Annotated in this window: 66 protein-coding genes and 4 tRNA genes (1 of these 70 cut by a window edge); 19 read left to right on the top strand and 51 right to left on the bottom strand. The window is 55.4% G+C overall.

Annotation, left to right across the window (positions count from 1 at the left end; all coding sequences use genetic code 11):
- From mtrG to ABSB80_RS10230, 4 genes are all read left to right on the top strand, one after another.
- The coding region (mtrG, locus tag ABSB80_RS10215; protein WP_428370519.1) for a tetrahydromethanopterin S-methyltransferase subunit MtrG at nucleotides 1–342 on the top strand (342 nt) is incomplete at its 5' end.
- 17 nt (nucleotides 343–359) lie between these two features.
- On the top strand, nucleotides 360–1,397 hold the full coding sequence (gene mtrH, locus ABSB80_RS10220; protein ID WP_428370520.1) for a tetrahydromethanopterin S-methyltransferase subunit H: 1,038 nt from the start codon (nucleotides 360–362) through the stop codon (nucleotides 1,395–1,397).
- 373 nt (nucleotides 1,398–1,770) lie between these two features.
- On the top strand, nucleotides 1,771–2,589 hold the full coding sequence (locus tag ABSB80_RS10225) for a hypothetical protein (RefSeq protein WP_428370521.1): 819 nt from the start codon (nucleotides 1,771–1,773) through the stop codon (nucleotides 2,587–2,589).
- 137 nt (nucleotides 2,590–2,726) lie between these two features.
- The gene (locus ABSB80_RS10230) at nucleotides 2,727–2,870 is read left to right on the top strand and encodes a hypothetical protein (protein WP_428370522.1); all 144 of its coding nucleotides are present in this window, start codon (nucleotides 2,727–2,729) and stop codon (nucleotides 2,868–2,870) included.
- Nucleotides 2,871–3,015: 145 nt separating this feature from the next.
- Here the strand turns inward: ABSB80_RS10230 and ABSB80_RS10235 are convergent, their stop codons facing one another.
- From ABSB80_RS10235 to ABSB80_RS10245, 3 genes are all read right to left on the bottom strand, one after another.
- A complete protein-coding gene (locus ABSB80_RS10235; protein WP_428370523.1) occupies nucleotides 3,016–3,642 on the bottom strand; it encodes a tetratricopeptide repeat protein in 627 nt (208 codons plus the stop codon).
- A 129-nt stretch (nucleotides 3,643–3,771) separates the two neighbouring features.
- Nucleotides 3,772–4,113, bottom strand: a complete 342-nt coding sequence (locus tag ABSB80_RS10240) for an STAS domain-containing protein (RefSeq protein WP_428370524.1) — start codon at nucleotides 4,111–4,113, stop codon at nucleotides 3,772–3,774.
- A gap of 468 nt (nucleotides 4,114–4,581) precedes the next feature.
- A complete protein-coding gene (locus ABSB80_RS10245; protein WP_428370525.1) occupies nucleotides 4,582–5,157 on the bottom strand; it encodes a rubredoxin in 576 nt (191 codons plus the stop codon).
- A gap of 200 nt (nucleotides 5,158–5,357) precedes the next feature.
- On the opposite strand from ABSB80_RS10245, the gene ABSB80_RS10250 reads away from it, so the two are divergent.
- A complete protein-coding gene (locus tag ABSB80_RS10250) occupies nucleotides 5,358–5,951 on the top strand; it encodes a MarC family protein (RefSeq protein ID WP_428370526.1) in 594 nt (197 codons plus the stop codon).
- A gap of 29 nt (nucleotides 5,952–5,980) precedes the next feature.
- Here the strand turns inward: ABSB80_RS10250 and ABSB80_RS10255 are convergent, their stop codons facing one another.
- The 30 genes from ABSB80_RS10255 to ABSB80_RS10400 all read right to left on the bottom strand — a co-directional run bounded on the left by ABSB80_RS10255 (nucleotide 5,981) and on the right by ABSB80_RS10400 (nucleotide 23,147).
- A complete protein-coding gene (locus ABSB80_RS10255) occupies nucleotides 5,981–6,877 on the bottom strand; it encodes a DUF2156 domain-containing protein (RefSeq protein ID WP_428370527.1) in 897 nt (298 codons plus the stop codon).
- Nucleotides 6,874–7,335, bottom strand: a complete 462-nt coding sequence (locus tag ABSB80_RS10260) for a GNAT family N-acetyltransferase (protein ID WP_428370528.1) — start codon at nucleotides 7,333–7,335, stop codon at nucleotides 6,874–6,876. Before ABSB80_RS10260 ends, ABSB80_RS10255 begins: the two co-directional genes overlap by 4 nt.
- A gap of 77 nt (nucleotides 7,336–7,412) precedes the next feature.
- Nucleotides 7,413–7,955 (bottom strand): (d)CMP kinase, encoded by a 543-nt coding sequence (gene cmk, locus ABSB80_RS10265; protein WP_428370529.1) that lies wholly within the window; start codon nucleotides 7,953–7,955, stop codon nucleotides 7,413–7,415.
- Complete coding sequence (locus ABSB80_RS10270) at nucleotides 7,955–8,566, bottom strand: DUF106 domain-containing protein (protein WP_428370530.1); 612 nt, start codon at nucleotides 8,564–8,566, stop codon at nucleotides 7,955–7,957. Before ABSB80_RS10270 ends, cmk begins: the two co-directional genes overlap by 1 nt.
- A 4-nt stretch (nucleotides 8,567–8,570) precedes the next feature.
- A complete protein-coding gene (locus ABSB80_RS10275; RefSeq protein WP_428370531.1) occupies nucleotides 8,571–9,143 on the bottom strand; it encodes an adenylate kinase in 573 nt (190 codons plus the stop codon).
- Between the two features lie 16 nt (nucleotides 9,144–9,159).
- Nucleotides 9,160–10,593 (bottom strand): preprotein translocase subunit SecY, encoded by a 1,434-nt coding sequence (gene secY, locus ABSB80_RS10280; RefSeq protein WP_428370532.1) that lies wholly within the window; start codon nucleotides 10,591–10,593, stop codon nucleotides 9,160–9,162.
- A 30-nt stretch (nucleotides 10,594–10,623) separates the two neighbouring features.
- Nucleotides 10,624–11,052, bottom strand: coding sequence for an uL15 family ribosomal protein (locus ABSB80_RS10285; RefSeq protein ID WP_428370533.1), 429 nt, complete (start codon nucleotides 11,050–11,052; stop codon nucleotides 10,624–10,626).
- Between the two features lie 5 nt (nucleotides 11,053–11,057).
- Complete coding sequence (locus ABSB80_RS10290; protein ID WP_428370534.1) at nucleotides 11,058–11,519, bottom strand: 50S ribosomal protein L30; 462 nt, start codon at nucleotides 11,517–11,519, stop codon at nucleotides 11,058–11,060.
- Nucleotides 11,520–12,137, bottom strand: a complete 618-nt coding sequence (locus tag ABSB80_RS10295; protein WP_428370535.1) for a 30S ribosomal protein S5 — start codon at nucleotides 12,135–12,137, stop codon at nucleotides 11,520–11,522.
- Nucleotides 12,138–12,662, bottom strand: coding sequence for a 50S ribosomal protein L18 (locus tag ABSB80_RS10300; RefSeq protein ID WP_428370536.1), 525 nt, complete (start codon nucleotides 12,660–12,662; stop codon nucleotides 12,138–12,140). It lies immediately after the preceding gene.
- Nucleotides 12,663–13,115 carry a 50S ribosomal protein L19e gene (locus ABSB80_RS10305; protein ID WP_428370537.1) on the bottom strand — a complete coding sequence of 151 codons (453 nt, stop codon included), beginning with the start codon at nucleotides 13,113–13,115 and terminating at the stop codon, nucleotides 12,663–12,665.
- Nucleotides 13,108–13,860, bottom strand: a complete 753-nt coding sequence (locus ABSB80_RS10310) for a 50S ribosomal protein L32e (protein ID WP_428370538.1) — start codon at nucleotides 13,858–13,860, stop codon at nucleotides 13,108–13,110. Before ABSB80_RS10310 ends, ABSB80_RS10305 begins: the two co-directional genes overlap by 8 nt.
- A gap of 4 nt (nucleotides 13,861–13,864) precedes the next feature.
- On the bottom strand, nucleotides 13,865–14,389 hold the full coding sequence (locus tag ABSB80_RS10315; protein ID WP_428370539.1) for a 50S ribosomal protein L6: 525 nt from the start codon (nucleotides 14,387–14,389) through the stop codon (nucleotides 13,865–13,867).
- A gap of 11 nt (nucleotides 14,390–14,400) precedes the next feature.
- Nucleotides 14,401–14,793, bottom strand: a complete 393-nt coding sequence (locus ABSB80_RS10320; protein ID WP_428370540.1) for a 30S ribosomal protein S8 — start codon at nucleotides 14,791–14,793, stop codon at nucleotides 14,401–14,403.
- A gap of 13 nt (nucleotides 14,794–14,806) precedes the next feature.
- Nucleotides 14,807–14,962 (bottom strand): 30S ribosomal protein S14, encoded by a 156-nt coding sequence (locus tag ABSB80_RS10325; protein ID WP_292415985.1) that lies wholly within the window; start codon nucleotides 14,960–14,962, stop codon nucleotides 14,807–14,809.
- Complete coding sequence (locus ABSB80_RS10330; protein ID WP_428370541.1) at nucleotides 14,962–15,459, bottom strand: 50S ribosomal protein L5; 498 nt, start codon at nucleotides 15,457–15,459, stop codon at nucleotides 14,962–14,964. Before ABSB80_RS10330 ends, ABSB80_RS10325 begins: the two co-directional genes overlap by 1 nt.
- Before the next feature lie 5 nt (nucleotides 15,460–15,464).
- Nucleotides 15,465–16,190, bottom strand: a complete 726-nt coding sequence (locus ABSB80_RS10335; RefSeq protein WP_428370542.1) for a 30S ribosomal protein S4e — start codon at nucleotides 16,188–16,190, stop codon at nucleotides 15,465–15,467.
- The gene (rplX, locus tag ABSB80_RS10340) at nucleotides 16,190–16,555 is read right to left on the bottom strand and encodes a 50S ribosomal protein L24 (RefSeq protein ID WP_428370543.1); all 366 of its coding nucleotides are present in this window, start codon (nucleotides 16,553–16,555) and stop codon (nucleotides 16,190–16,192) included. Before rplX ends, ABSB80_RS10335 begins: the two co-directional genes overlap by 1 nt.
- A 10-nt stretch (nucleotides 16,556–16,565) precedes the next feature.
- Nucleotides 16,566–16,964: a 50S ribosomal protein L14 gene (locus ABSB80_RS10345; protein ID WP_424720338.1), complete on the bottom strand. Its 399-nt coding sequence runs from the start codon at nucleotides 16,962–16,964 to the stop codon at nucleotides 16,566–16,568.
- Nucleotides 16,961–17,287: a 30S ribosomal protein S17 gene (locus ABSB80_RS10350; RefSeq protein WP_428370544.1), complete on the bottom strand. Its 327-nt coding sequence runs from the start codon at nucleotides 17,285–17,287 to the stop codon at nucleotides 16,961–16,963. Before ABSB80_RS10350 ends, ABSB80_RS10345 begins: the two co-directional genes overlap by 4 nt.
- Nucleotides 17,287–17,571 (bottom strand): ribonuclease P protein component 1, encoded by a 285-nt coding sequence (locus tag ABSB80_RS10355; protein WP_428370545.1) that lies wholly within the window; start codon nucleotides 17,569–17,571, stop codon nucleotides 17,287–17,289. Before ABSB80_RS10355 ends, ABSB80_RS10350 begins: the two co-directional genes overlap by 1 nt.
- Nucleotides 17,568–17,771 (bottom strand): 50S ribosomal protein L29, encoded by a 204-nt coding sequence (rpmC, locus tag ABSB80_RS10360; RefSeq protein ID WP_428370546.1) that lies wholly within the window; start codon nucleotides 17,769–17,771, stop codon nucleotides 17,568–17,570. The genes ABSB80_RS10355 and rpmC overlap by 4 nt, the downstream gene beginning before the upstream one ends.
- Nucleotides 17,771–18,466 (bottom strand): 30S ribosomal protein S3, encoded by a 696-nt coding sequence (locus ABSB80_RS10365; protein ID WP_428370547.1) that lies wholly within the window; start codon nucleotides 18,464–18,466, stop codon nucleotides 17,771–17,773. The genes rpmC and ABSB80_RS10365 overlap by 1 nt, the downstream gene beginning before the upstream one ends.
- A complete protein-coding gene (locus ABSB80_RS10370; protein ID WP_428370548.1) occupies nucleotides 18,466–18,930 on the bottom strand; it encodes a 50S ribosomal protein L22 in 465 nt (154 codons plus the stop codon). Before ABSB80_RS10370 ends, ABSB80_RS10365 begins: the two co-directional genes overlap by 1 nt.
- Nucleotides 18,931–18,935: 5 nt before the next feature.
- A complete protein-coding gene (locus tag ABSB80_RS10375; protein WP_428370549.1) occupies nucleotides 18,936–19,355 on the bottom strand; it encodes a 30S ribosomal protein S19 in 420 nt (139 codons plus the stop codon).
- A 5-nt stretch (nucleotides 19,356–19,360) separates the two neighbouring features.
- Entirely contained in the window at nucleotides 19,361–20,077 is a 717-nt protein-coding gene (locus ABSB80_RS10380) for a 50S ribosomal protein L2 (RefSeq protein ID WP_428370550.1), read from the bottom strand.
- Between the two features lie 9 nt (nucleotides 20,078–20,086).
- The gene (locus ABSB80_RS10385) at nucleotides 20,087–20,335 is read right to left on the bottom strand and encodes a 50S ribosomal protein L23 (RefSeq protein WP_428370551.1); all 249 of its coding nucleotides are present in this window, start codon (nucleotides 20,333–20,335) and stop codon (nucleotides 20,087–20,089) included.
- Nucleotides 20,336–21,082 (bottom strand): 50S ribosomal protein L4, encoded by a 747-nt coding sequence (gene rpl4p / locus ABSB80_RS10390; RefSeq protein WP_428370552.1) that lies wholly within the window; start codon nucleotides 21,080–21,082, stop codon nucleotides 20,336–20,338.
- 6 nt (nucleotides 21,083–21,088) lie between these two features.
- A complete protein-coding gene (locus tag ABSB80_RS10395) occupies nucleotides 21,089–22,102 on the bottom strand; it encodes a 50S ribosomal protein L3 (protein ID WP_428370553.1) in 1,014 nt (337 codons plus the stop codon).
- A gap of 640 nt (nucleotides 22,103–22,742) precedes the next feature.
- Nucleotides 22,743–23,147: a Tfx family DNA-binding protein gene (locus tag ABSB80_RS10400; RefSeq protein WP_428370554.1), complete on the bottom strand. Its 405-nt coding sequence runs from the start codon at nucleotides 23,145–23,147 to the stop codon at nucleotides 22,743–22,745.
- A gap of 203 nt (nucleotides 23,148–23,350) precedes the next feature.
- On the opposite strand from ABSB80_RS10400, the gene ABSB80_RS10405 reads away from it, so the two are divergent.
- On the top strand, nucleotides 23,351–24,190 hold the full coding sequence (locus ABSB80_RS10405) for a F420-dependent methylenetetrahydromethanopterin dehydrogenase (protein WP_428370555.1): 840 nt from the start codon (nucleotides 23,351–23,353) through the stop codon (nucleotides 24,188–24,190).
- A gap of 6 nt (nucleotides 24,191–24,196) precedes the next feature.
- Here the strand turns inward: ABSB80_RS10405 and ABSB80_RS10410 are convergent, their stop codons facing one another.
- Entirely contained in the window at nucleotides 24,197–25,126 is a 930-nt protein-coding gene (locus tag ABSB80_RS10410; protein WP_428370556.1) for a galactose-1-phosphate uridylyltransferase, read from the bottom strand.
- A gap of 168 nt (nucleotides 25,127–25,294) precedes the next feature.
- Entirely contained in the window at nucleotides 25,295–26,284 is a 990-nt protein-coding gene (locus ABSB80_RS10415) for a 5,10-methylenetetrahydromethanopterin reductase (RefSeq protein ID WP_428370557.1), read from the bottom strand.
- A 353-nt stretch (nucleotides 26,285–26,637) separates the two neighbouring features.
- On the opposite strand from ABSB80_RS10415, the gene ABSB80_RS10420 reads away from it, so the two are divergent.
- A complete protein-coding gene (locus ABSB80_RS10420; RefSeq protein ID WP_428370558.1) occupies nucleotides 26,638–28,944 on the top strand; it encodes a tubulin/FtsZ family protein in 2,307 nt (768 codons plus the stop codon).
- 19 nt (nucleotides 28,945–28,963) lie between these two features.
- Here the strand turns inward: ABSB80_RS10420 and ABSB80_RS10425 are convergent, their stop codons facing one another.
- Together ABSB80_RS10425 and ABSB80_RS10430 are read right to left on the bottom strand one after the other, a co-directional pair.
- Nucleotides 28,964–29,914, bottom strand: coding sequence for a DUF128 domain-containing protein (locus ABSB80_RS10425; RefSeq protein ID WP_428370559.1), 951 nt, complete (start codon nucleotides 29,912–29,914; stop codon nucleotides 28,964–28,966).
- Nucleotide 29,915: 1 nt separating this feature from the next.
- Complete coding sequence (locus tag ABSB80_RS10430; protein WP_428370560.1) at nucleotides 29,916–30,353, bottom strand: dCTP deaminase; 438 nt, start codon at nucleotides 30,351–30,353, stop codon at nucleotides 29,916–29,918.
- Nucleotides 30,354–30,409: 56 nt separating this feature from the next.
- On the opposite strand from ABSB80_RS10430, the gene ABSB80_RS10435 reads away from it, so the two are divergent.
- Nucleotides 30,410–30,481: transfer RNA gene (locus tag ABSB80_RS10435), tRNA-Arg, on the top strand.
- A 652-nt stretch (nucleotides 30,482–31,133) separates the two neighbouring features.
- On the opposite strand, the gene ABSB80_RS10440 is transcribed toward ABSB80_RS10435, so the two are convergent.
- The 3 genes from ABSB80_RS10440 to ABSB80_RS10450 form a co-directional block, all read right to left on the bottom strand.
- Entirely contained in the window at nucleotides 31,134–32,492 is a 1,359-nt protein-coding gene (locus tag ABSB80_RS10440; RefSeq protein WP_428370561.1) for a carboxypeptidase regulatory-like domain-containing protein, read from the bottom strand.
- Between the two features lie 73 nt (nucleotides 32,493–32,565).
- Nucleotides 32,566–34,089 carry an AMP phosphorylase gene (locus ABSB80_RS10445; RefSeq protein WP_428370562.1) on the bottom strand — a complete coding sequence of 508 codons (1,524 nt, stop codon included), beginning with the start codon at nucleotides 34,087–34,089 and terminating at the stop codon, nucleotides 32,566–32,568.
- A 209-nt stretch (nucleotides 34,090–34,298) separates the two neighbouring features.
- Nucleotides 34,299–36,968 carry an MEMAR_RS02690 family S-layer glycoprotein gene (locus ABSB80_RS10450; RefSeq protein ID WP_428370563.1) on the bottom strand — a complete coding sequence of 890 codons (2,670 nt, stop codon included), beginning with the start codon at nucleotides 36,966–36,968 and terminating at the stop codon, nucleotides 34,299–34,301.
- A 529-nt stretch (nucleotides 36,969–37,497) separates the two neighbouring features.
- Between ABSB80_RS10450 and ABSB80_RS10455 the strand changes: the two genes are divergently transcribed.
- Both ABSB80_RS10455 and ABSB80_RS10460 read left to right on the top strand, forming a co-directional pair.
- Entirely contained in the window at nucleotides 37,498–38,223 is a 726-nt protein-coding gene (locus tag ABSB80_RS10455; protein ID WP_428370564.1) for a thymidylate synthase, read from the top strand.
- A gap of 56 nt (nucleotides 38,224–38,279) precedes the next feature.
- Nucleotides 38,280–38,352, top strand: a tRNA-Gln gene (locus tag ABSB80_RS10460).
- 62 nt (nucleotides 38,353–38,414) lie between these two features.
- Here ABSB80_RS10460 and ABSB80_RS10465 read toward each other — a convergent pair.
- From ABSB80_RS10465 to ABSB80_RS10480, 4 genes are all read right to left on the bottom strand, one after another.
- Entirely contained in the window at nucleotides 38,415–39,128 is a 714-nt protein-coding gene (locus ABSB80_RS10465) for a DUF1614 domain-containing protein (RefSeq protein WP_428370565.1), read from the bottom strand.
- Nucleotides 39,125–39,745, bottom strand: a complete 621-nt coding sequence (locus tag ABSB80_RS10470) for a fibrillarin-like rRNA/tRNA 2'-O-methyltransferase (protein WP_428370566.1) — start codon at nucleotides 39,743–39,745, stop codon at nucleotides 39,125–39,127. The genes ABSB80_RS10465 and ABSB80_RS10470 overlap by 4 nt, the downstream gene beginning before the upstream one ends.
- Nucleotides 39,742–40,629, bottom strand: a complete 888-nt coding sequence (locus tag ABSB80_RS10475) for an NOP5/NOP56 family protein (RefSeq protein WP_428370567.1) — start codon at nucleotides 40,627–40,629, stop codon at nucleotides 39,742–39,744. Before ABSB80_RS10475 ends, ABSB80_RS10470 begins: the two co-directional genes overlap by 4 nt.
- A gap of 67 nt (nucleotides 40,630–40,696) precedes the next feature.
- Nucleotides 40,697–41,911, bottom strand: coding sequence for a tripartite tricarboxylate transporter permease (locus tag ABSB80_RS10480; RefSeq protein ID WP_428370568.1), 1,215 nt, complete (start codon nucleotides 41,909–41,911; stop codon nucleotides 40,697–40,699).
- 78 nt (nucleotides 41,912–41,989) lie between these two features.
- Here ABSB80_RS10480 and ABSB80_RS10485 point away from each other — a divergent pair, with 78 nt between their 5' ends.
- The 3 genes from ABSB80_RS10485 to ABSB80_RS10495 all read left to right on the top strand — a co-directional run bounded on the left by ABSB80_RS10485 (nucleotide 41,990) and on the right by ABSB80_RS10495 (nucleotide 43,912).
- Entirely contained in the window at nucleotides 41,990–42,682 is a 693-nt protein-coding gene (locus tag ABSB80_RS10485) for a uroporphyrinogen-III synthase (protein WP_428370569.1), read from the top strand.
- On the top strand, nucleotides 42,679–43,791 hold the full coding sequence (locus ABSB80_RS10490; RefSeq protein WP_428370570.1) for an RNA-guided pseudouridylation complex pseudouridine synthase subunit Cbf5: 1,113 nt from the start codon (nucleotides 42,679–42,681) through the stop codon (nucleotides 43,789–43,791). The genes ABSB80_RS10485 and ABSB80_RS10490 overlap by 4 nt, the downstream gene beginning before the upstream one ends.
- A 35-nt stretch (nucleotides 43,792–43,826) precedes the next feature.
- Nucleotides 43,827–43,912: transfer RNA gene (locus ABSB80_RS10495), tRNA-Ser, on the top strand.
- 374 nt (nucleotides 43,913–44,286) lie between these two features.
- On the opposite strand, the gene ABSB80_RS10500 is transcribed toward ABSB80_RS10495, so the two are convergent.
- Genes ABSB80_RS10500 through iorA form a run of 3 tightly spaced genes read right to left on the bottom strand, consistent with a single transcriptional unit; the run spans nucleotide 44,287 to nucleotide 47,422 of the window.
- Nucleotides 44,287–45,075 (bottom strand): DNA-methyltransferase, encoded by a 789-nt coding sequence (locus ABSB80_RS10500; RefSeq protein WP_428370571.1) that lies wholly within the window; start codon nucleotides 45,073–45,075, stop codon nucleotides 44,287–44,289.
- Nucleotides 45,075–45,659, bottom strand: coding sequence for an indolepyruvate oxidoreductase subunit beta (locus ABSB80_RS10505; RefSeq protein WP_428370572.1), 585 nt, complete (start codon nucleotides 45,657–45,659; stop codon nucleotides 45,075–45,077). The genes ABSB80_RS10500 and ABSB80_RS10505 overlap by 1 nt, the downstream gene beginning before the upstream one ends.
- Nucleotides 45,656–47,422, bottom strand: a complete 1,767-nt coding sequence (gene iorA, locus ABSB80_RS10510; RefSeq protein WP_428370573.1) for an indolepyruvate ferredoxin oxidoreductase subunit alpha — start codon at nucleotides 47,420–47,422, stop codon at nucleotides 45,656–45,658. The genes ABSB80_RS10505 and iorA overlap by 4 nt, the downstream gene beginning before the upstream one ends.
- A 135-nt stretch (nucleotides 47,423–47,557) precedes the next feature.
- On the opposite strand from iorA, the gene ABSB80_RS10515 reads away from it, so the two are divergent.
- Nucleotides 47,558–47,631: transfer RNA gene (locus ABSB80_RS10515), tRNA-Ile, on the top strand.
- Nucleotides 47,632–47,782: 151 nt separating this feature from the next.
- On the opposite strand, the gene ABSB80_RS10520 is transcribed toward ABSB80_RS10515, so the two are convergent.
- The gene (locus ABSB80_RS10520) at nucleotides 47,783–48,310 is read right to left on the bottom strand and encodes a hypothetical protein (RefSeq protein ID WP_428370574.1); all 528 of its coding nucleotides are present in this window, start codon (nucleotides 48,308–48,310) and stop codon (nucleotides 47,783–47,785) included.
- 117 nt (nucleotides 48,311–48,427) lie between these two features.
- Nucleotides 48,428–49,696, bottom strand: a complete 1,269-nt coding sequence (locus ABSB80_RS10525; RefSeq protein WP_428370575.1) for a tRNA (N(6)-L-threonylcarbamoyladenosine(37)-C(2))-methylthiotransferase — start codon at nucleotides 49,694–49,696, stop codon at nucleotides 48,428–48,430.
- 230 nt (nucleotides 49,697–49,926) lie between these two features.
- Between ABSB80_RS10525 and nadX the strand changes: the two genes are divergently transcribed.
- The 3 genes from nadX to ABSB80_RS10540 all read left to right on the top strand — a co-directional run bounded on the left by nadX (nucleotide 49,927) and on the right by ABSB80_RS10540 (nucleotide 52,270).
- Entirely contained in the window at nucleotides 49,927–50,685 is a 759-nt protein-coding gene (gene nadX, locus ABSB80_RS10530) for an aspartate dehydrogenase (protein WP_428370576.1), read from the top strand.
- Nucleotides 50,682–51,608 (top strand): carboxylating nicotinate-nucleotide diphosphorylase, encoded by a 927-nt coding sequence (nadC, locus tag ABSB80_RS10535; RefSeq protein ID WP_428370577.1) that lies wholly within the window; start codon nucleotides 50,682–50,684, stop codon nucleotides 51,606–51,608. The genes nadX and nadC overlap by 4 nt, the downstream gene beginning before the upstream one ends.
- 62 nt (nucleotides 51,609–51,670) lie before the next feature.
- The gene (locus tag ABSB80_RS10540) at nucleotides 51,671–52,270 is read left to right on the top strand and encodes a HEAT repeat domain-containing protein (protein WP_428370578.1); all 600 of its coding nucleotides are present in this window, start codon (nucleotides 51,671–51,673) and stop codon (nucleotides 52,268–52,270) included.
- Between the two features lie 61 nt (nucleotides 52,271–52,331).
- Here the strand turns inward: ABSB80_RS10540 and ABSB80_RS10545 are convergent, their stop codons facing one another.
- On the bottom strand, nucleotides 52,332–52,703 hold the full coding sequence (locus ABSB80_RS10545; RefSeq protein ID WP_428370579.1) for a hypothetical protein: 372 nt from the start codon (nucleotides 52,701–52,703) through the stop codon (nucleotides 52,332–52,334).
- Nucleotides 52,704–52,772: 69 nt separating this feature from the next.
- On the opposite strand from ABSB80_RS10545, the gene ABSB80_RS10550 reads away from it, so the two are divergent.
- On the top strand, nucleotides 52,773–53,018 hold the full coding sequence (locus tag ABSB80_RS10550) for a MarR family transcriptional regulator (protein ID WP_428370580.1): 246 nt from the start codon (nucleotides 52,773–52,775) through the stop codon (nucleotides 53,016–53,018).
- Nucleotides 53,018–53,323, top strand: a complete 306-nt coding sequence (locus ABSB80_RS10555; protein ID WP_428370581.1) for a transcriptional regulator — start codon at nucleotides 53,018–53,020, stop codon at nucleotides 53,321–53,323. The genes ABSB80_RS10550 and ABSB80_RS10555 overlap by 1 nt, the downstream gene beginning before the upstream one ends.
- Nucleotides 53,324–53,378: 55 nt before the next feature.
- On the opposite strand, the gene ABSB80_RS10560 is transcribed toward ABSB80_RS10555, so the two are convergent.
- Nucleotides 53,379–53,605, bottom strand: the 3' end of a protein-coding gene (locus tag ABSB80_RS10560) for a phospholipase D-like domain-containing protein (protein ID WP_428370582.1). 1,453 nt of this gene lie beyond the right edge of the window; the window shows 227 of its 1,680 coding nt (coding positions 1,454–1,680); its start codon lies beyond the right edge, outside the window; it ends in the stop codon at nucleotides 53,379–53,381.

Here is a 53,605-nt window from a genome sequence, read left to right on the forward strand (position 1 = left end):
AACATCATGGAAAGCGAAGACCTGGGCGCCATCAAGGCCAAGATCAACGAACTCAAGGCCCGGGACCCGGGCGCGTTCGCTGCTGACCCCATCGTCGTCGAGGTCAAGGAAGCTGCAGGCGGGCAGGAAGTTGGCGCTGCGAGTGCAAACCCCCAGTTCCTCGAGATCGAGAAGAGACTCGACAAGGTCGAGAAGAGGATCGAGTTCGTGGATGCCGAGGTTGCACAGCGTGTTGGACGAAAGATTGGTCGGGATATCGGCATACTGTACGGCCTCATGGCAGGCGTTATCGTATTTGTGATGCTGTTGTTTTTGTACCAGAAATTGATGACAATGGTATAACGGAGGTGTAAAAGAATATGTTCAGATTTGAAAAAGAACAGAGTGTCTGGGACTTCAACGGCACCAAGATCGGTGGACAGCCCGGCGAGTACCCGACGGTACTGGGTGCCTCAATCTTCTACAACAAGCACGAGGTTGTGCTTGATGACAAAAAGGGCACTATCGACAAGGCAAAGGCAGAGGCGCTGTGGAACCGCTGTCAGGTTCTGTCTGACCTGACCGGCATTCCGCACTTCATCCAGATTATCGCGGAATACGGCGAGGCATTCGAGAGCTACTTCAGCTGGTTCGACAGCATCGACAACAAGACCGCGTTCCTGATGGACTCATCGGTACCGAAGGCACTTGCCCATGCATGCAAGTACGTGACCGATGTCGGGCTTGCACACCGTGCGATCTACAACTCGATCAACGGTTCAATCATGCCCGAGAGCATTGAAGCCCTGAAGAACAGTGATGTGGATGCAGCCATCGTCCTCGCATTCAACCCTGCAGACCCGTCGGTTGCAGGCAGGGAGAAAGTGCTCGTTGAAGGTGGCGTCGCAGGACAGACCAAGGGGATGCTTGAGATCGCAGAGTATTGCGGTATCAAGCGCCCGATCCTCGACACTGCAGCAACCCCGCTCGGTCTCGGCTCCGGCGGTTCATACCGTGAGATTCTCGCCTGCAAGGCAATCCACGGCTACCCGACCGGTGGTGCATACCATAACATGACCGTTTCCTGGACCTGGCTCAAGCGCTGGAAGGGAACGAGCAAGACCCCCTCGGTACTGGCAGCAGGATACCAGGGCAAAGACCTCCTGCTCCAGCAGATGTCCCACCACTACCTCGGCGGAATTGAGGGCATCAAGCAGGCTGCCTGGTCAGCACCCGATATCGGCTGCAACATGATTGCAAGCACTCTCGGTGCAGACCTCATCATGTACGGACCAATCGAGAACGTCGAAGCAATGATCACGGCACAGGCCTACACGGATATCGTCGTCCTTGAGGCAACCCGCCAGCTCGGGATCGAGTGCAAGGCAGAAAGCCACCCAATCTTCAAACTCATTTAAATTTTTTTTTGGTAAGGGTTCGAAGAACCCGAACCACGAGAAGAAATTCTCAAATTTCTTCGAATTCCGAAAAATCTCGCGCAGCGAGATTTGAGGAGGAGGAGAATTCGTCAGAATTCTTCGACTGAGTATTGAGCGAAGCGAAATTCGAGGACGAGAAGAAACCATCAGGTTTCTTCGAGTTCCGACTAATCGAGTAGTTTCGACCCGCAATCTGCATTCCTGCCTTCAGACTCTTTTTAGAAGCCAATGATGTGCGTGACATTTAACACAACATAAAGTATATATTACAAAATGTATTATATACTTTACAAGATGCGGGTACACACCACTCAGCCCGCATCAGGAATTATTCCAGAGAGATGATACAAGAATGAAACTACCTACACCCAGTTACCGGGTAGTCGCCATCATCGCAATAGTAGTGTCGGTGATCGGGCTTATCATGAGCCCGGTCAGCGCGGCGACTGCCTTCTCTCCCTCAGGAGACCCTGCAGGGATTCCCGCGGGCAATACCGCCTATCATCATACATTCAACAGCACCCGGCAGGCAGCACGGCTCCAGACGGTCCTTGCAAACCTCACCCAGCAGGGAGTAGACACGAGCCCGGCCCAGGCTGACCTTGCGGCAGGCAATGTAACGGCGGCCTTCCAGTGGCTCATGGCCTATCATAATGATCATCCGGATAATGCGGTGAATGGCCCCCGGGAGCACGCGGTGAACGCCACAGCACAGGTAGCCCATCTTCAGACCGTTCTCACCGGCCTCAGCCAGAAGGGAGTGGATGTATCCCAGGCCACGGCCGACCTTGCCGCTGGTAACATCACCGGCGCGATGCAGGAGCTGATGACCCTGCACAAGGATCATCCGGGCATAATGGCAAACAACACGCAGCTGACGACACGGCTCCAGAGCGGGGTCACGAAGCTTGCACAGCAGGGTGTTGATGTGAGCGGGGTACAGGCTGATCTTGCCTCCGGCAACGTGAATGGAGCGATGCAGTGGATGGCCGCGTACCATACGGCACAACCCAACGCGAACGGGACGAGCTGGCACGGCGGCAACAGCACCTGGTGGCAGAAGGGAGGCTCGTTCCAGCCGCACCATGCGGGTTCTGGCAACCAGACCTCATCGCACTCAGGGTTCACGGGTGCAGGGAACTGGACGCATGAACGCAGGGCGGGAGCATAACCTGCCGGCATCGGTTCTGGCGCGTCTGCGGTTGATGTAATAATTCTTTCAAGGGGAAAAATTCGCAACCAACAGCAGATGTATCAGATCCTGGCCGTATACCATTTTTACGACGGCATAACGGTGGTCCTTTTCAGATGAATGAACAGACAAAGAACGAGTTAGAGATAATCGGCGGAGGGATGGTATGGTTCGCGTTCCTCCTTGCAGGCTTCACCTCACTGACCGTTATAGCAGGCGGGCTATATCTCGGGTTTCTCGGATGCAAGATGTATTATTAGACTGTCACTACACCCGAGACCTGATTCCGGTTTTTGCTCCCTCCGTTTATCTGTCTGCGAAGGGTTTTGCCATAATCACTGTCATCAGGGAACTGATCTGAAAAATGAATTGGCAACCTCTCGGGTGCCGGGATGAGAGATTTCCCTATGTTCTCCCCGTTCGCTGCGGGAAGTTCACGATCCTTATCGCCTCGTCCGCTTCCTTCAACCTCCCGAGGTTGCGGAGCGCTATCGCCTTATTGTACCAGACGAACGAATTGATCGGGTTGGATTCAATCGCTTTTTCGAAATATCTGAGGGCTTCTTCATTTTTCCCGAGTTCCCGGAGGGCAATCCCTTTTGCCGTCATTGCCCGGATGTTTTTCGGACTGGATTCAAGTATGAGATCAAAGCAGGTGATCGCCTCTTTGTATCTCCCCAGCTCGTTTAAGGAATATCCCTTGTTGGCAAGAGCGAAGCTGTACTCCGGATCGATCGAGAGGGCATGATCGAAACAGTCTATCGCCTCTTCATGCCGGCGGATCTTTCGCAGGGTGTAGCCTTTTTCGTACCAGACCGTGACGAGGTCCGGATTGATGGCAATCGCCTTGTCATAACAGGCAATGGCATCCTCGTGCCTGCCGAGATAGTAATAGACCTTGCCTTGGTTTTCAAGCGCCACCGTATTGTTCCCGTCAATCTTGAGGATAGTGTCATACTGGGAAATAGCATCGTCATAACGCCCGGCCTTCGCGAGGATGTGCGCCTTGTCAAGCATTGCGGGGATATCCATACTACTCATATTACCATTCACACGGGGTATGATAATACCTTCCTGTTCACGGTTGTGACCGGTTCCTTCGCGCCGGGTCCCAGCCCCCGCATACCGACCAGTTGCTCTTTCATACCGCACAGGGGAGTGTCAGGTGGATACAGCCCGGACCGCGTCAGGTCTGGATGCATAGATGGAAATGAGCTGAGAGAACCCGGACATGCTGAAGATGTGGGCAACAAACGGCGAAAGGGAATATATTCCGAACCTCCCTCCGGAACTCTTCATCATCTTTGCGATCGCCAGGATGACCCGGAGCCCGGAACTCGAGATGTACCGGGTCCCGGAAAAGTCACAGAGCAGCACTCGTGGCCCTTCGAGAACCCAACCTTTGAGCTCAAGGTCCAGGCCCATCGCCGTAACGTGGTCGATCTGGGAGGGCATATGGACAAAAATGATCTCCCCCTCGTTTTCTGTGGTGCAGAGTGTCATCGTCAGTCTTCCTGACTGCCAATCCTGTACCTTTACTGTAAACCAGCCCACCCAATAAAAGGTTCGGGTTTGGGACAGGGGCGGTGTTGACTTCGATACATCCATAGTCCGACACATTCGAACACGAAGCCGGGTTCACTCGGGAATTGCCGAATATCACTCGGAACACCGAAAAAGGATACGGATAAAAGGGGGAAGTGGAGGTATTGTTCATATTCAGAGAATGATTGTACGAGTATTAAAAAAATAGGCTCTGTAGAAACCCTATTTTATCGTGTGATTCGCTTATATTCTTAAATAATTATGAGTGTGACCTCCTCTCTCAAGTCGAAGAACCCTCCGGGTTCTTCTCCAGCCTGTTCCTCCCTTCGGGAAGAGCATTCCCCCCAAGAGCGTCTACGATGAAAGCCAATGATTTCTCCAGAACCAAAAAAATACAATTTCGCGAAAAAAAGATTGGGGATTATCTCAATCGTACAACGCTGAAAAACCCTGCTTGAGAACATTCCCATATCGTAGTACAATTTTAGGATCCGTTGCACAGACAGGACAGACATAGTCATCCGGAAGGTCCTCAAATTTTGTCCCGGGTTTGATACCACGATGGGGTTCACCGCGTTTTTCATCATAGATATAATCGCACATGGAACAGATATAGCGGGTCGGACGCCATTCATCAAAGCCCCACGTGCCAATCTTGCCCTTTCCCTCCATTCCGCACACCGGGCAGACATATGTCTCCGGGAGATCTTCAAACGCAGTACCTGCAGGGATGCCGTTGTGCGGTTCCCCACGGAGGGGCGAATAGACGTACCCGCAGAGTCTGCACTTGTACCGTGTCATATCCTTTGATGCCGCTTTTCCAGCCTTCTTTTTTGGGGAGACTTTCGTCGCCCCCTTCTTTATCGCGGTCGTTTTCTTCGCAGGGGCCTTCCTCTCAGGTACGGATTTCCTCACCGCGGATGCAGATCGCTTGTTCGCTGCCGCAGGTTTCGTGGCCTTCTTCAGACCACCTTTTTTCGACGATGCTGCTGCTTTTGCCATGAAAACTTCACCATCGCGGCCTCTCTCTTCTGCCATTGCAGGAAAGGTTCCGCTTTACTTGAACATAGAGAGTGCCGGCTTTTATATATTATGGATAATGCAAAACGGCCGGATCGTACCGTGCAGCCCGCACGGGTCCGCAGGACGGCTGAACCCTAATTTTATCCCAGATAAGAGTGTATATTCCTGATCAGACGAAAATGGACCTCATTCCCGGTATTATCTACTCCTTCGCCGCCCTGTTCATCATCCTGGACCCTCTCCTCTCCGTACCCATATTTGCTGCGATGACGAAAGGGCAGACCCCGGCAGAAATTCATAAACAGGCGTTCATTGCAGTTTCTGTTGCAGGGGGGCTGATGTACCTTTTCCTCATCTTCAACAAAACGATCTTTGATATCCTCGGGCTGACCCTGCCGAGTTTCCAGATAGCCGGCGGCATCCTTCTCTTCCTCCTCGGGATCCAGGAGGCGCTCGGGATCGAGATAGGCCACTGCAAAGATCGTGCAAAAACCGCAGCGGGCGTGGTCATCGGAACGCCGCTCCTCTGCGGACCGGGGACGATCACTACCGTGATGCTCCTTTCAAAGGATTACGGGCTCCTCATCCCATTTATCGCAATCACCCTCTCGCTCCTCGCTACCTGGCTCATCCTGTACTATTCTGAACTGATCCAGCGCGTACTTGGCGAAGTGGTCACCGATATCATGGGCAAGGTTCTCGGCATGCTTGTTGCGGCCATTGCCATCAAGATCGTCGCTTCGGGCGTGATGGCAATGGCAACCGTTCATTGACCGGATATTTTTTTTGAAAACAGATCTGGTTACGAATCCCGCTTCATCGAGAAGACTTCCACCAGATGGTGCGGGTGGTACCTCATCTTCGCCTCCCGCAGGCCGGCGACGCCGAGGTCACTTTCGCGGTTTATGTAGGCAAACCGCTTTGCAAGAATTGCAGCCGTCTCAGTATTGATCGCCTTGTAGATGCCTTCGCAGTCGGGCAGGCCTTTCTCGAAATGCACGAGCGCCGTATCCTCGGTCATGGGTTCAAAGAGCGCGATGGCGCCGACCTTGGAGAAGACCCGGATAATAAGTCCACTGAGTGGGAGCTCGTCGAAATGGTCGATGGCAAAAAAAACCGCTTCCTTCTCGTGCGCAAGGACCGGGTCGCCTTCGCAGCCTTTCCATTCACACCACTCGATGAGGAACCGTTTTACTTCCTCCCAGTTTTCCCGTGAGATCGGCTCGACCGTGTTCGCGCAGGTACGACGGAACTTGTTGACCTGGCGGCGGATAGTCAGGTAATTTTTTCCGGGAAGCTCCGCGAGGTCGAGGGAGCGGTACACGTATTCGAAGTGGTTCCGGTCGGGGACCAGGTTGATCCCGGGACAGACTTCCCGCATCCAGATGGCGGTCTCGGGATCGATCAGGACGACAGGCTCGTTGTCACTGACGTCCGATGCCAGGCGGATCAGGGACCGGAGAAGTGCCGGGTTCCGGGGGCCGATCGGGGCTCGGAACCTCGTGACGCTGCCGATCGTGCTTGCAATTACGACATTTTTCTCAACATAAGCGTAACAGTATGAAGCATAATGGTTCCAGCAGACCATGTTGGTGAAGGTGTTATCACTGTGGACCTGCGGGTAATGGGCATAGTGCTTCTCGAAAAATTCCCGGTCTGCAAGGGTCACGGGCCTGAAATTATCCTGGGTGAGCATCATGGATCCCTCTTTAGCAGCAGGGGGATATACCCTTTCATCGGAGAGAACCCCAGGGGCTGGTAAAATGACTCGGTGCCGGGTTCCGCGATGAGCCCGATCCAGGAGATTCCCGAACCGGTACATCGAGCGACCAGAGCCGCAATAATCCCCGCACCGATCCCCCTCTTCCGGTAGGCGGGAAGGACGACAAGATCCTGGATGTACCCGTCAAAGACGCCGTCAGAGATAACCCTCCCCATCCCGATCGCATGCCCGGTTTTCCGATCGATCGCGACAGCGAAGGCGAAGCTGCCCCGGATCAGGCCGGGAAGCGAGTCCGGATCATATTCTTCCTTCCACCACCCGCCTGCGCGATAGAGCTGGACAATCTCGTCCTTGTCCCAGGTATCAACCAGCCGGATGATAATTTCATCGTCCAATCCGGTCACCTCCCGCAGGGTGATTATGTGCGTGCTCACGAAAAAGTTCTCCGGACATATCATCACCGGCCTGCAGAGAAATCGTCAGGCCTGCGGCTCTGCCGCAGAACAAACGGCTATCGGGTTTCATCAGGTTTCAACCGGGCGATCGCCGTATCAATGATCGCACCCAGTCCTTCGACACCCCAGTGTTCCGAGTTCAGGATGATGTGATAGATGGAGAGATCCGAGATGTCGATGGAATAGTACGAGCGATAGCGGTCAGCCTCGCACTGTTCCCGTTCCAGTGTGAGCGCCGCTGCTGTTTTTTCATCAGCCACGTTGTCGCGGGTGGCAATCCGTTGTATCCGGCAGCCGATGGGGGCATAGAGCCACACTTTGAGGTCCGCACCATCAACCATCCAGCCGGAGAGCCTGCCTTCAACAATGATGTCGTCCCGCTTCTGTGCGATCTCTTTCTGGCGGGCATCGATCATCTTATCATAGGAGGGATCCTGCCGGGCAAGGTTGCCGAACCGGGCCAGCTCCATGTTGTGTTCCCGTGCGAGCTGGCGGAAGACCTCTCCCGCAGAGATCATAGAAAACCCGTGGCGCTCCGCAAGGTACCGTGAGAGTGAGGTTGTCCCGCTTCCGGGCAGCCCGCTCACGGTGATCCGCATCAGAGTCCCCCGATGTTTAAGGACTTCCGGATGACTTGGCTTAAGGTGATTGAACAGACCATGTACCAGATCATCCACGCCGGGATCACCCAGATGACCGCTTCAGGGAGGTTATGGGTCCCGAGATACGGCATGGTTATCGTGCTCTTTATCTGGCTCAGGCGGTAGAGAAGCCAGAAAAAGATCGGGACGGTCAGGACAAGGATATACGCCATCGGCTTGAACTGCTGCTGGGACATCTCAAGCTGTTCCTTCATGACCCGGTCTTTTTTCGCTTCCAGTTTCTTGATCTTCTTTTCGTCCTGAGAGAGCTGGGCTTCACGGTACTCTGCCTGGAACTCCTTCATCCGTTCCTGTGACTCGGTCATCTTCTCATAATCGATCGTGTACTTCTGGACGATCGATGAGTACAGGCCCGTGAGACCTGAGAGGCCGATGATCAGGACATAAAAGGGAATATTGAATTCTGTGACAAACGGGGCAAACGCCGCGTCCATGTTCTGGCCGACATCCTGACGCAGCCACGGGACCGTATATGCCCACATCATGAGGAACATGAAGCCAAAGGTGAGCCAGATGCTGTATTCACCCCAGATCTTGCGGAAATTCATTTATTCACCTGAGGACTTCTGCAAGTTCGGTTGAGGACCGTTCGAGCAGGAAATCAGCGTTCGTGATAATTTTTATCGTACAACCGGTCATCATCGCGTATGCCGCGGCAATGGAGCGGTTGAACTGCTGGTGCTCCGAGATGGACCGGGACCCCTCTTTGTCCCGGGCTCTCGTCTCGTCCGTGAGCCGGCGGATGAGGATCTGGTCATCATCGGTCTCAACAAGAATGATGATATCCGGCATGATCTCGCGGAGCACCCATTCGGGCAGCCCTGCAAGGTAACCTTTTGGTGTTTTGACCGACGCGTGAGTATCGATCAGCACGTTTCCCGGGAGCTGCGCAATAGCCTGTGCTGCCCGCTGCTGGAGACGCTTCTGGTCTGCACGGTCCAGGGTGCGCATCTGGTCCCTGTCCTGAACGAGATTGTCGTTCTTTGCAACCTCGAACATGAAGGTACCGAAATTGATCGACTGGTACTCCACGCCAATTGTTTTGAGTTTTTTTAATGCCTCGTTGACAACCGTTGTCTTACCGACACCCGGTACGCCGGTTATGATGACCTTTTTTCCAACCATCCTCGTCCCTTTCCTGTTACTCTTTGCCAAAGAAGGTCCGCATGAACGGGTACATTTCCATGATCTGCTGGCTTGCAATCTCCTCGTAGAGACGGTACGTGATACTTACGGTCAGGAGCAGTCCTGTCCCGCTCACCGCACCGATGACACCAAAGAGGTTTGCAATGACACTGAGCACACCGATAAAGACACCGCCGATAACGGTCACACGGGGAATATACCGGTCAAGGTACTTTTCAAGCACCTGCGGGTTCCGCCGGTAGCCAGGGATGGACATGCCGGACAGCTGGATCTGGCGGGCCACGTCCTTTGAATCGAGCCCGGCAGTCTTGATCCAGAAGAGTGCAAAGATCGCACCTCCGACTACCATGAATGTGATATCTATTCCCATCCGTAATAGCACCTGCCATACCGCATGCCCGAGATCAGTCGTCCACCACATCCACTGGCTCGGACCATTGATCGGGGCAAGATACCACATGATACCATTCTGGGGTGTCGAGCCGCTGAACGTCCCGAACATGGTGATACCGACATTGGACAGGAACATCCCGACCATCTGGATATTTGCCTGCAGTACCCGCACGAGGATCATGGGGAGGACACTCGCATAGATCAGTTTGACCGGGAAACGGGCCCGGGCGCCGCGCACCTGCGCATGAGCAAGGGGAATCTCGATCCGCGTGGACTCCACGTATACGATGATGAGGAAGATAGCTATGGTCGTGATGAACGCAAGGATATTCGTACCGAAGTACGTGAGATAACTGCCCCCGTCCAACCCGATGGCGACGAGTCGCGGAAAGAACCCGGTCGGATACTGGTCCTGTACCTTTGCCCAGTTGATGAACCCACTGACGAGCGCCTGGGATATTCCGGCAATGATGAAGAGACCGACACCGGATCCGATGCCCCATTTGGTCACCACTTCATCCATGAAGAAGATGAGGACCCCCCCGATGCAGATCTGGATGAAGATGAGGAGGGATACGGCAAACAGGTTGCCACCAAAGAACTGGGTAGCAATGGTCGGATTGGGCTGCATGAAACTGCCGACAAGGTTTGGCGCTGCCTCGATCACGATCATCACCATGATGAGGATCTTCTGCAGTCCCATGTACATGACCTGTCCGCGTGTCTCGCTCGTGTCAATGTGGAGGATATCTGCACCTTTCAGCAGCTGGAGAACGATGGACGCAGTGACGATCGGCCCGATACCAAGGTGAACGATCGATCCACTGGCACCGGCGAGAAGTGCACGCCATGCCGAAAATAAATCCTGACTCGCGGGGGCGAGACCGAAGATCGGGATATTCGTCAGGACAAAATACAAAATCAATATTCCCAGCGTCCAGATCAGTTTATTCTTGAAATGAACGTGTCCCTCAGGGCTCTTGACTGCGGGCATCGCAGCAAGCAGGGGTTCCATTCGATCCAGCAGGTTTCCCATTGTTTCACCAAAAAATTGTCTGTATTGTCGTTAAACAACCTGTGCTTTTCCGCCCATCTTTTCGATCTTTGCCTTTGCGGTCCCGGAGAATGCTTCGGCAGAGATGTTGATCTTTCGGGTGACCTTCCCGCTTCCAAGGACTTTTTCGATACCCATGTCAGCGATATTGATCACGACTGCGTCCCCCTCCTGCCTGGCAATACCCTGTGCAAGGAGCGAAGGAACTATCTGGTCCAGTGCCCCGACATCGATGGCGGTTACTTCGGTTCCGGTCGGGTTGCAGAACCCGTCCTTGCCGAATACCGGTCCACCCATCTCCTTGTACCACTTGACAAAGTGGTGGGCGTTGATACCGGCACGGCCCCTGCCGCCGCGGTTGCCTGCACCGCGCCGGTTCTTGTGGGTGCCGCCACCGCATGTCCGCGATCCGCGGTATTTTGAACGTTTGTTGGTTGGCATCCTCATCACCTCATCTTGTAGAGGAGAGTATTGATCTCCTGACCATAATAGCCAAGCGCTCCGCCTTGCGGGAAGGTGCGTTTGGTGGTCTTGTATCCCTTGCGCGGGGGGTGAAGCCGGAGTACTGGCTTGAGCCCCGGTACATCGCGCAGTTTCGTCTCCCCACCTGCCAGCGCCTTTGCGAATTCGGCAATACCGCTGTACGTTGAGTTTGACTTGATGTAATCATCCGTGAGCGGGGCATCGCCGATAACCCGGCCCCGGGTCTGGAGCAGCGTCTCGATGGTCGCTGCATCGACCTCGCCATAGGCGACATAGTCCTTTACTTTCCGGATCATGCCGAGGTTTTCGGGAGAGTCCGGCACGAGCACACAGTGGTTGATGTGGTGCAGGCGCAGCATCTTGAGCGTGTCCTTGATGTCCCGCCGGGTTTTCACTACCCCGCGGACCTGAACTACTGCGTACATTTACTGAGACCTCCCTGTCCTGATCATATTGGTCTCCTTGAGTGCGTTGAAGGTCGCCTTGGCAAAGTTGATGGTGGTGCGGGTCTGTCCCCGCGCAAATGTCCAGACATCCTTGATACCGGCGAGCTCGAGCACTTTCTTGCTGATGTCACCGGTGACAAGCCCGATTCCCTGGGGTGCGGGCTTGAGGGTGACCCTGACACTGCCGGCGGTACCGGTGACCTGCATGGGAATCGAATGGGAAACATCGCACCCGCATTCCCAACTGCCGCAGCCGCGCTGGACCCTGATGAGGTTCATCTTTGCCTTGACGATCGCCTTCTTGATTGCATCGCCGACCTGCACGTCCTTGCCCTGGCCGAACCCGATGTAGCCGTTGCGGTTGCCGACTATGACGACTGCACGGAACTGGACACGGCGGCCCGAGTCGGTCATCCGCTGCATCATCGCGATATCAAGGACTTCGTCCTCAAGATCGGGAAGGAACGTGTCAACGATCTGGGGTTCCTTGATCGGCCTGCCGCTTGCGAGGACCTGATCGATGCTCTTGATATCTCCCTCAGCGACAAGTTTGCCAAGACCGGTGACCGGATGCCATTCTTCTCGTTCGTACGCCATTTACGCCATCTCCTTCTTTATGGCATCTGCCACCTGCTCGACAACCCTGACGATATCGCCTGCATTCTTGTTGTATGCCGTAATATGCGCCCCCTTGATGCGCTCATCCGAGGGGAGGATCTCCTCGCCATAGGGGATCTCCAGCCCTGCATCGACTGCACCCTTGAGGGCAGCGAATACCCGGGCCCCCGGTGTTGCACGGTTGAGCCCGATGTCCAGGACTGCACTGTCCTGCTGGGCTTTCTTTGCCTTTACGGCGAAGAGCATGCCCGTGAGGTAGGCTGCCGGTGTGCTGGAAGTCGATCCTTTGTACCCGTATTTCTCGAGTTCGGCGGAATTTGCTGCAACGAGCGTGCGGTCGCCTTCCATCTCAGCAACGACGAGCTGGACGATGATGTGCCGGTTTGTCTTCCTGACAACCATCCGGGGCACATCCGCGACCACGAGCCGCGTCCGCTGGTAATAATCGGTCTTGCCTTCCCTCCGTCTCCGGAAGGGGACAAAATACCGTGGTCCTGTAGCCATTTACTTCATCCTCCCTGCGAGGATCTCCATCTGCGCCTTCATGTGCGCGACGCTCCTGAACTGGCCCCCGGCCGCTTTGCGGTAGAGGAGGCGGTACATGTGCCGGTCAATGGTACCGGCCGTGCGCAGTTCAACGAGCACTTTCCTGATCGCACGGATCTTCTGGACCCATGCGGTCTTGCTCGGATTGCGGGCACCTGCTGCACCCTTCCGTTTTCCTGCACCCTTGCGGTGCCCGTAGGACCGCTGGGCGATCCGTGCGCGGGCCCTGCCGCGGCTGACGCCCTTCTTCTGGCGTGCCTTGATCGCGCCATCCGTTACGAGTCCCCGGAGGTCCTCACGCGAGATTGCGTTCTCGATATCGGAGAGACGGGCCGGATCGAACCAGACGCGGTTCACCCCGCATTTCATGATGGACGCGGCAATGCGTTTCTGGCTGGCGACGTCACTCATTCTTCTTCACTCCTGAACCGCTCTTTTTTGCCTTCGGTTTTGAGACTGCTTTGGGTTTTGCTTCAGTCTTTTCCTGAGGTTTCTCGGCCTTTGGCTTTGCAGCCTTTGCTGCGGGTTTTGCCGCTGCCTTCTCTTTCTTTGCGGGTTTATCCGCAGGTTTCCCGGCGGGTTCCGCCTTCGGCCTGGAAGACTTCTTTGCGGCTGCCGGTGCCTTCTTCTCATTAGTCACGGGAGCCGGTTTCTCCTTCTTGGCTTCCTTCTTTGCCGGGGTGGCAGCTTTCCTGGGCTTTGCGGGTTTTTTCTCTTCTTTTTTCTGCTTCCCTTCGTCCTTTGCGGCTGCCTTTGCCGGTTCTTTCTCTGCCCTGGGCTTTACGTTCCGGGCATTCAGGACCTTGAGACCTGCACCGATTGCCTTTTCCTGAAGTCCGACCCGCTTCCGGTCGCCAACGGTTGCGGAAATCCGCACTGCCTGGGTCTTCGGGTCCAGGCCGTCGAGTTCCTTTACGGAGGAGACGAGCACTTCGAAAAAGCCGCTCGGGTGCATGTTCCGCACGGCAAGAGGGCTGCCAAATCCCGGCTTGGGGAGAGCACCCTTCGCCTTCTTCTGCTCCCGCTGCTTGTTGTGCTGTCCACGGGGCTTTCTCCATGAGTCGGAGAGCTGTCGTTTCTTACCGAACCCGTCGCGCTTGAAGCTTGCGCCCTTCTCTTTGCGCACCCGGATCAGTCGCTTTACTTCTGTTGTCATCTCTTCAGCCTCTCTGGACCATGTAAATTCCGTCCTGGAACACCCGCGGGTCACGGTTGCGGATATGAGTGGCATGTTCGATGTTTGCTGCCGAGTTCCCGACAAGTTCGCGGTCGATCCCGGTGAGGACAACTTCATCGTTCGCCACTTTTGCCACAACACCGGACTCGATCCGTGCGTACCTCGCCTTCTTCTCGCCAAGGAAATTGGCAATCTCAAGCCGGTTTCCATGCAGCTTGAGCTGGATGGGGAAGTGGCTGTACACCACTTTCATTCGGTACTCGAACCCTTCACTGACGCCACGGCACATGTTCTTCGTGTGCGCCTCAAGGGTACCGACCATTGCCGTGATCTCCTTTCTCCCGGAATCGGTCGAGATGGTGACTTCGCTGCCATCACAGGTCATGGTGACCTGGGGGAACCGCATATTGCGGGTGAGCTGCCCCTTGGGACCTGTCACTTTGAGCTGCGTTCCGTCAAGCTGGGCTTTTACGCCCTCGGGAATCTTCACTTTTCGTACTGCTGACATCTTCGCACCCCCTAGTAGACGTACCCGAGCAGTTCGCCGCCGATACCTTCTTTCCTCGCCTGTTCGTGGGACATGACACCACGCGAGGTCGAAAGCATCAGGAGCCCGAAGTTCTTGCCGGGCAGGTACTGCTTCTCCCAGTATTCCATCTCATCCAGCTGTACTGAAAACCGCGGCGTTATTGCACCGCAGCGGTTGATCCTGCCCGTGAGGTTGACCCTGAGCTGTCCGCCCCTGCCATCCTCCACGAACTCGAAGCTGCCGATGTAACCGGCATCCTGCATAATGCGGAGCATTGCGCCAAGGAGTTTGCTTGCGGGCTCGATGATACATACGGACTTGCCGGTATCCCCTGCATTTTTGAGGGTGCACATCCCGTCTGCTATTGTATTCAGTCGTGTCATTCTTGCTCACTCCTCAGCTCATCTTCTTGAAACCCATCTTCTGGGCCCACTCGCGGAAGCACTGCCGGCAGAACATGATATGGTACCTGCGCACGAGGCCCTGCTTCCGGCCGCACATCTTGCATTCGTTCGCACCGCGACCGTAGATCTTCTTCCTTTCTCCAGCCATTAGCGCACCTCTACCTGATAGGTGTCCTTGAGAAACGCGATCGCATCCTGTTTGCTGACGCGCTGCTTTGCCGGGAGTTTCTTCTGCTCCATGCGCCTGCGGGTGATCCGTATACCTCTGCGTTCGAGCACCACGTTCACATCCATGCCATAGATACCGATCTGCGGATCATAGGACATACCGGGGAAGTCCGTATGCTCCTCAATACCGAACGAGAAATTCCCGCTCGTGTCAAGCTGGCTCTCAAAGAGCGTCTTGTCGACGATCTTTAAGGAGGTCTCGAAGAAGTCACGGGCAGGCTTGCCGCGGAGGGTTACCTTGCAGCCGATCGGGGCACCTTTCCTGACGGAAAAGGCAGGCTGCGTCTTCTTGGCAATGCTCCGGATCGGTGTCTGCTTCGTGATCGTCTTCATGATGTTTTCCGCTTTCACCAGCTTCTCGCCGCTCTCGCCGACACCCATGTGGACGACGATCTTGTCGATGTAGACATCGCGCATTGATGTCACTCTTCATGCCCCCATTTTGCTATTGCGGGTTCCTGCTTTCCTACCATGTAGATGTAGGGGGCGATCGTGTCGAACCGGGTTCCCGCCTTCTCGTCCTCGAGGACGATCTTGTTGGGAACGCTCCCGGGCATCTTGACGATCTCAACGATCCGTGCGACATTACCGGAGTGGCGGCCACCGATAACCATGGCCATGTTGCCGACAGCGAACGGGAAGTGATCGAGGATCGTGAACCGGTTACCGGGTTCGAGGGAGAGCACGACCGAATCGCCGGCCTTGTAGGTATTGTCCGCGAGCAGGTTGGCGCCGTCCCGCAGGTTCAGCTGGACTTTGCCACCGGTGACAACGGTCTTGTTCGTGACCTTGCACAGCCGGGTCTTGGCAGCCTCTGCATCAATCTCGACGGAGACATGGCGGCCGTTCCTGTCACGCAGGATGCGGTAGTACCTGTTGATCTTCGGCAGGGCGATGATATCGAAGATGCCGATCCCCATCTTGGGGTCGCGGCAGGCCCGGCCATTGATGATCACATCGTTCTGCCCGAGGATCTGCTTTATCTCCTTCATGTTCCGTGCATAGTCCATGTGGTCACGGAGCCAGACGGCTATCGGCATCGCGTTCGCATTGTGCGGGCCCGGCGCGGTCTTGGTGATGAATTTCGTGGTCTTCTTTGCGATGTGCCACGAGTCCGGGGCATTCAGTCGCTTCAGGTGTTCTGACATTATTCGGCCTCCCCGAGTTTTGCCACGCGGCGTTTGTCTGCGAGGTTCAGTTTGGTGAGCTGCACGTTCGATGCGTCGATCAGGCGCGGGACTTCTGTGCCGTCGGCTTTGGTGGACGAGACCCCGTGGACAACGATCTTTGCCTTTACCGTGTTGACGGCGTCGACCAGGCCCTCATCTCCTGCAAAATCCCCACGGGTCACTTTTACGGTGTCTCCCTTGATGACACGCAGCGTCTTCTTTTTGTAGTTCTCCTTCAGGTCCTCTGATAGGGGTGCGTTCAGGAATTTTGTCCTCACGTGTGACGGTGCGCTGTAGCGGGCCTTTCTCTGTTTTCTTGGCTGTTCGCTTTTGATTCTTACCATGCTGCACACCTCATACGATGATCGTTGCCATCGAACCGAGCTTGGGGAAGCGTTCAGCGACTTCACGGGCAACGGGTCCCTTGATCTCAGTTCCCTTGGGTTCGTTCTTCTCATCCACGACGACAACAGCGTTGTCATCGAAGGAGACCCGCATACCGTTGGGCCTGCGCATCTCCTTCTTCGCGCGGATGACCACTGCACGCACCAGCTTGCGGCGCATGTCGGGGGTGCCTTTCTGGACGCTCACCGTGGCGAGATCCCCCAGCCCCAGCTTGGGCTGACGGCGCCTGACACCATGGTAGCCGAAGACAGAGATGATCTGCACGGTCCTGGCACCGGTGTTATCAGCGCATGCCAGCCTCGTCCCCGTTGCAAGGGCCCTCGGCGTCTTGGACTGCTTTGCCTTCATGGCTTCTGCACCTCCACAACGACGAAGGTCGTGCTCTTCGAAAGCGGTCTGCACTCGGCTATCTTCACCATGTCCCCGACCTTGGCCTGGATGCAGGGCGGGTTGTGGGCATGGAGTTTCGAGCTTCGTTTCTCGTACCGCTTGTATTTACGGACGTAGTGCATGTAGTTCCGTGCAACCACGACCGTCCCCATCATTCGATCGCTCACGACTTTACCGGTGATCACCTGGCCGCGCACCGGTAAAGTGCCGTGAAACGGACAATTAACGTCCTTGCACGCCTCTTTTGGTGCCTGGACGTTCAATCCAATGTTTTGTGCCATTATGGTATCCTCTTCTTTTCGTGCAGGCTGATCCTTTTTTCAGGAGCCAGAACCATCACGGATCCATCTATCTCAACAAGTTCACTGCCCGGGAGACGTACGCGGAATGTACTGTGCATCTTGGGGATGCGCCGGATCCCGCGGCATGTCTGGATTGCGAGCATGTTCTTTGTCTCATCGATGATGCGACCGGATATTCCCTTATGCAGGGGGTTTGCGGCTCCCGAGACCAGAACGTCCAAGCCGATCAGTTCGTGGCGGAGGACATTCTGGGAAGAGATCATGCAGTTCTCCTGCGGTTCTGCTCAGTCAACATGCGGGCGATGGTTCGCCTCAGTTCGCGGATATGTCCGGGGTTTTCGGTGGCGCCACCGGCACTTACCTTGCCGTAGTGCTGGATAAGTTCCATCCGGAGTTTTCCCATCTGTTCCTGCAGTTCGATATCTGACAGCTGCTGGACATCATGAGCCCTGAATATCGCCATCACTGTTCCTCCCCTAATCTCTCATCAGGAAGTGCAGGCTCTTCAGTATCGGTATCGCCAATAGCGGTGACTGTTGCAGCCGGGGCCTGCCTCTTCTTCTCCTGTTCGATGACCGAGAAGTGGTCGGGCAGTTTTGCTCCGGCAGGAACGAGCTTGACCTGGACGCCGATGACGCCGAGTTTCTTGATCGCCACCGCGTATCCTTTCTCGACAAGCGTGTTGCTCGGTTCGCCGCAGTGCTTGATGTACCCTTCGGTAAACTTCTGGGTACGGGCGCGGGCCCCGGTCAGTTTCCCGGCGATGACTACTTCACACCCGAGCGCACCGGAATCCATGACGCGGCGCAGGATGCTTGTTCCGGCCTTGCGGAAGTACCAGCCGCGCTCAAGGGCGTTTGCAAGTCTCTCGGCCATGATCTGGGCATTGAAACTGGGGTTGGTGACCTGCTGGACCTCGATCTGCGGCGATTCGACACCGTAGTTCTGGGCAAGGTCCAGGGTGAGCTGATGGACCAGCTTGCCGCCCTTGCCAATCACAATCCCCGGTTTCTCGGCAAAGATGGTGACTTGGGTACCGAGAGGAGTCCGGGCGATATCCATACCCCCGTAGCCGGCGCGTTTCAGTTCCTTGGACAGGTACTTTTCGACACGGGCTTTCCTGACACCCTCAGCAATGAACTTTCTCTCTACCGCCATTACGCCACCTCACGGACAATGATCTCAATGTTTACGGTTTCGCGGACTTTGGGGGTTGCCCTTCCCATCGCACGGGGGAAGAAGGCTTTCTGTGCCCGCCCGCGGTTCGCCGACGCATGGATGATCTCGAGGTTTTCTGCATCGAGACCGATGTACTCGGCATTCTTTTTGACCGATTCAAGGATCCGAATATATTCCTTTGACGCTTTGACCGGGTACCGGCCTGCATCCCAGTTACCGGGAAGACCGCGTTTGTGCGCAACATTCCGGTTGAAATACCTGAAAGGGACCGCCTTTTTCAACTTGACGACATCATTCAGGTATGCAATTGCTTCATTCACCCGTTTGTTCCTGATGAACCCGGCGATCTCTATCGAATGCTTTGGCGACACGTTAATTTCGTTGGCCTTTGCTTTTGCCACGTTGTCGCCCTTGATCTTATTTGAATAATCAATGCGTGCCATGTCCATCACTTCAGCGGAACGTACTTGCTGCCTCTGGTCGCACCGATACCGGCGCTCCCATGAGAGACCCTCTTCCTTGTCAATGCAAACTCCCCGAGATAGTGGAAGACCGACTCCGGCTGGAACTCGACTTTCACGAACTCCTTGCCATTGTAAATCTCAATGATTTTGCCTACCATCTCCGGCATGACGATCATTTCACGAAGGTGCGTCCGGATCTTCTCGTCGCCTTCTCGGACCTTTGCGAGTAACGTCTCTTCACCACGGGAGAACCCGCGGACGATCTTGCGGCGGGGACGGGCTGGCATAAGGGGAAGGAGTTCGCTCATCCCCATCGCTTTCAGCTCGTCGATCTTGTAGCCGCGATAGGTGAACTCCTCACGCCGTCTTGGCATTCTCTTCTGTGTCTTTTTAGGTGCTGCCATACCCATCACTTCCTGCTCTTACCTGTCCTGCGTGCTGCCACATGGCCGACGGTCCTGCCTGGGGAGGTTCCCCGTGCAATGGTCTTGGGGCGGCCGGTATGCTGGTGTCCGCCGCCGCCGAACGGGTGGTCGATGACGTTCATCGCGACACCACGGACACGTGGCCAGTTGGATGCGGTGTTCTGCATCTTGTGGTACTTGTTGCCTGCTTTCACAAACGGTTTCTCGACACGGCCGCCTCCGGCAACGATCCCAACGGTTGCCCGGCAGCGGTGGTTGAACCATTTCGTCTTGCCGCTGGGCATCCTGACGCCGACACGGTCTTCAATCTTGTCGACCACGACTGCCTGGACTCCCGATGAACGCACGAACTTGCCGCCATCATTTGGGCGGGCTTCGATATTGCAGATGAATGTACCGGTGGGAATATTCTGGAGCGTGAGCGTGTTGCCGTTCTTAACGTCGACATTGGCACCCCAGGTAATGATCTCCCCGATGCCAAGCCCTTCGGTGACGAGCATGTAGACTTTTTTCCCGTCTTCAAGTTTAACGAGCGCGATCGGCGCATTCCGGGCGGGATCGTGTTCGATATCGATGACCGTCCCCGTGATCTTCTGCGTGTCGTCACCGATGTGTTTGAGTTCTGCCTTGTACCGGTGGGATGGTGCCCGGTATGTCGGGCCTCCCTTGCCCCGGCTTTGTGTTGTGATTCGATGTCCCATGCTCCCCACCTACATTATACCGAGCCGGCTGAGGATCTCCTCGGCGGCTTTGTCGTTCTCAAAGCTCACGATTGCCTTCTTCTGGCCGTGCATGTTCATCAGGGTGCGGACGCTCCTGACATTCTGCCCAAACGCTTTTTCAAGCTCGCGCTTGATGTCGTCTTTGGTTGCTTCGCGGGTGACGAGAAACTGGAGTTTGCTCTGGTTCTCCAAGAGGACCATTGCCTTCTCTGTCACAAACGGGTACTTGAGGGTCATTTATCTCCCCCCCAGGCGCATGAGTGCACCTTCTGTCCAGACCGTCAGACGTCCGGCCTGCATTCCGGGTGCTAGGTGCTCAACATTCAGCTGGTCAACGGTAACGACGTCGACACCGGAAAGGTTGCGTGCTGCGAGCAGCGGTTTTTCTGCGGTCACAATCAGGAGGCTCTTGCGCTGCTTGAACCTGCGTCCGCGCATCTTGCCTCTTCCTGCCTTGACCTTCTTGCTCTCCTTTGCCCGTTCGATGTCATTGTAGACACCTGCAGTGGTAAGTGCAGAGATGACGTCCTGCGTGCGGCCGAGTGACTCGAGCGTATCCTCAAAGACGATCGGTACTGCACCTTCGAAAGTGTGTCCCCGGAGTTTGAGAAGGTTCTTGCTGATACTTGCGGCAACAGCGGACCGGAAGGCCTTCTGTTTTTCCTTCTGGTTGATCTCCTTGATCAATATCTTCGCAACGACCGGGGGGTGTGCCTCGCGGCCACCTTTTGCCTGCGGGACTTTTGCTGCACGCGACCCGTTCTTGATACGGGGAACGTGGGATGAACCGCGACCGCTTCCCCAGCCGACTGCCGATGAACAGATACCTGCATACGGGTATGTCCCGTGCGGCTGTCTCCGTGTGCTCTGGAGGGCCATCACTGCCTTCTTGATCAGATCGGGGCGGTAATCCTCGGAAAAGATCTCCGGGAGTTCGATGTCTTTTGTGACTCCGCCGTCAAGTGATTTAACCTGTGCTTTCATCTCTGATCATCCCTGCTTGCTCTGGACGCTCACGAACTGGATTGTCGGCATCCTGACGACATGTTCACCCTGGCGGATTGCCGGACGGATACGGATGAGCCGTTTTACCGGGCCGGGAATTGACCCTTTTATGAGAACATACGGGTTCTTGAGTACACCGTAATGGAGGAATCCACCGGCCGGGGTTACCTCACTGGCATCCTCGCTGATTTTCAGGATCCGCTTGTTGAATTCGGTTCGCTGCTGGAATCCCATCTGTCCGATCTGGGGAACTTCCCAGCGGATGTGGTGCGGGTTCCACGGGCCAAGAGTGCCGATGTGGCGCTCTTTGCCGCCGACTGCGTGTTTGCGCTTTCGCAGGGCGACTCCCCAGCGCTTTACGACACCCTGTGTCCCCTTACCGGTTGTTATTGCGGTAATGTCTGCATAGGCACCCGTCTGGACCACACTTTCGAGGGATACTTCTTTCCCGAGAAGACCTTGGGCAAATTCAAACTGTTTGCCGAGGTCTGCACCGCCGATCTTGATCTCCATCAGGTCGGGAACTTTCTTGGGAACACCGGAGAGAGATGCCGGTTGTGTATACGTAAGAACATGGATCTCGGCTACCGTACCTGCCTTTAAGGCATCCGAAAATTTCTTGAGTGCTGCTTCCTTGTCGTAGTCTTTGGGCAGGGTAATCCTGCGCCCAAGCACGCTGTCAAGCTGGTCCGCCCATATCTCCGTCAAGGCGTGTTTGCCATAGGTATCCCGTGAATAGGCACGGATTGCGGCAACTTTCATGGTGGGGACTTCGATAACGGTGACGGACACCATGATCTCTTTCCCCTCGGTAGGACTGTTTTTGTGATCGTCCACCATGACAACATGCGTCATACCTACTTTGTATCCGGCAAACCCCTGCAGGATCGGTGCTCCCTGGCTGGGGGCCCACGACTGGTATTTCGGGATCGGGCTCTTTGCACGCTTCCTTGGGCTGAATGCAAGAGAACCACGGCGTGGTCTGTTTATTTTTGGCATGTGTAAATCAATCCTTTCTGCGTGTAGGTTATTCTCATTGCGACACGAATTGACATTAATCCGAGATTGTGTGATAACTCCGCTTCTCTAAAAGCCAACACGCGACACGGGTGCTTCATCGAATGCAGATCCCGTGTGCAGTCCATTCTGGTGGACTGTATTGTTCTGGACGAATCCTTCACCCGGCTCTGGATATGCGTATGAGACCAGCTCATCGCTCTGCTGGTGTGCACCAGCGTCCCTGTCTCGCGAAAGAAGATCCTGACTATAGCGCTTCCTCCTGCCGTATTTTACAGCATGAGGACCGGGCTCGTTGCACGAACGTCCGCCCATGCGCCTGATCAGACCCACTCTGTCAGCCTGTTGTGATAAATCACAACTCCTTCTCGGGGTACCCTCCCGCCCGGGAGGGTCTCCACCAATCTGGGTATACCCACGGCAGAACCGCTCCTGTGTCCGGAGGCCAGGTCCTGCCGTATGCAAAATCCGGCATGCACCGTAACGTCAGGCACGCGGGTCCGCAAAGGATAACCTCATATCGGCTTCCATAATTATTGCAGAGAGAAGAATATAAATATATGCCAGCTTTTGGGGAGAAGTTCTGAGGTTCCTCATCAAATCCGGAAGGTCGCTGTATCTTTTACCCAAAATACAGTTCTCCCTGGTCGGTTATGTATACGCTGATATCCTCGCACACAACACGGGCCTTGCATGACTGGGACCTCGACTCCCTCAACCGGTTTATCAGGGAAATGGTATCGTATTTGACCTTGATATTGATCTTCTCTGCTTCCCCGAATATGATTGCAGGAACGTTGAAAAGGTCCGTTCCTGACGGTATGGTACAGAGGTGTGTCGCATCAAGGGTGTAGAGGAATTCGAGCGTCTCTTTTGCCCGACGGATGTTCTCCATGGCGCTCTTTTCGATAGTGCAGACATTCGCCTTTGACGTGGAGATGATGTCAGCTATCTGCTGCTGGGTCAGACCCTGCTTTCGATACCTGAGAACTTCCATCTGGCGATCAGTGAGCAACCCGTCCTTCATAGTATCAATTTTTCCATCTGAACTTAAACACTTTTCGTTAACATCGCAATTCAGATCCTTTGACAGCCAGAATCGCAGGGAAAGTCTTTAATAAAATCAAAAATACTGATTTTCCCCGTTTTTCGGGAGACAGGACATTTCAAAATGTTTATATGAATACCGGGTCATATAACGTGTTATAAAAAATATCGAGGTGATATTAGATGGTTGTTAAAGTAGGCGTTGCCAAATTGGGCAACATTGCAAGTGGTGTGATGGCAGAGCTGCTTCTCGATGAGAGAGCAGACCGTGAAGATATGCAAACATTCATGGCGACCAGCGGGACTAAACTCGAGCCGGCGGATGTTGACCGCGTGGTCTCCAACCTGAAGGCATATAAACCGGACTTCTGTATTGTAGTCTCCCCCAACGGGGTTCTTCCAGGACCGACCGGTGCCCGCGAACAGCTCGCTGCAGCAGGCATCCCGGTTGTCATCATCACTGATGATGTAACCACGAAGAAGGAGTGGGAAGGAGTCAAGGCCAGCAAGTTCGGGTACATCATCATGAAGGCCGACTCCATGATCGGCGCCCGCCGCGAGTTCCTCGACCCCGTCGAGATGGCCGACTACAACGGCAACCTCGTCAAAGTGCTGGCACTTACCGGTGCATTCCGCAAGATGCAGCTTGCCCTTGACAAGGTCATCGACCAGGTCAAGGCCGGAAAGAAAGGCGATGCAATTGAGCTGCCGAAGGTCATCATGACCACTGACAAGGCTGTCGATGGCGAGTTCACCAACCCCTACGCGCTTGCAAAGGCACGCGCTGCCCACGAGATCGCCATGGCTGTTGCAGGCCAGAACGTCAAGGGCTGCTTCATGACCAAGGAATGGGAGAAATACATCCCGATCGTTGCAAGCGCTCACGAGATGATGAAGGTCGCGGCACAACTCTGTGACCAGGCCCGCGAGCTCGAGAAGGCAGGAGACAGCGTCTTCCGCCAGCCCCACAAGAAGGATGGCATTATCGTCAACAAGAAGAAACTCGTTGCAAAATTCGAGTAAATTTTTTTATTTTTTTGTGTTTCTATAGAAATTTCCCAGGTCTTCAGGGAGTGTCATGATGATCGGCTCAAGGTGCAGTCGCTCCATGAACGCGGAGTCGCTTGTCGCCAACGGATTCGGGTTGATCCGGGAGATAAGAGAACAGAATGCAGAGAGATCGCCGTCGTCTCCATCCTTGTTGAAAAAAAGAGACAGGTTGAATGCGCATGTCCCGAACTTCCTGTACAGGGAAAGAATTTCGAGGATCCCACCAGCCAGAAGGTCCACGTACGGATCAACTTCGCCGAGCGACGAGACCGGCAGGATCCCCCGCACTTCGCGTTCTCCCTGCGGGACAGCATGGGCAGACCAGACGATTTCCTCCCCGAATAAATAGCGGTCAGATGCCTTCTCCGCATCCCGTATGTCGTCCCAGTAGGCCCTGCCATACTGGTGCCGGTATTGCCTGCCGGCGGCCAGATATCGTTCGACAATCCTGGATGGCGCTGAATCACAAAGCCCCTGCATATGAGGATGCACCAGGCTTGCCCCTGCTGACGGGAGAAAATTCCAGTTGATGCTGGCATAGCCCTTGTAACGGCGAAGAGCTTCGATCTGCCCTGAGAGTGCATCGATAATCTGGTGTCTGGTGAACGATGTAACCCAGTGATCCCGGGTAATCACGGTAACAACATGTCCTTCCCCAAAAGGAAAGAGGTTGGGAAATGTCACGCTTTCTCCGCAGGTTATCCGTGAACCGTCCGGGAATGTCGGCGTGACAGAAAAAACATTCTCCCGGCAAAAAGGGCAGTCCCCCGGGTCCGGGGGATTATACGATGCCTGATCGATGTGTCGCTTCGAGCGATCAGGACTGATCCTGCATCTCAGCCCGGTAAATTGCTCTTCACGGTATTGTAATGTCCCTGAAGGGGTGATCACTTCTCTGACTGAAAACATTCCCATTCATGGTTATATTTCCGACAGGAACAGATAGTCATTTGCACATGAATGAACAGGCCATTGAGGGCAGACGTTTCCGTTTGGAGGGGAACCAACAAAGAAAAAAGGTTTTTCCAAGGCATCATTGCCTTGTTCGTCGTAGCCAGCAGAAACCGAGTTCCGCGCTTATACGACATGCTTGCCGAGCAGGCGGATGGAGTTGGTCATGTCGGGACCGAGTGGTGAACCGAAGATAATCTGGGTGACGCCGGCTTTGGTCAGGGCATCACACTTTGCCTTCACCATTTCAGGAGTACCTGCAATGGTAAATGCATCGATCTCTTTGTCTCCCACGAGTTCCCCGACAGTCTTGAAGTCGAACTTACCCAGTGCCGCCTTAATCTTTGCGACATTATTAAGGTCAAGACCGTGGCGGGTGAGGAGGTCCGGCGGTGAGCCGGCTGCGATGAACGCGGCGACAATCTTTGCAGCGTTTCGTGCCTTCTTCTCGCTCTGGTCGATGGACATGGCGGTGTACGCACCGATATCAAAGTTCTTCTTGCCGACTTTATCAGCTGCGGCCTTGATGATCGGAATCGCGATTGCGAAGTCCTTAGGGTTGGATGCATTAATTAACGCACCATCACCAACACGTCCCGCGAGTTCAAGAACCTTGGGACCCTGCGCACCGATGTAGATCGGGACGCCTTTCTTCTTGTCAGGAAGGTTGACACCGGTCAGCTTGGCACCATCGTAGTCAAAGAATGCCATTCCTGATTTTTTGACTTCCTCACCGGCACAGAGCTTACGGATCTGCGTTACAGCCTCCTCGAGCCGTGCAACCGGCTTTTCTGCCTTGATTGCAAGTTTTGGGAGCGTTGAGAGGTCCCCGGGCCCGATACCGAGGACTGCGCGTCCATCGGAAATCTCGTTGAGCGTGCAGAAGAACGATGCCATTGCGGCAGGGGTGTCCGTGAATGAGTTCATGATACCCGGGCCCATCTTCAGGGTCGTGGTCGCCTGCGCGATCGCGGCGAGGGTGGGGTAGCAGTGGCGGTTGTTGTAGTGGTTTGTGATCCATGCGAAATCTATGTCTTTGGACTCTGCAAGTTTACAGAAGTTGACAACTTGCTTTACATTGACATTTCCTGGTACGAATTCTATTCCATATGTCAAGGCTTGTTCACCTCATTGAGTATTACCGTACACGCATTTAAATAAATTATCATTTTACGTTGGCACTTTTTGATGATCCGTTCGCAAATCAGCCAATTCAGCCCCAGTTCCGGGATATCCTTTCGAAATCACCATCACAGCCGGGTTGAACGCAGGATGATCTTACCAGTTCAGGCATCGTTTGAGGTTTCCCTTATGGGCGGTTCCGCACGCAGGAGCTCCGTTCTGCAGGGAAACCTTTTTTCTGCCGGAACAATTATCCTATAAGATATTGAACTCCGGTTGGAAAATATATAGAATGAATACGTAGACCCCGGGGTCGATCGGTTTTATAGGTCAATTCTATGCGGATAGTGGCAATCGGATTAGGCGGGGCGGGATGCAGGATAGTCGATAGTCTCTACACGACTGACCGGCACAGCAGTAAAGTGGCATGTATCCAGGGCCTTGCTGTAGACGTAGACGAAACCACGCTAAGACAGCTCGAAGGCCTTCCGGAACCTTCAAAGATATTCTTCCCTTCGCTCGATCCGGACCGCCATGAAACTTCAGGAGGGGCAGGTCCGACTGCCACCATCGATATCGGAGAGATTGTTTCAAGGATCCATAATTTTGAATCCGGGGAAACTGACGCGATTTTTATCTGCTGCGGGCTTGGCGGGAGCATGACAGACATTGTTCCGCATGTCATTACCAGCCTGCGGGCATCGATCGTGGAACCCATTTTCGGACTGGTCACCCTGCCCTGCCTTGCCGAAGGGGAGAAGCGATCTGCAAAAGCATCAGATGATATTGATATCCTTTCACCGCTCCTTGACGGGATGATCCTCTTTGATAATGAGACATGGTATAAAAAAATCAAAGCACGGAGCACTCACCTTCGAAAGAAAGAGGCTGGAATTGCAAGGAGATTCGGATTCGGGAAGGCAGAGCCCGAAATCTCATCGGAACTTGCTACCTACCTCCTCCTCAATGAAACGATAGTCAGGAGAATAAGTCTGATCCTCCGTGCAGGAGAGTTCAGGGCCGATGGCGGGATTGATCTGGCAGAGGTGGTCCTGGATTCCGGTGAGGTACTCAACACCATCAAAGGGATGGGGTTCATCACAATTGGATATGCTGTTGAACGTCTCTCTCCCAATCCGCTGGGTTTCCTTACCCAGTGGAAACCGGCGGGAATATTCAATGAAGAGAGCAAAAAGAAGGCCTCGCGTATTGTTGAGCTCGCAAAACAGGCAATTTATCACGAGATATCAACACCGTGTGACATGACGAGCGCCCATAAGGCGCTTATCCTTGTAGCGGGCCCATCACATGAGCTCTCCATGAAAGGATATATGACGGTGAGGAAATGGATAGACCGGAGCATCAGGGGACTTGAGACCCGGTCCGGAGATTATCCGGTGATGAATACCAAGAATGTTGCTATCATCATCATGCTGTCCGGACTTGAAAATATCCCCCGTATCAGCGAGCTCCGGGAAATCCGGGCACAATACAGTGCCAGATCCCGGCATGGCGATATCCGGTCGGCACCTGCAGAGAAAGGAGCACCGGGACAGGATGCAGATCCGAAAACAAGCCGTGGTAAAATATCTCCCTCGATTCGTAGTGCGGGAAATGGCAAAGACGAGATGATCATCCTTCCCACGAAAATGAAGCAGGAACGATACAGTTACGATTCTCCTGATGATGCCGGAAATCCGGGACACGGCCGGGAGACCGGCGAATATGGGGGGCTTCGGGGGATCGTACCTGAAACCGATTCTTATCTGCCACAGGCCAGCCTGCGTCCAACATCGGGGACAAGCCAGAGGAAGGAAGAGCTTTTATCACAAAAAGTAGCAGGTGAGAAAATATATCACGTGACGGATGACCGTCCCAGAGTAATAAAGCGCCGGGTCATTGTTACTCCGGGAAAAGATACTACGCCTGGAAATGACCCACGTGACCAGCGGATACGAGAGTCCTCCTCAATGAGTTCGCATCTCCCGAAAAAAGAGACTGGAAAAATAATCTCCTATGGCCCAGATGAGGGACGTGAGGCCCGGCCGGTGTCTGATTCAGCTGCACGGACGAAAGATATCGCACGGCACAGAATCGAACAGGAGTTACAGCGGCAGCGGATGATTGCAATCTCAGGCAAAGCAGCAAAACCTGATAATGCCAATTCAGAACCTGACCGAACCACTCCGGGAACTTCCGGATCGACGCGGGAGATTCCGAACGCAACCGTCTCATCCGAAAAACCGCGGCCGCCCGAGATGGAAAAAAAGACGATTATTCTGCAAAAGAGAAAACCCGTGTTGCATTCGCAGGAAAATCTGGTCCCGGATACCCCGGTACATGAAAGTGCAGCTACGGATGAACGTATACCAGAAGGGGTATCTGGTAACTCTGTGCCGGAGGAGGCGCTGGATAAAATGACAGTCGATCTGAAGGAGCCGGGCTTCAGGGTAAAAGATGAAATTTTCGACGGGAAAAAAATCCAGAGGAGTGCCATTCCAAAGGTAAGGGATACTTCGCTTATGCATACGAGCCTGAAACAGAAAAGACCGGACAGGAGTGCGAAGAGTCCTGACGCGGATACGGTCCGGACTGCTGAAGGCGAAGCAGTGTCAGAACCCCAGAAAAAAGAGGGGAAAAACATTAAAACATGATGATATTTCCTGGATCTGATCAGTTCGGTCCTATCACCTTTGAGAAGGGAATATTGCCAGCCCCGATCTCCGTTTTTATCGGAATGCCATGTTCGACAGTATTCCCGATGTAATTCATTCCGCTGAAGGCAACAATGGAGAGACGGTAAGGGCTGTTGGGCAGGTTAAAAACCTGGTTCCCCAGGGTCACCGGAAAAACAAATCCGCAGGCATTCATCATACGGATTGTCTCCTCCACGTGCTTTTTGGCAGCACACGGTACTTGTCTGACGTTTGCAAGAGCAATACCAGTTTTTGACCGGGCAAAACCGGATATGGAGGTGAGACCGGCCGAAATGAATAGTTCGAGGGGATCGATGGTTGTCCCGCGGTAGGCGATGAGATCCCTGAATTGCCTGGGGACGCCGTTTTCAATCTCAAGTCTTCCGCCAAACGCCATCCTGACAGGGATGCCTTTTCGCTGGAATACACCATCCATTGAGATGCTGCACAGGGTAATGAACCCGACCGAGCCTGAGGGGACCCGGGGATCATGGTCTATGATACGGTAAGAATTAAAAAAACCGCATCCTGCCCTGACAACTTCATCAAAAGCGGACTTCACCTTTTCAGCGGATTCCTCCGGTACAATGGATAGGTTGTATGCCACGTCTCCGGTGCTGGTTGCAGGATCGAATGTGCTCCGATAGGCTAGTCGTTCAAGTTTTGAAATAACAAAGCCAATCCGGTCATCCACAAGAGCATTATCGGTCTCTTTCATTCCCGCGGCAGTCAGTATCCTTCCCTGGTTCCCGACTTTTTCGGTGAAGCCCATGGTATCAAGGTAACTGAGGTAATACTGGACTGCGCGGTCACTCAGGATAAATCCCCTTTCAGTCATAAGCTCAGAAAGGCGTTTTGCTCCCATCGGATCCTTGTGCTCTTTGAGAATCCGTAAAATTTCAATATATTTTCTTTCTGTACGAATCATATTACTTCGCCCCTACGATGCCAAGGCTGTCCTGGTACCGCCCCGAATATCTCTCATTCCCCTCACGGACTTCATGGAGAATAATCTGTACTATACGGTCGTTTTTCTGCACAATAATATCAGCGCATCCCAGATTGGAAAGGCATAAGGTCAGCTGTCCACGGAATCCCGGGTCGATGTATCCGGCGCCCAGCAGGATCCCGCGCCGCCCGAACGATGATCTACACCGGAGTGTTCCTGCAAGGTCGGCAGGGAGCTCGATCCACTCGAGGGTCGGCAGAAGAGTACAGGTTCCCAGGGGGAGTGTCATATCGGACGCAGAACGAAGATCGTAGGAGGCAGGTTGCTGGCATTCGCCATCATAGGGGTTGATCACAAGTTTTCCTTCCGTAGAATCCAGATCGCGGCGGCGGACAAACTCAGATGCAGAAAGAATCATTGCTTAGTTTTTCGGGAGAAAATACTTAATATCTTTTGATGTAAAGAAGATGAGAAGGATCCATGGGGTAGAGGATATCCTCTTGGGCTTCGAACCCAAGGACGCGGGTTCGATTCCCGCTGGGTCCGTTCTTACCAAAACAGAAATGATTGCCAGAACGGCTTCTCTAGAAATCCGATTATATCGTGTGATTCGCTTACATTTTTCAACGGTTATGAGAGTGACCCCCTCTCCCAAGTCGAAGAACTCTGACGACTTCTTCTTATCCTCAAGGTTCTGATGAACCGCCTCGAAAATCGAAGAACCTGCCGGTTCTTCTCAAGCCTGGTCTTCCCTTCGGAAACAGCGGTCTCCCCAGAGGGGGGGCAACGCAAGGGGAGCGTCCCCTTGAATCTCTGAGAGGTCTTCAGACCTCGAAGAGGAGAAGATTTACGAAGTAAATCTTCGACTCCCTATTTTTTCGGCGGGATTTTCACCAACATTCTAAGGGACTATCTCAATATGGGGATGCCCGAGCGGGGGGGACTGCCAAAGGCAGTGGAGAAGATTTTCTTCAGAAAATCTTGGACCGCGGAGAGTCGAAGAACTCTGATGAGGTCTTCTCCAGCCTGCTCTTCCCTTCGGGAACAGCAGTCCCCCCAAGAGAGTCTATAATGAAAGCCAATGATTTCTATAGAACCGTCAGAACTTTCGCTCATGTCCGATGATATTATTTTAAAAAAATTATGAGGGTTGTATTTCACCCGGATCGAAAAATGACAGGTTTCCCGTGATGAGAGGTCAAATTTCGTTCCTTCTCACCACATGGCGGCGTTTCCGGTGACCGAACATCCTGATGGCGGCGAACAGGACTAAGATACAAATGACGCCGACGACAATCATGGTAATAAGCCCAAAATCCAAACTTTTCTCCAGGGTCAGGGTGACGGAAGCAGATGAATTCACCGGGCTTACCTGTTCCTGGACGTATGATGGCCGATACCCATCCTTGGACGCAGTGATATTATAGGATGTATTGAATTCGACATGGGTAGCGTACTGGCCGTGAACATCGGTAGCCCCGACGATGCTACCGTCTATGGCGATGGTGGCATTGGGGACGATCTGCTGGTCTTTGTCCTGGACCAGGACAGTAAGAGCCGCATTTTCAGGCTGCAAAGTAAAAGGATAATCCTCGCTCTGGTTCGAGACTGATATCGGCTGGCTCACGGTAACATATCCGGGTTTTCCGATTTCGATAAGATAGGAGCCGGAAACGAGGTCCGGTAAACTTACCCGTCCGTACTGGTTCGTGGTGCCTGAAAGGGTTCCGTTGACGTAGACGTTCGCCCCTGCAACAGGGGCCTGACTTTCATCAACTGCGTAGATAAATGCGCCGACAGGAATCTTCGAGAGTTCCACGGAATCCAGTGCATCTGTCTCACTGATTGTCCGCGTTTCGGAAAATGTCTGGTATTCCGGAGCCGTTATTTCAATGACATAGGATTTCCCGCGGGTGACCTGTGTTATGAGCGTTCCCTTTGTGTTGGTCATCCCGACAGGAACTGAATTGAGCAGGACTTCCGCGCCGACAACAGGTAAACTGGTATCCTTGTCGGTCACAACAAATGAGAAGCGGTTACTGGACAACAGATAATACTGGACCTCTTGATCATCGGTGCCCATGGCAAGCGTAACGCTCCGCGGCTGGTAATTTGCAGCAGTGATATCGATGGAATACAACGTTTCGGCCGTAACGCCGAAGCTTGCAGAACCCGAGACATCCGTCTGTTCTTTCTGTGTCAGATTTGTCCCTGAGATCGTGACGTTCGCTCCATAGACCGGCGCGAGTGTATCAGAGTCGATGAGGTCAACCTTGAGGGTAAGACCCTGCCGGGTCAGGCTGACAATGAGATTCGTCGTGTTTGGATCCACCATCGTTTCCCAGGTATTATACCCGGCCATGGAGACGCGGATGTCGAGATCGTTCAGACCATTGCTGGTTATCAGGGCCTGGCCGTTGTTGTCAGTCAGGGCGTAATTTACTCCGTTAAGGAAGAGCGAAGCATGAGGGATGGTAGAATTATCGAAACGGTCCTGCACGGTTACCTGCAGGGTGTTTGCCTGTACAGCGCTGAAGAGCAGGATAATGCACAGCAAAGCAAAAAGCAAACGATTTTTATGCCTATACATACTAAAATATCGCCCACTGCTCATATTTGAGGACATCGGTTCAAATCTCCGATATCGAAGGGACCCGGTCCAGAAGCATTCCTTCTACAAAAACCGGCATAAGACGACGTCCTTCCTCAATCGCATTCTGGAGACGCCAGCTCCTTTCAGCATAAATCGTGAAGAGCGGCTCCCCTTCCTTCACCAGTTTTCCCTTCTTTGCATGCAGGAGGATCCCTGCACCCGGGTCGTGGGGAGCGCCCGCCGTGCGGGCTAGACTGATAAGCGACCGGTTGTTCATATCGATAATATATCCGGATGCGGGAGACTTCACAATAAACTGGTGCTCACCCGGAACAATATCGGACGATTTTACGTTGGGATCGCCCCCCTGGATCTCGATCATTTTCCGGAATTTTTCAAGTGCTTTGCCCTTGGTGAGGATGTCCTGTGCTATTGCCGCACCCTGGCCCCGTTGTGCTTTGCCGGACATCTCAAGTGCAATACCGGCGATTGAAACGCTTTTCTGGAGGAAAGAATTGGGCTCGGTCGCACCTTCAAGCACACGCAGGGCTTCGATCACTTCCAGTTTCGGGCCGATGCTGTGACCTACGGGGATGTCCCCGTACGTCAGGGCGCATTCGACTTTCATGTTGAGCCGTTCCCCGAGCTCAATGAATTCCCGCGCAAGTTTTCTTCCTTCCTGCATAGTCGCAACTTTGGTCAGGTGCCCGACCGGTATATCGATCACCACAAGGTTTGCACCAACGGCAAACTTTTTTGCCATCACACTTGCAAGCATCTGGCCACGGGCATCGATCTTGAAGGGATATTCCTGGATGATGATCCGGTCATCGGCAGGAGCAATATTGGTGGCACCGCCCCATACGATACAACCACCGACTTTTTCGGTCATCTGTTGCACTTCACTGGATGAGAATTCGACAAACGCCAGAACTTCCATAAGGTCCGCCGTTCCACCGGCACCGGTTATTGCACGTGAACTCGTTTTCGGGATCTTCAGTCCGCTTGCGGCAATTATCGGGACAACAAGCAATGAGATTTTGTTGCCGGGGACTCCGCCGATGGAGTGTTTATCGACGATGGGCCGTGATGCAAACTTGATCTGTTCGCCGGTTTCTACCATGGCTCTCGTGAGGTGTTCCACCTCATCCATATCAAGAGAGTTTACATAGGATGCTGTGATGAATGCCGTGAGTTCTGCCGAAGAGAGGTCATCCCTCACCACATCTTTGATGATTGTCAGGGTCTCCTCCTTGGTAAGCCTGCCACCGTCCATCTTCTTTTTGATATAATCGAGTGAGAGGGGCCGGCCTGCTTCCCGGACTTCTATTTCCGCGCCTTCTTCGATATGCATGCGTTCGTTCGTTATACGGTATATGCCGATTGTTCCCTGTTGAATAATGGTGGATGTCGTCTCTACAAATGCTGCAACTGAAACGCCATTCTTCGGGTTTATCACCTGGACACGATCGCCATTGAGAACGCCCATACTGCGGGCGTCGAGCGTGTTGAACAACACACCCCGCGTCGCGATGTCGAGAATTTTTGCAACCAGTTTCATTGTTCACATCACCACAGATGACAACGTATCCGGCAGGATACATTTTTCACATCTACGTTGACTGCCGGGACATTAAAAACGATGCCACGCAGGCAGCCGGAACCCGGGAAGCACATAACCGGTTGCTTTCGCACCAGATGCCCGAAATAAAGCCGGATAATTTTTTGTGGAACGGGACCACTTTAAAAAAAGGAGATTTTGATGTTAGTTCAGTGCCTGCGCACGACAATGAATGCAACTGCACCGAGACCGATCAATGCGATCAGTGCACCATAGCCGGGCGACTTGGTGGTCGGGACCGGGGTGGGTACGGTGGTCATTGCAACGGTTGCCGGGACAGTCGTGACTGGTGCTGCAGTTGTTACAACTTTTGTCGGTGCTACCGTTGGGGCAGCGCCTTCGAGGACGTTGAAGAGTGCAGTGCCGGTGGCTGACTGGAGGACGCCTGATGCCTGAACGATGTACTCGTCCGGTTTGAACGTCGATGCGTCAACTGGGAACGAGATCGTGTTCAGGCCATTGGTGCCCTGTGCGACTGCGACCGTGCCGGTTGCGCCGCTGAACTCGCCGCTCTGGCTCTTGTCAGTGGGCTTGAATGATGATGAGTAGACCTGGACGAGGACCTGGTCACCGACTGCGAGGTTGGTGGTTGCAGTGATGGTGAACTTGTCGCCTACGTGCGCATCAGGGATCGGGTTGATCGTGATGGCAGGTACCTCGACGAGGAACTGGAGCTTGGTGTAGGTGTCGTCGACATTAGCGTTGGTAATGCCCTCGACAAGTGCCTCGGCTGCATCGGATCCCTGCAGGCTGCTTCCTCCTGCGATCTGGAAGATGCGGCTCGCGTTGTAGGTGGTACCCGTGTTTGTCGTCGACTGCAGGTTGACAACCCAGACAGGAGTGCCGGACAGCAAACCGGTTATGGATCCTCCGGAGGCAGTCTGCGGAACGATATCGAACCGGTTGTTCTGCATCGGGTGCTGGACAACGACGAAGTACTGGCCTGCCGCGAGACCGGCGGTATTGGCCTGCTTGAGCTGATAGTCGAATGATGCGTCAGCGTTCACGCTCTGGGTGGTGTAGAATGCAAAGTTCGTACCGATGAGCCAGATTGCAATGCCGGGTGTCGGGTTGCCTTCTGCAGTACCGGTGATGTCTATGGTGTCACCCTGTGCAATTACTGACGAGGATGCGGTTGCAGAGACGAACGGCTTCTTGATGACGATGGAGACAGTGCCGTACGCTTCATTGGCGAGGTTCTTCTGGTCACCTGCTGCTACAGCCTGGCTCTCTGCATAGACTGTGTAGGTACCTGCATCGAGTTCAATGCCTGCTGTTCCCCAGTTGAAGGACCAGGTATTGTCGCCCTGGACAGGTGCAGTGTCGAAGTTGGTTGTAACACCGGTAGCGATTGCCGTGTGCGGCTGGGAAAGCATCCCGCCGGTGGTCCCGAGGTTCGGTCCGAAGAGGAGCAGGTAGGTTGTTGCCGACTCGGTGTTGGTACCCGATAACAGGATCTCTTCGCCGAGGTAGTAGCTCTGGTCGCCTGCCGCTACAACGGTAACGGTTCCCTTCTGGACAGTCACGGTGACTTCGTCATACTTGTAGTTGTGGCCCGCTGCAGCGGATCCGAAGTCCTGTTCTACACGGATCGTGTACTGCTGTGCCTTGGTCCAGTTGGTCGTGAGGAACTGGACGGTCCTGGTACCGGAGCTGGAAAGGGTTACGTTCGCATAGCGCGTGCTGTCCTGTGTATCCTGTGCGACAGTCTGCTGAGAGTTCTGGTAGATGTACGCACCGGTTATAAAGTCACTGACATTGACGCTGTTCTGGTTGGTGTCGATGAACGGGGCCGCGCTGTCAACCGAGTTGCTAAAGCCCGTGGTGTCCTTGACCCAGACATTGTAGCTCTGCGATGGCTTACCCGTGATGGTGACTGAGAACGGCTTGGTCCGGACAACAGTATCCATGTTGGCCTCGATCTTCACCGTGTTGGAGACAAGGGTGACGGTCTGGGTCGCGCTGATGGTCTTCCCGGTGAAGCTTGCTCCGCCGTTCAGGTAGTTGGCCTTCATGTTGTTGAGGTCCGACTCTGCGTAGAGCGTGTACGTCCCTGCCGGGTAATAGTACTGGCCATTACCATTTACGTTGTTGACAAGGCCGGTAGCCCATGCATTAACAGGTATCTGACCATTAAGTGGCCATCTGTACGGTGAGGTGGCAACGGGCAACTTGGTAAGACCATTGGTTAGAGAAGAAACGTTGTACAGTGCGGTAAGCGTTGTTCCCGAAGCGGGAATAGCATTGATGGTAATGTATCCCGCAGATTGCGTCTGTGCAACGGGTGCAAGTGCGTCCGTGTAACGGTTTGTGAAGACACCGTACATGTTGGTTCCAATCGTAAACCCGAGATTCTCTCCCTGGGGGACCGAGCCTCCGGTTACATCGACCGACTGGTCGAAGTCCCAGACTCCGAGGGTAAGGGACGGGTCCTGCACGTTGATGACCGGTATTGGACCTGCCCATGCGCTACCCGTGGCCGGGTTCACGAGGTACCAGACACCGGTGTACCCGACGAAGGTAGACGGTGCAACGGTGAATGACTGGTACTGACCGTTGGCCAGAGTAACCACCTGGCTTGGTGTGGTTGTGCCGATCTGTGCAGCTGATGCCCACCAGCCGATCGTGGTGTTCAATGTACCTCCGTTACTTGCGGAAACTAGTGCATTGGTAAGGTTTAAATGTTCTTCCCCAATGAACACTTGTGCGCCCTGGTTGACTCCCGTAAGCATAACATAATCTGTAGCCGATACCGGCAGTACAGCAACGAGAACGAACAACGCAAGTGCAACAAGTGCAATCGTTAATCGCTTAGTCATGTGTTCGATTCCTCCAAAGTTTACATCATACAATTCAAGCCGGGAACGGTATTCGACAAATGCCGAATAACGGTTCTACGAGCCCCATACTCCGTTTAGACGGAATATGAAACAGTATTTGTAAAAGAGCCAATATATCCTTTGTGGTTGATTTTTCCGGTGATTCCGGGGGAGATGCGTCCCCTTTTTGGCAATCAGGACAATAAAATCAATTTTTTTGTCCCGCATCCGGCCCCATGATAAACCGGGAATGCCACTTTGATGGGACTGTGCAGAGTATATAACTCGCGCATGCTGGTAAGTTTATTGTCGAACTGTGTGTACACTCTTACAATTTAGTTAATATTCAATTTTTTTATAAGAAAATGAATAATTACTATCCGGATGCTTAATTAACACCGGCACTTTTGTTGTGGACCCGTATCCCCCATTCCTCAATATTCAGAATGTATGAGACATGCTATAACCGTGGGTAGCGGCCGGTCCGGATTTCAACAGATATACAATATCGGATGACAAATGCCTTAGTATGAGAATTATCCGGGCACCGAGCATCGGGCTGGCACACGAGCAGGTCATCAGGATGATCCTGGAGAAGGGCTGGGTGCTCCAGACCGAGGACGCCGAAGCGACGGTCGAATTCGAAGAGGTCGCCCTGCAGGTCGATACCCCGCTTGCGGAACCGATGACCAGCCCGCACTCCCGGTTCCAGCAGAAGTTCGTGGAACAGTATGCAAAAGACCTGCTCCACGGCTCCCATGCCTCCTTCGAGTACGACTACCATGGCAGGCTCTTTGACTGGGGAGAACGGCTGGTGACTGGCGGGCAGCCCGTGCATATCGACCAGATTGCCTATATTGTCGACAAACTCAAAACGTCGCCGGTATCCCGGCGTGCGATCGCGATCACCTGGAACCCCGTCATCGATGAAAAACTCGATGACTGCCCCTGCCTCCAGCTCGTCCAGTGTGTCCTTCGGCACGGAATGCTCAGTATGCGGGTGGTCTTCCGCTCAAACGATATGCTCACCGCAGCCGGTGCGAACATGTATGCGCTCGTCCAGCTCCAGAAATCCATCGCCGGCCAGCTCGGGGTCCCGTGCGGGACCTACACCCACATTTCCCTTGTCCCCCATATTTACTACCTGCGGGACGTCCACGACATCGAACCATTTTGCGGGAAAGGGACGCTGATCCATCCGGTCCGGGAGGTCTGCCGGGCCTGCGGGCGCTGCGACCAGGCAAAATCCGTGTGACCCGCAACTGTCCGTCACCTTAATTAAGCAACAGCGGCAAAAAATATGGGTCAGACAGCCCGGTAGTGTAGCGGTCAATCATGGGGGACTCTGGATCCCCCGACAGCAGTTCGAATCTGCTCCGGGCTACTTCTTTTGTGCAGTTTTCCTGACGGAAAATACCGGTTTTTAAATCTGCATCCCGTCCTGTATCATGCGACAAGGGCTGAAAGGACGCATGCGAGAAACACAGCACCGAACATACCGGCCCCGCCGATGCTCACTTCAGGGACTTCAAGATCCTTTATTGCGGGGAGCCGGGCAATACCGGCACCGAGAAGCGTGCCGGCCGTGCCGGAAACAAACGCGGTGACACCCGCCGTCAGCCCGGTCCCCCCGGTGAACAGCAGCCCGCAGAGCAGTGCTGCAAGCCCAGGGATGAATAGCGGTGCCCTGATACCGTACCCGGGTACAGAACGTGTGGCCACGTACGCGATCACTGCCACGATCACGATGCCGGTTGCCACCGGTATGAGTATTGATGTGCCCATAAGTGAAATCGCACGTGAGAGAAGATAGAATGATACGATGACCGGGATGAGGGCCCCGCCGAGATTGAGCGAGATTACTGTATCCCATACCGGCGCTGAAGCCGGGGCATTCGCGCCGTCATATGCGAACTCCCCGTGCCCTGCCCGGACCATCTCCCGCCGTACCGTAGAGAGGGGTATATTGATAAAACTCCCGAACAGCATCAGCAGGACTACCGCAAGCGCTGCAGTCCAGGAGAACCCCAGCCGGGTGAACGCAGCGCCGACCAGCCCGAGGAAGAGCAGCGGGATGATGACGATGACCAGCCCTATGAGGAGGAGGATGGCGATGAACGGGAGTGCCCCTCCCGAATACAACCGGATCCCATCGGTCACGCGGATCCCCCGGTGCGGATTTTTCTGCAGATGATAGCGGCATGGTCCTGGTGGTACGGGGCAAGCCAGACGGATTCGGTAATCTCCAGCCCGCCGGCTTCGAGCGCGTCAGCCGTGTCGCGGAACACCTCCCCCGGTTCCTTTCTCACGTCCACGCTCCGGGTCTTGAGCATAAGGATCAGGTCGCCTCCGGTTTTTAAAAATGCACAGTTCCTGAGGACAATTGCTGCCTGTTCCGGCTGCGCCACGTCCTGGTAGAGCAGGTCGACCGCTTCCACGAGCGGGGCATACTGTTCAGGGCGGGCGGCATCGGCCATGATGGGGACAACGTTTCTGCGCCGCCGTGCGACTTCCAGCAGGTCCTGCATCGGGCGGGGTGCAAACTCCACGGCATAGACCACCTCTGCACAATCTGCAACATGGGAAACGGTTGTACCGTTCGCAGCACCAAGGTACAGCACCCGCATTTCCTGAGTAATGTCTCTGCCGGTACCGGTGAAGTAAAGGGCTGCAAGCTTGCTCCGGTACGGGTCCCAGACCCGTGCACCCCCGAGCATCCGTTCATTATAGACACCCCCCTCGCCCCGGGAAACCAGCACGTCCCCGATCCAGATCACGGTTCACCTTCCCCCGCGCTCGTCGCACCTGCCCCTTTCCCGGCAGCATCGATAGAGGCCTGTGCCGATTCGAGGAACTCCGGTGCAGCCACACCCCGGAAATAATCGATACGTGCGGCAATCGCAAGTTTTCCGGCGAGCACGCGGGCGACCCTGCCCCTGAGCTGGCGGGAGGCGTTGTGGACCCGCCGGTGCTGGAAGATGATGCCGTGCTTTGGTGAGGGGGACTGGGTCCGCAGGTGGGCAAAGAGGGCCGTCCGTGCACCGAGGACCTGGATGGCGCTCGCCGGAAGCCGGGAGAGAGGGAGGAGCCCCCCTGCCCGGGACATGAGCCGGGCTGCCACCAGCCCGCCGATCAGGGCACTCGTATTGGGCATGACCCGGTTTGCCCGTGCAGAGACCTCTTTTGCAAGCTCGGTTCGTGCAGCCGCAAGCTCCTCGATCTGGGCCGCGACTTTCCCTAATGCTCCCCTCCCGTTCCGGGAGATCCCTTTCACGAGGACATGTGCCGGTGTCCTCCGGTACTTGCGGGAGAAGGCCGGGTGCAGGATCTGGTGCCACTCCGCCACCCGCCCGGAGAGCAGGTTGATCGCCTCGTCCATCCCGTCAAGTGTTCTTACCATCTGGAGCAGTTCGGCATCTTTCCCGGCGTACTGGTCGCGGATCCCCCGTTCTGCAGCGGCAAAACATACCTCCCGGAGCCGCGAGAGGTATTCTCCCCGGTCTTTGCAGGCACCACACCTTACTGCCGCTTTCCAGTCCGGCGGGACGAACGTGTCCATGTCGGTATGGATGGAACGGACTCGGCCGGCAATGGCGGGCGGGTCTCCGGTGAACGGTATGCAGCGCCCGTCCTCAATATCCCCGAACCAGTAGGATGGCATGATAGGAAACTAAGGGGTTTGCACCCGTATAAAACCATAGATCGCCATCCCCACCGGACACCCTGGGTTATACGCCGGCCACCCCGAATGAGTAGAGCATTACAGGGAACATGATGGCACCCATGCAGTAAACCCTCGGGACGTTCACGAGATAGGGGACAAGCCCGATGGCTGTTGCCAGGAGAAGAATCACGACACCGAAGGGCCCGGTAAGGACGATGCAAAGGAGTACAACAAATGCAATCACCGCCCGGTTCAGCATCAGGCTGTCAATACCGCACAGCCGGTGAGCCGAACGGGAGAGCCGGATGGTGATAAGGTATGCAGCACATGCGGCAAGCACCCCGGTCACCATGAGCTCGCTCATCGATGGGAGCGGGAGCTCGGAGAGCGCGACCATCACCCCGTTCCTCATCCGGGAGAGCGCGAAGAGAGCCGCCAGCCCGATGAAAGCATTCGCGGTATTGGCCGCGTTGGTTGCAAGAATATACGCCCGCCGGTCTTTCTCGTAGCCGATGACAGATGCAAGAACGCCGTTGGCAGAAGCCGTAGAGAGCCCGGGGAGCCACCCGACGGCAACGCCGGCCAGGGTACCGAGGAGGGAACATTTCATCACGGTCCCGTCCTCCATCCGGATCCCCCGGAACACCTGCTCCGGCAATGACCCGCGGGATGCCGTGAGGAGGACGGAAATGCCGAACAGCCCGGTGAGCAGGGGCATCAGGATAGCGCTGCCTCCTCCAATGGTGTGCCAGCTGAGGAATGTGTACCGGAGTGCAAATAACCCCAGAATGCTGGACATGGAAAAGATCGCAAGCGCCCAGGCCGGCGACTCGCTGGTGACTATCATGAAGCCGACTGTCGCGATCAGCAGGATTCCGATCCACCAGTCGAAATACGGCTGGAGAGCTGGAAGCAGGTAAAAACAGAGTATCGAGAGCGGGATGGCAATGATCATGGCGCAGGCACTGCCAAGAGCAGCGATCCGGACGGCTTCCTCGCCATTGCCTTGGAGACAGAGAGCATGTGCAGGGAGCACGGCAAGGGAGGTATCAGTATCCGGTATTCCCAGGAACGTACTGGGTATCGCGTCAACAAATGTGTGCGTGATAAGAGCGGCAAACATCGCCGCGGCAAGCGCGACGGGTCCAAGAAACGAGAGGAGGGCGACCTGGAGGCTGAGCAGGGCACCGGCAAGCGTATTCGCATGCACGCCGGGAATTATCCCGCTGGCAGTACCGAGGACCACCCCGAGGGCCGTGCCAAGCAGGATCTCTATCATGGATCAGAGATGCGGGAGAATGAACATAAATCAACCGAAATGCATACCATCATATCATACCGGGGCGACACATCCCACATGAAAATCGCAGTCACCCGTCTTGCCGGAAAGGAAAAGAGCGATGCGGCACGCTGCGCGGAATTCGGGCACTCCTGTTACAGCGTCCACCCGCTCCGGTCGGAGATCCGACAGCAGGAGATCACGGCATTCGTGGATGCCGTGCACAGCGGCGCGTTTGACTGCCTTTTCTTCACGAGCGCCCTCCCGGCAAAGATCATCGCACCCCTCCTGAAAAGATATCCCCGCGTGATTGCGATCGGGCCACAGACGGCAGGTGAGCTCCGGCAGTTTCATATCGGCTGCGAAACGCTTCCCGGTTTCTACTCGCGGGATTTCGTGCCCTTCCTTGGCGAATGGATCAGGGGGAAACATATCGGCATCCCCCGGGCTGATGTCCCCAACCCCGCCCTGATCGAATCCATCAGTGCTGCCGGGGGGATTGCCCACGAGTTCCGGTGTTACGGGCTGGAGCCGACCGGAGATCCTCTCGACCTGCAACCGGCCGACGCGATCCTGTTCACGAGCGCCATGTCCTATGCAAAAGCCGAGTGGATACCGCGACCCGGCCTCCTGGTGATGGCAATCGGGGATATCACGGCTGCCGCCATGCGCAAAGGGGGGACCGATCCGGCGGTGGTGGGAGACGGGTCGCTTGAAGGAACCCTGAAAGCGCTGAATAACCGCCTCGCCAGTACGGGGAACGCACGATGACCGGAAATACAGCACAACGGGAGCCGGTCCCTGTGTGGAGCCATGCGGGGATCCTTGTTATCGATAAGCCACGAGGCCCTTCCAGTCACGAAGTCGCGGCATGGGTGGGAAGGATGCTGGGCTGTCAGGTCGGCCACTCGGGCACCCTCGACCCGCAGGTCTCCGGTGTGCTGCTCGTCATGCTCGGGAATGCCGTCCGGCTCGCCCCGCTGCTCCTCCAGCACGACAAGGAATACGTCTGCCTGATGCGGCTGCACGGAACAGTCGACCGGGCAAGGATCGACCAGATGGCAGCCGAGTTCACCGGTAGGCTCTACCAGCGCCCTCCCCGCAAGAGTGCGGTCAGGCGCAACCTCCGCATCCGGGAGATCCGGAAGATGGAGATTCTCACCGTCGAAGACCGCCTCGTCCTGTTCCGGGTGGAGTGCGATGCCGGCACGTATATCCGCTCGCTCTGCCACCACATAGGGCTGGCGCTCGGGGTCGGCGCCCACATGCAGGAGCTGCGCCGCACCCGTTCCGGCACGTTCGGGGAGGAATCGGTGCACACGCTCCACGACGTGCAGGATGCAGCAATTGCTGCACGGGACGGCGATCGTACCGCGCTTGCGGCCATGATCCTCCCGGTGGACGCAGCGGTCCCCGACCTGCCGATCGTGGTCGTCCGCGACTCCTCGATCGACGCGCTCTGCCACGGCGCCGTTCTCGCAGGTGTAGGGATCATCAGCTGCATGGAGTTTGGCAAAGACCAGACCGTCGCGGTCCTCTCAGAAAAGAAGGAGTTCATCTGTCTCGGGCAGGCGCTCGTCCCTTCCGGTTCGTTCAGGCCTGGCGAGACCGGGCTGGTTATCGCACCGACCACGGTCTTCATGTCGCCCGGCACCTATCCCCGCGGGTGGACGAAGTCCAAAAAAGAGTTCCCCGAAAAGAAAAAACAGGAGAGAAAACCGACACCGGCTGTGCAGAAAAGACCCCAGAAATTCGCGGGGATGCCGCGGCCGACTTCCGGGAAGAGGAACGGGGGGCATGACTCAGTGCAACCCGCGCATCCGGACAGGAGACCCGGCAAAAAACCTGATCGGCAGTTCCGGAAGAAGAGATACCATTAAAAAAATGACCGGCATACCAATAGGATACACTTTTTGCTGAGGTAGTCTAGCCCGGTAAGGCGCAGGCCTGGAAAGCCTGTGGTGCGAAAGTGCCTCGGGGGTTCAACTCCCCCCTTCAGCGTTTGTTTCGTTGTGCAGGATTTTTATTGCAAAGGAGGGGGTCAACGGTCGACCCCCCATCCGTTTCATTTTCACGTGGGGGGTAACCCCCCCTCTAATTGGTTTTCAAACGCGATCCGACCCCCCACCCCCTCAGGCCCGGTTAACCCCCCTACTCAAATGTGGGTAATAATGAGATTTTGTCCCGCACGTCAGGAGTTCCAGAGGAAATTCAAACAGCCACGCATACGCAAAAATATCCATTACTCACGATTGAGTCGGGGGGTCGATCGCTGACCCCCCCCTCCACTTTTTTTTCAGGAGGGAGGTAACCCCCCCACCTTCCGTATTGTAAGCGGGGGGGTGACCCCCCCCATTATCTGGTATTTAATGGGATCAGTCTGTCCTTTCCGTTTGATGCCGGACGCGATCCTGCTCCCCGTGTTCAAGGGAAGATCGGCGGGTACCCGCTTTTTTGGAGAGGGCTGCCCGGGCAAAGGCACAATACTCAGGGACAACCTCAAAACCAAGAAAATGCCGTCCCTCTTGGTGTGCGACAACAGCAACCGTCCCGGAACCGAGGAACGGGTCAAAGACAAGGTCACCGGGGTTGCTGGAATAGGAGAGGATCTTTTTCACCAGTTCGGAGGGGAGTTTGGTCGGCGTCTTCTTCCTCCCCTTCCAGTACTCGCGGTTGATGACCCAGACATCTTCCGGGTAATGGTCGATCTTGTTGAACGTGTAGCGTTTCGGGTCCTTTGCCACGAACAGGATGTGATAGTGGCTGGTGACGTATTTTTTCTTCGTGAAGACCCCGAACTGGTATTTCCAGATCAGGTGGTTGATGGTCGTGAACCCGGCATCGTCAACTCCTTCGAGGATGTCGCGGAGCCGGTTCCAGCCGGAAAAGATATACATGCTTCCTGCGGGTGAAAGCACGCGGTAGGCCTCGGCAATCCACCGTCGGGTAAACTCACGGTACTCGGCCTCCGGGATCTCCCGGTAGCCTTCGAGCACATTGCTCCCCGTCCGGTTGTAATTCAGCCTCTGCGCCTTGAAATCGATTGCAAACGGGGGATCGGTGACGATGAGATCGATGGATGCGGCCGGGATCTCCGGCATGAGCCTGAGTGCGTCCCCTTCGTAGAGGGTGTCCTCTTCGAATGCACCCAGCCGGGGTTCCATCAGCCCGTCCCGCCGGCTTCCCTGCCCATCTCGAAGGCCTTCGTGTTGATCTCCACGGTCTTTTTCGGGACAAGGCGCCTGACCGATTCAAGGAGGGTTGCCGGTTTCAGGGGCATCCAGCGGGACGCAGCGCCGAGCATCACCACGTTCTGGGAGAGCGGGCTGCCTGCCTCGGTCGCGATCCTGTCCGCGTCAAGGAGACAGAGATCATACTTTTTCAGGGCCGTGATGATCTCGTCCTCAGTCAGGGCCGGGAGTTTTTGGGTATAGACAGACGTCGGGAGCACGAGATGCCGGTTCACCACGATCCTGCCGCCTTTCTTGAGGTAATGCGAGTAGCGGAGGGCTTCGAGGAGGTCAAACGAGATGAGGAGATCGGCCTGCCCGGGAGCGATCAGGGGGCCGTACCGCCCATCAATCCGGATGTGGCTCTCCACCGAACCGCCGCGCTGGGCCATACCGTGGGTCTCTGCACCTTTCGCGTGCCTGCTCTCGATCAGGCAGGCTTCGCCAAGGATGTTCGAGGCGAGGATGGTGCCCTGCCCGCCGATCCCGACGATCAGGATGTCGAAACTGCCGGTCATCGCTTCCCCTCCCGCACAATGGCACCCACAGGACAGAGTTGGGCACAGACCGCACACCCGCTGCACAACTCGTTGATCCGGGCTTTCTCGTCTTCGAACTCTATCGCCGGACAGCCGAACCGCACGCAGGTCCCGCACCCGGTACATGCTTCCGGATCAACCAGGTACCTCCCGCGTTTTACCCCGGCGCGGCGGGCCGAGATGACACACATCTGTCTGGCGATGACAACCCTGACACCATTCCGCTTCTTTGCCTCCTGCAGCACGTTCACCATACCGGTGATATCGTAGGGATCGACCGTCTCGACAAACCTGACCCCGCACGCACGGCAGACGGCATCGAGTGAGACCGGCGGCGTCTCGACACCACAGGCCGTTGCGCCGGTATTCGGGTTCGGCTGGTGGCCGGTCATTGCCGTGATCCGGTTGTCAAGGATCACGACGGTCATATCCGCACCGTTGTACACGGCGTTCATCAGGCCCTGGATGCCGGTGTGCAGGAACGTGGAATCACCGATCGTGCATACCACGTCGCGTGTCTCACCGGAGTGCGCGATGCCGCTCGCGACCGTGATCGAGGCGCCCATGCAGATTGTGGTGTCGACGACCCCGAGTTGGAGACCGAGCGTGTAGCACCCGATATCACTTGGATAGATTGCGTCCTTGAAGACCTTCTTTATCGCATAGAATGCCCCGCGGTGCAGGCAGCCTGCACAGAGGATCGGGGGGCGTGGCGGCAGGCCCGGTACCGGTTCCGCCGGCGGGAACGGATTCTTCAGGAACCCGGCCTTCTCCAGTATGGCCGCGACCACCTGGGGCGATAACTCCCCCTCATAGGGGGAGTACCCGTTCTTCTTCCCGAATACCGGGACACACCCGGCGACCTGGCGCACCGTCTCCTCGATCTCCGGTGCAAGCTCCTCGATGACAAGGACTTTTTCGTGTTTCCTGACAAAATCCCCGAGCCATTCCTCGTCGATCGGGTACGCGCCGATCTTCATGAAGGAAACGCCATCCGGCAGCAGTTCCTGGACATAGGACGCCCCGATCCCGCTTGCAATGACCGCGGTCTTTCCGCGGATCTCGTACCGGTTGAACCCCTTCTCGACAAGCCTCTTCCGGATCGCCGGCTGTTTTTCGTTCAGTTTTTTGTGGAGGACACGGGTATGGGCAGGGATCACCACGTATTGCCGGGGGTCCTTATGGAACTCCCCTTTCCTCAGCCCGGGGACGGCGGGCCCCAGCTCCACGTCACCTTTCGAATGGCAGATGCGGGTCGTGGGCCGGAAGAGCACCGGGAGCCCGAACTCCTCGGAAAGTTCGAACGCGGGCTTGATCATGTCATGCGCTTCCTGGACGCTTGCGGGATCGAGACACGGCACCCGGGCAAAATGGGCATAACAGCGGGTGTCCTGTTCGTTCTGGGAACTGTGGGCAAACGGGTCGTCTGCGCTCATGATCACAAGACCGCCGGTCACGCCGGTATAAGCGCTGGTCATCAGGGGATCGGCGGCCACGTTCAGCCCGACATGCTTCATGGTACAGAGTGCGCGGATGCCGCACCATGCTGCGGCAAGGGCGTTCTCCAGTGCCACTTTTTCATTCACCGACCACTCAACATAATACGAACGGTCCGGCCGGGCCCGCAGCACATCGATCACTTCCGATGAGGGCGTACCGGGATAGCCGCTTACAAAGTCGACACCCGACTCAAGACAGGCATGTGCAATCGCTTCGTTCCCGAGAAGATATCTTCGTTCCATGATCCCAATTCCAGTACTAGTATCGTAGTTTTTTTGCACATATCCCTATCTGAAGGTTCCCGGAAGCCTGCCCATGGATTCACAACCTATAAAAACTCTGATGCAGTAGATATTAGGGTAAATTCAGTAGCTTTTGGGCCCGTAGCATAGCCAGGTGGTGCGCCCGGCTGATAACCGGGAGGTCATGTGTTCGAATCACATCGGGCCCATCAGGGTTTTTCTTTTGTTTTTCGTTTCCGATCCCGTAGTGTCCGCTTTCGCCGGGGGAACACGGAAAAGCAGCGCGTGAACATACGGAACCATCCGGGCAGGGCACCGTTCTTCTGGAAAAAAGATGAGATAGAGATCTGGATTCCGCCGTCATGCCCGGGCAAAAACGTATCCTACCACTTTTTCGAGAGCCTCAATGAGTGCCTCTTCCCCCTTCAGGTAGTCATGCATTGCCCGGTAGAGCATGAACAGAATATCGTAGCCGTACCGGTCGAGCGCCGTCTTCGGATCGACCGGGTTGAGATACGAATCCGTGAGGAACCCATCAAAACTGTACATCAGCTCGAAAAAATCCCCGTCTTCCGACAGCACGCAGAACTGGTCGGTTATTTTTTTTGACGGGTCATCGGGACGCAACGCGGCGGGTTCGGACTTCCCGAGCACGATCATCTTCTGCGGGTAGTACACCGGGTCGTAGATCTCGCCTTTGGTGTCCTGCTTGCCCATCCTGAGCATATTGAGACCGACTATTTTTACGACCGGGACCGCGGATGCACTCATCTTCGCGAGAAGTTTTGCATCATTTGTCCTGACCTTCTCAGAAAGCGTCGCGTTCTTTTCCTGCAGCTCCTCGATCTTCTTCATCAGTTTTTCAAAGCCTTTTTCTATCTCGTCCATATCTTCACCCTCATTCCGGCGGTTTTCATAAAAGGATAAGAAGGTTTTATGCTCCGCCTATAAAACCGCTCGTTTCCGCATCGGGACTTCCCCCGCACCCGGCAATAGCCATGCAGGTCAGGCGACCCGTTCCCCGATAAAGAAATAGTTCCGGGCTTTTTTCAGGACTGCCCACCCTTCACAGCCCATCGGCAGGTCCTCGTTGATCACGATGCCGAGATAATCCGGGGAGCGTGCCATGACCGACCCCTCCCGGACGGATTCGGTCACTACGAAGGGCACGGTCGTATTCAGGAACCTCCGGTTGAGTTCACGGTAGATCTGTTCCGCACAGGAGTTCATCCTGCGCGAGCGGTCCTTCTTGACCGAGTCGGGAAAATCTTTTTCCAAGAAAACCGGGGTGAACGGGCGCGGGGAATAGCGGGTGATATTCACTTTGTCCGGCCGGGTACGGCGGATGAGTTCAAGCGACTGGTTGAAGTCGTCATCGGTTTCACCGCAGAACCCCACGATCATGTCGGTCATCAGCGTCATTTCCGGGTACGTTTCACGGAATGCGGCAACGATCTCCTCGAAATCGGCGACTGAATACCCCCGACCCATGCGCCCGAGAACCATATCCGACCCGGACTGGACCGGCAGGTGGATGAATTTGAAGATATGGTCGCTTCCGAAAGCCTCAATGAGGCGGTCAAGATCCCTCCTGACGGTAGCGGGGTTCATCATACCGACCCGGAGCATGTAATGCCCTGGCAGGTCCCCGATCCGGTGCAACAGTTCCGGAAGCGACCGCCCGGTGTCCCGGCCATAGGAACTTACGTCCTGTGCAGTCAGCTGGATCTCCAGTGTACCTTTCCGTACAAATGCCAGGACCTCGTCATAGATTTCCCGTTCCGGGCAACTTTTCAGGTTGCCGCGTGCGGAGCGGGTGATGCAGTAGGTGCAGGTTCCCGAGCACCCTCGGGCGATCTGGACTATTCCGACCGGCCCGTCCGGTACGGTCCTTACCTTCCGGTAGCTTTCATGGATGGATTCGGGGGGGATGACAACAGGACTGCAGACAGCCCGGATCGCCTTGAGCTGGACCGCTGGCATGCACCCGGTAACACAGAGGTTGCGGTCCCGGAACTGCGACAGACGCCTCAGCATCCGCCGCTCCGTAGGTCCGACCACCGTGCAGGTATTGATGATGATCGTGTCGGCTAAGTCTGCCGATCCCACGATCGCATTCCCGTTCTGTTTCAGGACCTCAACAAGTTTTGCCGTGTCCCCGAAATTGTAACGGCACCCGTAGGTCTCGACAAAGACCCGCCGGTCGCGAAGGGAGTCTATCGCCCCTTCTCCGGAAGAATTTCCTGACGGATTGCCCCGGTAAGGTGTCGCCATAGCACAGCCACCGGATCCATTGGACGCGATGCGTATAAAGTCTTGAAGCTGGCACTTCGACCCGGCAGACGCTCGTGAGCCCCCCGCCAGCGGGTATTCAGGAGAGAGGGACACCATCCGGAGGTGCAGGGAGTACCAACCTGGCAAAGGGTACCGGAAAAAACCGGTTTCACGACGCAGTCGGTTGTGAACGCAAACCATTAACCGATTGTACCCATAATCTGTTAACCATGATAAAGATCGGGCTGCTCGGCTGCGGCAATATCGGGCATATTATTGCAACGCATGCCAGCGGCTTCAAGATCTCTGCCGTATTCGATAAGGTGCCCGGACGGGCACAGGAGATCGCAGCGATCTCAGGGTCACGGGTCTACAAGGACTTCGGGTCGTTTATCAATGCCGATATTGATATTGTCGTAGAAGCGGCGTCTGTCAGTGCGGCAAAGGCCTATGCGATCGAAGTCCTGACCCACCGCAAGGACATGGTCATCATGAGTGTCGGCGCCCTTACGGACGCGGAATTCAGAGAGAAGATCCGTACGGCCGCACAGACATCCGCAAAAAAGGTCTACGTCCCCAGCGGGGCAATCTTCGGGCTCGACAATCTCAAGGTCGGGCGGATTTCCACGATCAGCCGGCTGCTCCTCAAGACCACCAAGAGCCCGGCGTCGCTCGGGATTGAAGCAGACACAAAAAAGAGGATCTTCAGCGGCAAGGCCAACGAGTGCATCAAGGCGTTCCCAAAAAATGTGAACGTCTCGGTTGCCATGAGTCTCGCGGCCGGCCAGGAAACCGACGTGGAACTCTGGGTCGACCCATCGGTAGACCGGAACGTGCACGAACTCTTCTTTGAAGGGGATTTCGGGGAGGCGTACATCCGGGTGACCAACTTCCCGAGCCCCGACAACCCGGCCACGAGTTACCTTGCCGCCCTCTCCATCCTCTCGCTCCTCGAAAAACTGAGTGACCCGATAGTCCTCGGGACATGACGAAAAAGCCGGTGGCAGCAGTCATGGTTTCAGTCGATTACCTGCTGAAGTTTATAGAGGAAGATGCACCGAGAGGGGACATCACTTCGGACGCAATCATACCGGACGTCACCTGCCGGGCTGCGATCCGGGCCGAGCAGGCCGGGATCATTGCAGGGCTTGAGGAAGCGTCCTCACTCTTCTCCCATTTCGGCATTTCTGTCGCCCGGGGGAAAACTGACGCGGATGTCGTGAACACGGGAGATATCTTGCTATCGCTCACCGGCAGTGCAAAAAAGATCCTGCTTGTCGAGCGGACAGCGCTCAACATCATCGGCAGGATGAGCGGGATAGCCACCCAGACCGCCAGGATGGCCGGCATCGTCAGGTCGAAGAACCCACACTGCCGGGTGGCAGCGACCCGGAAGACCTGCCCCGGGATCAGGGCACTCGACAAGAAGGCGGTCCGGATCGGGGGAGGGGAGGTCCACCGCATGAACCTGAGCGACGGGTTCCTGATCAAGGATAACCACCTCGCCCTCATCCCGCTCGGAGAAGCGATACATGCTGCGAAGAAGAGCACGGCCTACAAAAAGATCGAGGTTGAGGTCGAGACCCCGGGCGATGCCTTCAGCGCTGCAGCAGCCGGAGCAGATATTATTCTTTTAGATAACATGGGACCCGGGCAGGTACGGGAGACGCTCGCTGCGCTTGACGATGCAGGGCTGAGAGGCCGTGTAGTCATCGAACTCTCCGGCGGGATCAATGAGTCCACCATCGGGGAATATGCGGCCTGCGGGGTTGACATCATCAGCATGGGGGCACTCACCCATACTGTGAAAAACTTTTCCGTAAATCTCGAAATTTTCCCGGAAGAGAAAAAACAGCCGGGCAGCCCGCAGTCATACTTCTGTACGGAACCAGTGCGGGATCCTCTCAAATAGCCCGGGAATCAAGAGAAAAAATTAATAGTCCGACACCACGTATGGGTGGCTGTTGAGCTAGGATGGGGGACGCTGATTCACCGGTTCCTGCGGCAGGAACTCCACCGGAACCAACACCGGAAGAGCTTGCGGGAACAGAAGAACGAAGAAAGCTGCGGATCCGGGGGTTCATCACCCTCCTGAAGGACGATAACCTCAATTATCGCTGGCGTGCCGCAGAGGCCCTGGGTGACGAAAGGGACAGCACTGCCGTCGGGCCGCTGATCGAGGCGCTCAGCGATCCTTATGTCGACGTCCAGTGGCTGGCAGCGAAGTCCCTGGGAAAACTCGGGGACCGCCGCGCCGTGGGGCCCCTCATCAGCGCGCTGAAATCCGATGAAAAATGGATGAGGGCCGGGGCCGCATGGGGACTCGGAAAACTCAGGGACCCGTCCGCTGTTCCTGCGCTCATTTCACTGCTCGAGGACAAGAAAAAACAGGTGAGGAAGAATGCGGCGTGGGCGCTCGGCGCTATCGCGGATGAACGAGCGGCTGCCGCTCTCACAAAAATCCTTACGGACCCTGATGCGGAAGTCCGGGAGACCGCACGAAACGCCCTTGAATCGATCGGGAAGGAAAAAGCAAAGAAGAACGCGGGGAGTCCTGAACAGAAGGCGGGTTGAACCGCCGGCACCGTTCCAGCCGGTCAGGGTTCCTCAGCTGGCAGCACCGGTTCCGGATCATTCACTCCGCCGGCATAATCCGGATATCCCTGCCCGAGCTTACGAGTATCTCTTTTTTCCCCTGGTACATCTGGACAGTCCCGTACACCGATATTCGGTCCCCTTTGTGTACCGTCAGCCCTTCAGCAGCCTGCGCAGGTACAAAAACCGACACCTCGTCCAGGCTCAGGACCATGTGCCCGCCGCTCCGGGTAAGGGTGGCCTGGCTGACGGTGCCTTCGACCATTACCAGTTCCCCGTCGGCGGAGGCATTGGTGAACGTGCGGGCAAACGGTTGTTTCCCGACAGAATCCAGTACCAGGTGCGCCCCGATCACCACGACTGCAACACCGACCAGAAGCAACGCTGCTACCCGTTCCTGGCGCACGAACATGATCGTGTATTGAGGACCCGGGTTTAAATTACCGACAGATTGATATGTTAACAGTGTTAACACTTTATCATGTATCCTACAACCTTACCACCCTCCTCAAAGACGGTGCTTGAGATCCTGGATGCCGGTGGCGCGATGACCCACAAGGACCTCGTGCAGAAGAGCCACCTCGCGCCGCGGACCGTGCGATATGCCCTGAAAAAACTCAAAGAGCACCAGCTCATCATCGAGAAGTTCAATTTCCGCGACGCCAGACAGATCATCTACCAGCAGAGACCTGCCGAGACGGGAAAGCTGCAACCGGCGTGCGTATGATGAAGCATACCTGTACCCTGATGCACTGTGACACCATGGTCCGGAACCTTCTTCCCCCGATGAGAGCGGAGATGGTATTCCGGCTGGTCCAGAGGCAGGGGCTCAGCCAGAGCGATGCCGCAAGAAGGCTTGGCGTTACCCGGGCCGCAGTGTCCCAGTACATCAGCAGGAAGCGGGGAGCAGGGGAAGTACAGATATCTTCCGACCTCGACAGTATCATCGACCGCTGGGCAATGGCCGTAGTAACCGGTGAGAGCGACATCAACTTATGCGATGTGTGCCAGTGCGCACTCAAAAAGTTCTGAATTACGGCTCTTTTAAAAAAATTACCCCAGCTATCCGTGGGTCCGTGACAGCTTGTCATACCCGGTGGCGGCGGTACCAGATCATCAGCAGGACCGCGATGACCAGTACAGCCGCAGCAATTTTGAGATGATCGGTTTTTATTCCCGGTGATTTCACGGACGGGTTCCAGTCGTCCTCGAATACACCGAGGAAGTACTGCGCCACGGCGGGATGGTCGATGATGACGCCGGCCTCGCGGTTGAAACTGGGCGAGTTACTATTCCAGTTGATGCTGCTCACCA

The organism is Methanoregula sp. (assembly GCF_050010295.1).
GTDB lineage: Archaea > Halobacteriota > Methanomicrobia > Methanomicrobiales > Methanospirillaceae > Methanoregula.

Bases quoted from the DNA above. Each gene is read 5' to 3' on its own strand.
- mtrH (WP_428370520.1), top strand. From the start codon at position 360: ATGTTCAGATTTGAAAAAGAACAGAGTGTCTGGGACTTCAACGGCACC.
- ABSB80_RS10225 (WP_428370521.1), top strand. From the start codon at position 1,771: ATGAAACTACCTACACCCAGTTACCGGGTAGTCGCCATCATCGCAATA.
- ABSB80_RS10230 (WP_428370522.1), top strand. From the start codon at position 2,727: ATGAATGAACAGACAAAGAACGAGTTAGAGATAATCGGCGGAGGGATG.
- ABSB80_RS10235 (WP_428370523.1), bottom strand. From the start codon at position 3,642: ATGGATATCCCCGCAATGCTTGACAAGGCGCACATCCTCGCGAAGGCC.
- ABSB80_RS10240 (WP_428370524.1), bottom strand. From the start codon at position 4,113: ATGACACTCTGCACCACAGAAAACGAGGGGGAGATCATTTTTGTCCAT.
- ABSB80_RS10245 (WP_428370525.1), bottom strand. From the start codon at position 5,157: ATGGCAAAAGCAGCAGCATCGTCGAAAAAAGGTGGTCTGAAGAAGGCC.
- ABSB80_RS10250 (WP_428370526.1), top strand. From the start codon at position 5,358: ATGGACCTCATTCCCGGTATTATCTACTCCTTCGCCGCCCTGTTCATC.
- ABSB80_RS10255 (WP_428370527.1), bottom strand. From the start codon at position 6,877: ATGATGCTCACCCAGGATAATTTCAGGCCCGTGACCCTTGCAGACCGG.
- cmk (WP_428370529.1), bottom strand. From the start codon at position 7,955: ATGCGGATCACCGTGAGCGGGCTGCCCGGAAGCGGGACAACCTCACTC.
- ABSB80_RS10270 (WP_428370530.1), bottom strand. From the start codon at position 8,566: ATGAATTTCCGCAAGATCTGGGGTGAATACAGCATCTGGCTCACCTTT.
- ABSB80_RS10275 (WP_428370531.1), bottom strand. From the start codon at position 9,143: ATGGTTGGAAAAAAGGTCATCATAACCGGCGTACCGGGTGTCGGTAAG.
- secY (WP_428370532.1), bottom strand. From the start codon at position 10,593: ATGGGAAACCTGCTGGATCGAATGGAACCCCTGCTTGCTGCGATGCCC.
- ABSB80_RS10285 (WP_428370533.1), bottom strand. From the start codon at position 11,052: ATGCCAACCAACAAACGTTCAAAATACCGCGGATCGCGGACATGCGGT.
- ABSB80_RS10290 (WP_428370534.1), bottom strand. From the start codon at position 11,519: ATGTACGCAGTAGTTCAGGTCCGCGGGGTAGTGAAAACCCGGCGGGAC.
- ABSB80_RS10295 (WP_428370535.1), bottom strand. From the start codon at position 12,137: ATGGCGTACGAACGAGAAGAATGGCATCCGGTCACCGGTCTTGGCAAA.
- ABSB80_RS10300 (WP_428370536.1), bottom strand. From the start codon at position 12,662: ATGGCTACAGGACCACGGTATTTTGTCCCCTTCCGGAGACGGAGGGAA.
- ABSB80_RS10305 (WP_428370537.1), bottom strand. From the start codon at position 13,115: ATGAGTGACGTCGCCAGCCAGAAACGCATTGCCGCGTCCATCATGAAA.
- ABSB80_RS10310 (WP_428370538.1), bottom strand. From the start codon at position 13,860: ATGACAACAGAAGTAAAGCGACTGATCCGGGTGCGCAAAGAGAAGGGC.
- ABSB80_RS10315 (WP_428370539.1), bottom strand. From the start codon at position 14,389: ATGTCAGCAGTACGAAAAGTGAAGATTCCCGAGGGCGTAAAAGCCCAG.
- ABSB80_RS10320 (WP_428370540.1), bottom strand. From the start codon at position 14,793: ATGACACGACTGAATACAATAGCAGACGGGATGTGCACCCTCAAAAAT.
- ABSB80_RS10325 (WP_292415985.1), bottom strand. From the start codon at position 14,962: ATGGCTGGAGAAAGGAAGAAGATCTACGGTCGCGGTGCGAACGAATGC.
- ABSB80_RS10330 (WP_428370541.1), bottom strand. From the start codon at position 15,459: ATGCGCGATGTCTACATCGACAAGATCGTCGTCCACATGGGTGTCGGC.
- ABSB80_RS10335 (WP_428370542.1), bottom strand. From the start codon at position 16,190: ATGTCAGAACACCTGAAGCGACTGAATGCCCCGGACTCGTGGCACATC.
- rplX (WP_428370543.1), bottom strand. From the start codon at position 16,555: ATGGTAAGAATCAAAAGCGAACAGCCAAGAAAACAGAGAAAGGCCCGC.
- ABSB80_RS10345 (WP_424720338.1), bottom strand. From the start codon at position 16,964: ATGAAGGCAAAGCAGTCCAAGACGCCGAGGGCCCTTGCAACGGGGACG.
- ABSB80_RS10350 (WP_428370544.1), bottom strand. From the start codon at position 17,287: ATGGCACAAAACATTGGATTGAACGTCCAGGCACCAAAAGAGGCGTGC.
- ABSB80_RS10355 (WP_428370545.1), bottom strand. From the start codon at position 17,571: ATGATCTCTTCCCAGAATGTCCTCCGCCACGAACTGATCGGCTTGGAC.
- rpmC (WP_428370546.1), bottom strand. From the start codon at position 17,771: ATGGCGATATTCAGGGCTCATGATGTCCAGCAGCTGTCAGATATCGAA.
- ABSB80_RS10365 (WP_428370547.1), bottom strand. From the start codon at position 18,466: ATGGCGGTAGAGAGAAAGTTCATTGCTGAGGGTGTCAGGAAAGCCCGT.
- ABSB80_RS10370 (WP_428370548.1), bottom strand. From the start codon at position 18,930: ATGGCACGCATTGATTATTCAAATAAGATCAAGGGCGACAACGTGGCA.
- ABSB80_RS10375 (WP_428370549.1), bottom strand. From the start codon at position 19,355: ATGGCAGCACCTAAAAAGACACAGAAGAGAATGCCAAGACGGCGTGAG.
- ABSB80_RS10380 (WP_428370550.1), bottom strand. From the start codon at position 20,077: ATGGGACATCGAATCACAACACAAAGCCGGGGCAAGGGAGGCCCGACA.
- ABSB80_RS10385 (WP_428370551.1), bottom strand. From the start codon at position 20,335: ATGACCCTCAAGTACCCGTTTGTGACAGAGAAGGCAATGGTCCTCTTG.
- rpl4p (WP_428370552.1), bottom strand. From the start codon at position 21,082: ATGAAAGCACAGGTTAAATCACTTGACGGCGGAGTCACAAAAGACATC.
- ABSB80_RS10395 (WP_428370553.1), bottom strand. From the start codon at position 22,102: ATGCCAAAAATAAACAGACCACGCCGTGGTTCTCTTGCATTCAGCCCA.
- ABSB80_RS10400 (WP_428370554.1), bottom strand. From the start codon at position 23,147: ATGAAGGACGGGTTGCTCACTGATCGCCAGATGGAAGTTCTCAGGTAT.
- ABSB80_RS10405 (WP_428370555.1), top strand. From the start codon at position 23,351: ATGGTTGTTAAAGTAGGCGTTGCCAAATTGGGCAACATTGCAAGTGGT.
- ABSB80_RS10410 (WP_428370556.1), bottom strand. From the start codon at position 25,126: ATGTTTTCAGTCAGAGAAGTGATCACCCCTTCAGGGACATTACAATAC.
- ABSB80_RS10425 (WP_428370559.1), bottom strand. From the start codon at position 29,914: ATGATTCGTACAGAAAGAAAATATATTGAAATTTTACGGATTCTCAAA.
- ABSB80_RS10430 (WP_428370560.1), bottom strand. From the start codon at position 30,353: ATGATTCTTTCTGCATCTGAGTTTGTCCGCCGCCGCGATCTGGATTCT.
- ABSB80_RS10445 (WP_428370562.1), bottom strand. From the start codon at position 34,089: ATGAAACTGGTTGCAAAAATTCTCGACATCGCGACGCGGGGTGTGTTG.
- ABSB80_RS10450 (WP_428370563.1), bottom strand. From the start codon at position 36,968: ATGACTAAGCGATTAACGATTGCACTTGTTGCACTTGCGTTGTTCGTT.
- ABSB80_RS10455 (WP_428370564.1), top strand. From the start codon at position 37,498: ATGAGAATTATCCGGGCACCGAGCATCGGGCTGGCACACGAGCAGGTC.
- ABSB80_RS10475 (WP_428370567.1), bottom strand. From the start codon at position 40,629: ATGCCATCCTACTGGTTCGGGGATATTGAGGACGGGCGCTGCATACCG.
- ABSB80_RS10480 (WP_428370568.1), bottom strand. From the start codon at position 41,911: ATGATAGAGATCCTGCTTGGCACGGCCCTCGGGGTGGTCCTCGGTACT.
- ABSB80_RS10485 (WP_428370569.1), top strand. From the start codon at position 41,990: ATGAAAATCGCAGTCACCCGTCTTGCCGGAAAGGAAAAGAGCGATGCG.
- ABSB80_RS10490 (WP_428370570.1), top strand. From the start codon at position 42,679: ATGACCGGAAATACAGCACAACGGGAGCCGGTCCCTGTGTGGAGCCAT.
- ABSB80_RS10500 (WP_428370571.1), bottom strand. From the start codon at position 45,075: ATGGAACCCCGGCTGGGTGCATTCGAAGAGGACACCCTCTACGAAGGG.
- ABSB80_RS10505 (WP_428370572.1), bottom strand. From the start codon at position 45,659: ATGACCGGCAGTTTCGACATCCTGATCGTCGGGATCGGCGGGCAGGGC.
- iorA (WP_428370573.1), bottom strand. From the start codon at position 47,422: ATGGAACGAAGATATCTTCTCGGGAACGAAGCGATTGCACATGCCTGT.
- ABSB80_RS10520 (WP_428370574.1), bottom strand. From the start codon at position 48,310: ATGGACGAGATAGAAAAAGGCTTTGAAAAACTGATGAAGAAGATCGAG.
- ABSB80_RS10525 (WP_428370575.1), bottom strand. From the start codon at position 49,696: ATGGCGACACCTTACCGGGGCAATCCGTCAGGAAATTCTTCCGGAGAA.
- nadX (WP_428370576.1), top strand. From the start codon at position 49,927: ATGATAAAGATCGGGCTGCTCGGCTGCGGCAATATCGGGCATATTATT.
- nadC (WP_428370577.1), top strand. From the start codon at position 50,682: ATGACGAAAAAGCCGGTGGCAGCAGTCATGGTTTCAGTCGATTACCTG.
- ABSB80_RS10540 (WP_428370578.1), top strand. From the start codon at position 51,671: ATGGGGGACGCTGATTCACCGGTTCCTGCGGCAGGAACTCCACCGGAA.
- ABSB80_RS10545 (WP_428370579.1), bottom strand. From the start codon at position 52,703: ATGTTCGTGCGCCAGGAACGGGTAGCAGCGTTGCTTCTGGTCGGTGTT.
- ABSB80_RS10550 (WP_428370580.1), top strand. From the start codon at position 52,773: ATGTATCCTACAACCTTACCACCCTCCTCAAAGACGGTGCTTGAGATC.
- ABSB80_RS10555 (WP_428370581.1), top strand. From the start codon at position 53,018: ATGAAGCATACCTGTACCCTGATGCACTGTGACACCATGGTCCGGAAC.